Below are 57,671 nucleotides of genomic sequence, written 5' to 3'. Positions count from 1 at the left end.
TATAACAACTTCTGACGTAGGCAGCGGATTACGCAAGGTAAACATTTCCGCGAGCCAAAAAAATACAACGAAGGAACTTTACTCTCACAGTTATCCAAGAAGCGGATATACCGGCCCGATTGGCCCGATGAATGATACGCAGGAGCTGCCTTTCGACGCCAAGAAGCTCGGTTTCGAGGATGGTGAGATAACTATCAGCGTTACCGCCAGTGATTACTCATTTCGTGGCTTTCTTTCCGGCAACACCGTGACTGCCAGCAAAACATTCACACTCGATACCAAACCGCCCCGCCTGGGTATACTCCACAGCGAGCGCTATATCGCACCTGGTGGTGCAGGTATTGCAATTTATACTATGTCGGATGATGACACCGAACACCACGGTGTCATGATTAATAGTACCTTTAACAAAGGCTATCCAATCGGTGACGGAAGGGAAAATACGTTTATTGCCTATTTCGGCCTGCCATATGATGCCACCGAGATTTCCGAAGCCCGGGTTATAGCCACAGATATAGCTGGAAACACTTCTGCACTGCCGTTTTCACCTATTTTTAAGGATCCGAGACAAAAGCATGATCGCATTAACATCAGCGACGGTTTCCTGAATACAAAAGTTCCGGAGTTCGAGCAGTATTACCCTGACATACCAGGTGATATGGTAGAAAAGTACCTGCACATCAACCGTAATATACGCCAGGAAAACAATAAACAAATTGCCGAACTCTGCAGTGAGCCCGTTGAAGATCGTTTGTGGCAAGGACGTTTTCACCGCATGGCCGGTGCCGGGCGTGCTGGTTTTGCCGACCATAGAACCTATTATTACAATGATAAAGCAATCGACAAACAGGTTCACCTCGGCATGGACATCGCCTCAACCCGCAGAGTTGTTATAAAAGCTGCCAATGCAGGCAAAGTTGTTTTTTCCGATTATTTGGGGATCTACGGCAAAATGGTGCTGATCGACCATGGCCAGGGAGTATTCAGTCTTTACTCACATCTGAGTCAGCTCAATGTCAATGCCGGAGACATGGTCGCCACAGGTGACAACATTGGCAACAGTGGCACCTCCGGAATGGCCGGCGGCGACCATCTGCATTTTTCGATGCTGATTAACGGTGTCTTTGTCACACCGATTGAATGGTGGGATCCAAACTGGATTAAAATTACGATCGATGAACCGATTGTTGAATCCAGGTTCTAATACAGATCCCCGGCGCATTACCTGCACCGGGGATTTTTTTTGAAACTCAGCTGACTCATTCATGGGGTTGCCGATTCTGAAATCGAGGCATCAAGTACAAAAGCGTAGTAAACTATTGGCAACACCTGGTACGAAGAACATGGGATCATACATACACTCCAGAGACTGAAAATCAGCCATGCAGTTTGGTGATTCTGGTTGTCACCCGTTAAGGAGCGACACCTTTTGCCGGAATCAGCTGTTATTTTTTTGTACAATCTGAAATTTTCTGAATTTTCGTGAAACATTCAGTCTCACTATCTGCCGGAATATTCGATGAACCTGGCAGAGAGTACTATCTTCAAGTATTTCAGCTTGTTCTCAGATCGGTTTTTAAGTAATCTCTCCGCAAATTGGCTAAAATTATTACTTTTACACGATTGCTTACCTGCTCCTGGCTCCCTGCAAAGTTATGAAAGCACTTACCCGGAATCCATTCCTTCTTTATAGCTATCTCAGCACCGAGATGCTGGCACCATTTTTTGCCAGTTTTCTCATTATGAACGGTGTGTTTTTTCTTGTGAAGCTGATCCCCTTTTTGAATTTTGCCCTGGATCTTGATATCAGCTTCACCGATTTTGTCAGGATGTTCTCATATATGATGCCGAACATGCTGCTCTACACCCTTCCCATGGCGGCAATGATGGGAGTAATCATTGCATTTTCCAGGCTTTCAAGTGACATGGAAATACTTGCACTCAAAGCCAGCGGCATAAGCGTCTACAGAATTCTGCCACCACTTTTCATCGTCGCCCTGTCGATAACACTTGCTACCACGTACATTTCGACCAAACTCATCCCTGCAAGTGAAATTTCCATGAAGCAGCTGACCTATCAGCTGTTGAAAGAAAAAATCGATAAGGGAATCAAGGAGTATCAGTTTACCGAGGCACTTGGAGATCTGGTGGTGCATGTCGGCGAAATTGACAATGACACAGGGCAGTGGACAAACGTCTGGGTCTCAGACATGCGCGGACAAAAGAACCCTTCCATCACCATGGCTTCCAAGGGCAGAATGTTCAGTAATCTCGACGAAATGAATATTACTATTCTCCTTGAAAACGGTAGCCTCCATCGCCCGGATGAAAAGGATGCTCAAATCGTCAATTTTGAGCGGTATATAATCAACATTCCATTACAGCCTGGTTCTCAGCCCAAACCCAGCGAAAGGAAATCGCTGGGAATGATGCAACTCTATGAAAGAGCACACGAAAAAGGACTCAATACAGAGGATGGGCGTGAACTGCTGACCGAATTTCATAAACGCCTTGTGCTGCCGTTCGGTTGCCTTATCCTGACTATTCTCGGGCTCCCCCTCGGACTCCAGTCAGGCCCCGGTAAACGGGCCACCGGCATACCATATGGCTTGGCAGTATTCGTACTGTATTACGTTCTCTTCACTCTCGGGAGGACTCTGGCTGATGACGGCAAGGCACCTGTGGCGTTTATTATGTGGCTACCCAATGCTATTTTCCTGCTCATAGCTTTTTACGCGATTAACAGGGTCACCCACGAAAAACCCATTTTACCTGAACGGCTGCAGTTCATGCTGAACAATCTCTATGCCATAGCACTGAAACCTTTTGTTTATCTGTGGAAAAAGATCTACAACCTGCTGTTTGGGTCCCTAACCGAGGTTTCGCAAAGCCCGAGCGACGATAAGCCCGGTGAAGAAATTGCCGATGACGAACTCAAGGTGCTGCGTGGGGATGAGCATGCAAAAATCTACCACTACTCTCAATGTCGTTTGTATAACCAGGACAGTTGCTCAACCACATTTCTCAGTGCCGCCTGGGCCGAGGAAGCCGGTTTCAAGCCATGTAAACTTTGTGCACCCAAAACGAACATAAGCCCGGCCGCCCCGCCCTCAGGGTCGAAAGGTGTCAAATAGTTTTTTTTGATTACATCTATATATTTTTACTTGAATATTTCAGCCCGTTCAATAGTATCTGAGGTAATAACTGTATAAGATAGAAATAACGACCAGAAATTCACAGCCCGGGATAGCTGTTCCGTTCGTAAGGAGTCCGTATGAAATTGCCCACCGCCCAGGAAATGCAGGCCCTCGATAAATGCGCCATCGAAGAGTTCGGAATTCCAGGAATCGTCCTCATGGAAAATGCCGGCCTTGGTACAGTGCGTATGATGCAGAAACATCTCGGTGACTGCAAAAATACCTTTGCCTCTATTTTCATAGGCCCTGGCAACAATGGCGGTGATGGTCTCGTTATTGGTCGCCATTTGCACCAATTGGGTTGCAAACCTATATTTTTCTTTCTGATAAACCCGGACAAACTCAAAGGCGACGCCGCGACCAACCTTGCCATTATTAAAAAGCTTCGGCTGCCCTTTCATGTCATTGATACAGAATCAAGGGTGCAGACCATTTCAGTTCTCTACAAACAGATAGAGTCACGTGGTATGCCCTGCTACGCCATCATAGACGCTATCTTCGGTACTGGCCTTACCCGTGATGTGGCAGAACATTATGCCTCCGCCATTGAGTTGATCAATAGTCATGGATTTGCCCACCAGAAACCCATCATCTCTGTCGACTGTCCCTCCGGCATGAATGCCGATAACGGTAAAGTGCTTGGTACCTGTGTTAAGGCAGACTACACAGCGACCTATGGTTTTGCAAAGCCCGGTCATTTTATTCACGATAGCCGTGAACTGACAGGTGAACTGGAGGTAATCGATATTGGCATTCCTCCGGAAGCTCTCGAAAAGGTACCAGTTTCCAACGAACTGCTAGATGAAAATATCATTAAAAAAATCGCTCCGGAACTTGCCAGGAAGCGTTCTTCGCACAAGGGCAATTACGGCCATCTTCTGATACTCGCCGGTTCAGCGGGCAAAACCGGCGCTGCCATATTAAGCGGACTTGGTGGATTGCGGGGGGGATGTGGCCTGGTTAGCCTCGCCGTACCCGGTGATCTTAATCCGGTCATCGAAACGAACCTGCTCGAGGCAATGACCATTCCGCTTTCGGGTACCAATACCTTAACCTACAACGATACTGACCTCATCCTTTCTCAGCTTGAAGGCAAAGATGCACTGGTTATCGGCCCTGGTATCGGCACCTCAACAAACACAGCCCGACTGATACTCTCTTTATATCAACAGGTAACTGCCCCGACAGTTGTAGATGCGGATGCTCTAAACATTCTCGCTGAAAGTAAGGAATATATCCGTGAGGCTGGTGGATTGAGAATTTTCACTCCACATCCCGGAGAATTAAGCAGATTGATAGGCTGGACCATTAGCGAAATACAGGAAAACAGACTCGAAGCCGCCCGCACGGCGTGTGCCGCCTTCAATAATGACAGCAGCCAGAATATAGTTATCCTAAAGGGAGCGGGTACTATTATCGCCTCACCAGGACGTACCACGCTCATCAACACTTCCGGTAATCCTGGAATGGCGACCGGTGGCATGGGGGATGTCCTTTGCGGCATAATAGGTGCAATGCTCTGTCAGGGGCTTGACCCGCTAACTGCAGCAGCAGCAGGTGTTTACCTGCACGGTGCTGCAGCTGACAGATTGTACGATGAGTTTGGACCGGGCTATACCGCCAGTGAAGTTGCCCACATGATTCCCGAAACTTTGAAGGCATTACAAACAGAATAGGTCATCACTATGAAAATCGCTGCAGACATCATGACCAGAGAATTGATCACTGTCACTAAAGACGTGTCAGTAAAAGAGTTGGCACTCTTGTTTACAAGTAAAGACATCAGCGGTGTACCCGTTGTCGATGCGGATGAACAACTCATAGGCATTGTTACCCAAAGCGATCTGATCTATCAGAATAAAAAAGTGCATATACCGGCTGTCGCCACTATCCTCGATGCCTTTATCTTTCTGGAAAGACCAGCCAAAATGGATCAGGAGATGAAGAAAATAGCAGGTGCAACGGTTGCAGAAATCTACACGCCTGATCCTGTCACGGTGGAAGAGGAGACCGGGCTTGATGAGATTGCCACCATCATGGCCGAGAAAAAACTGCACACCCTGCCGGTACTCAAAGACGGAAAAATGACAGGCATAATCGGTAAAAGAGACATCATAAGAACCATCATCTCTTAAGATCGTGTAGGATTCTCGCTTTTTTATTGAATTACCACTAAAGCTCGGCTTCAAGGCGTGAGGGGAAAGTTGATAGGAGTAACAGCTTAGAGCTAAAAAGCTCTTCTCTACGAGCCGATTGCATAATGATTCAGGCGATTGTGCAATTGCTAATCAGTTACACCTCTCTCATCACCTCTGTCCCCTCACCTTCTCAAGCTGAAGGTGAGCGCTAATCGGATTTTTTTATTACCAGATAATTGGAGCCATACCGTTGCTTTCCAAATATCTATTACAATTCACAAAAACACCAGAGCCGATAAATCCCCTATGAGCGGAAAGTGGTGAAGGATGACTGGTTTTAAGAATATGGTGTTTGCTGCTGTCAATAAGTGCTGCTTTTTTCTGAGCAAATGCTCCCCATAACATAAAAACTACATTCTCTTTCTTCCGGGAGATTGTCTGAATGATATCGTCAGTGAGTTCATGCCAGCCAAGCTTTGCATGTGAATTAGGTTGCTTGGCTATTACTGTCAGGCTGGCGTTGAGCAACAACACCCCCTGCTCTGCCCAGTCTGTCAGGTCTGTTTTGCTCCTGCCCGCCTTTCCCTTATAAACTGTGTTGTTTATTTCCAGGAATATGTTTCTCAGCGACGGAGGCGTTGGTACCCCATCTTTTACAGAAAAACATAAGCCATGCGCTTCAGGCCCGACACCATTATGCTCGTTAATGTATGGATCCTGGCCGATTACCACAACTTTGACCGAGTCGAGAGTGGTGACTCGCATCGATTGAAAAACACATTCTTTGGGTGGGTAAACTCTCTGCCCAAGTGAAGCCGGGCCATACGCTTTGGCAACAAGTTCTTTATGGACTCCCCGGTTAAGCATTGGGACTTCTTCTTCCCATAACATTGTAAGCTATTCCTCCAACACAGTACTTCTATATAAAGAGCCTTCCATCAGGCTGCTCCTGCTTTCATGTCTTCAATTATTATTAACGGATCACCACATTCCTTGCATAACGAGACGGTATCGCTGTTTAAATCTGCCTCTAATTCAACACTGTTTCTGGCACCGCACTCTTCACAGAAAACCAACCTCATGCTAGTCTCTTTCTTCACTGTGCTGCCCACAGATGATTGGCTGCTTAATGGCTGATGCTCAACATGAGTTTTCGACGCTGCTATTATTGCCAGGCGAATTCTGGCCGAAAACGCATCTTGCCTGCCATTGACAAAAAAATCTGCTTTGCTGAAAAAACCTACCGCACCATTCTTCAGGACCTCGACCTCTTCTTTTGAGCCCTCATCCGCGTTACTTGAAAATATAATAGTTGGCGTGGGTCTGTGTATCATCAGATGCTGCAGAGTTGTAACACCGTCCATCAACGGCATTTCCAGATCCATCAAAATGACATCAGGTTGAATTTTCAGCACCAGATCCAGTGCCTCTATGCCATTTTTGGCAACAGTGCAAATAGATATGCCAGCCAACCCCTTCATAGTTTCCTGAAGAAATTTCCGGAAAATTATGGAATCGTCGACAATGAGAATTTTAATTTTTGTTTCCACTGTATTCCCAAGTTTGGAGTCAGACATAAGCAGTCTACCTGGCAGAAATAATATTCCAATTCAGAGTTCCTGACATGGACATGAACTCTAAAATATTTTCCTGAAAAATCAAATGAAATCATCACAATAAAGGGAATACCCTGCATGCAATGAATCTGGTAACCGAGTGGAAAATAATGACTGGAGGTAGGATTACGTAAGGTACAGGTCGTTTTTTCGTATATAATCCAACACTTGCGGATGTACCCCTGCCACCTTCACTGTTCCACGTCTCAATTCTGATCGTATTGTGGAAGAGGAGATGGCATCAGGCTGGGCATCAAGAAAATAAATGTCTTTCAATTCACCCTCTGCCACCCATCTAGAGTTTGAGGCTTCAACGCGATAGCCGAGTTGAAGCGCAATAGCGTCAAGTGCCCCCTGCCTACTGAACCCCTTGCGTTTGGCAACAATCAGGTGAACGAGTGACAGCAGTTGCCTATACTCTTTCCAGCTCAAAAGATCTGCAAATGCGTCCACTCCGATAATAAAGGAATAATTGACAGTATCGCCGTCTCGTTTTTTCAAAAACCTGACAGTGTCAATGGTGTACGATGGCACGGGAAGATCACCCTCCACAAAGCAGGGCTGAATGAATTCCCGATCTTGCAGAGCAAGTAGCAACATCTTTTTACGATGGTGAAATGCAGTGACACTGTTATGACATTTGTGGGGTGGCCCTGCGGCAAGTATCAGTAATACCTTATCAAGACCCAATTCAGTTCTCGCCGCATTGGCTAACTGAAGATGTCCATCGTGGATGGGATCGAATGTCCCACCCAGCAAACCGACATTTTGCATCAGTTCCGTACCTGACCGTTGCCATAAACCACAAACTTCCTGGCAGTAAGCTCCTCAAGACCCATTGGCCCGTAGGCATGTAACTTGGTAGTGCTGATACCGATCTCTGCGCCCAGCCCAAGCTGGCCTCCATCATTGAACCTGGTTGAGGCATTAACCATGACTGCAGAAGCATCTACATGAGAAATAAAGGCATTGGCGTTACTGTAATTTTCGGTCAGAATCACCTCTGTATGTTTAGAACCGTGCTTATGGATATAACGGCACGCCTCCTCCATATCTTTGACAACGCGGCAAACCAGGGTGAGTTCCAGGAATTCCGTACCCCAGTCGGTCTCTAAGGCCTGCTCGGCCAGGTTGCAAAGCTCGACTGTCTTTTGGCACCCCTTGACTGTAACACCCTTATCGGTAAGTGTTTTAACAATTTCAGGTACATATTTGTCTGCTACAGCCTCATGAATCAGCACACCTTCCAGGGCATTGCATACGCCGGGACGGCTCGTCTTACCATTGACAATTACAGGTGTGGCCTTATTAAGATCAGCATACTCATCAACGAAGATATGGCAGACTCCTTTGTAGTGTTTCAACACCGGAATCCTCGATGTTTCACTCACAAATCGGATAAGCCCCTCTCCTCCCCTGGGAATAACCAGATCTATGGTTTCTTCCTGCTGCAACAAAAAGTTAACAGCCTGCCTATCGGTTACAGGAATAACCTGTACAGCATCCGTCGGCAAGCCCGTCTCCTGCAATGCCTGCTGCAATATACCGGCCAGGACCAGATTTGAGTGAATAGCTTCAGACCCGCCCCGAAGAATTACAGCGTTTCCTGTCTTCAGACAGAGCGCGGCAGCGTCGATGGTAACATTTGGACGCGACTCGTAAATCATTGCAATCACGCCGAGGGGCACGCGCATCCTGCCCACCTGCAGACCGTTTGGCCGGAGCTTTAAAGAATCAACACTACCGACGGGGTCCTGCAGAGCGATTACCTCCTGCAGCCCCTGAATCATCGAGTCAATCACTTTATCGGTCAAAGCGAGACGATCCAGCATTGCTTTTGAGAGACCCTTTTCTCTGCCGGCCAGCAGATCTTTTTCATTTTCAGACTGGATAATCGGTCGATTCTGATCAAGTAACTGTGCAACCCGACGAAGTGCGCCATCTTTTTGCTTGCTGGAGACCGGCATCATAGCAACGGACGCCTGCTGTGCAGCTTTGGCCATAGTAATAATCGTCTCATTCAGATTCTTCGTATCAGTCATATCTTTCATCCCGTTTTAAATCCACCTGATAATTTTTTCAGTTGATGAACCAACACACTACAGCAGCACAAGATTATCGCGATGCATCACTTCTTCACTGTCTTTGAAGCCGAGTAATTCTGCAATCATGTGACTTTGAACACCCTGTATTTTGGCAATATCTGCAGATGAATAGTTAATGAGGCCAACCGCGAAAACGTCACCATTTTGATCACAACATTCTACAGAATCTCCAACGCCGAAATCACCGATAACCTGATTTATTCCTGAAGGAAGCAAACTCTTTCCATTTTTACTCAATGCATAACATGCACCCTGGTCGAGAATCAATTTTCCTTTCGGTTTCAAAACATAGGCAATCCAGTGTTTTCTACTCGGCAACTTCGATGCACTTGGGAAAAAGAAGGTGCCTATCAACTCACCGGAGAAAAGTTGCTTGAGTATATCCGGTTCCCGGCCGGGGCCGATAAACGAACTTCCCCCTGCAGCGGATACCATCTTTGCAGCCCTGATTTTACTCTGCATTCCACCTGTTCCGAGAGCACTCTTCACGTTGCCGGCCATCGCCTCGATTTCCGGGGTCACCTCAGCGACCGTATAGATAGGTTTGGCTTTGGGGTCATTATGGGGGTTACCATTATAGAGCCCGACTACATCGGTGAGACAGATAAACATATCAGCCTCGATGAGATTCGAGACCAACGCGCCCAGGGTATCATTATCACCAAAACGAAGCTCCTCGACTGATACCGTATCGTTTTCGTTGATAATTGGTATCACGCCGAACTTGAAGAGAGTCTTCAGGGTGTTTCGAACGTTGAGATAACGGTTTCTGTGGGAAAGATCTGAGTGGGTGAGGAGGAGCTGAGCTATTTTCTGACCATGCTTGGCAAAAGCTTCATCATAGACGTGCATCAGCACAGATTGTCCGATTGAGGCAAGAGCCTGCTTCTCGGGAATGGAAAGTTCACCACCGGGAACAAACGAGATTTTTTTTCTTCCGGCTGCAACAGCACCAGAAGAAACAAGGATCACTTCTCTGCCGCTATTGCGCAGAAAAGCTATCTCCCTGGCTATATTATCTATCACCTCATAATTCATGCCATTCTCATTGGTGAGAATGGCACTTCCAACCTTGATTACAACTCTGCGCGCTTTATCAAACAGCGTCTGACGGTAATACAACCCGTCTTCGCGGCTCATCTGGATAGTCATGACCCCTGCAGCCCTCCTGGTCGCTCGTAATTACTGCCCACACTCCACACGTAAACATTGGCCCACAAAAAAAAATCTCTTGAGAAGAAATCTATCAGATCACTCCTCTGAGTTCTCCTGTGCCGTTCTCTTCTGCTGCTCAAGCGTATCCAGAATCAACTCTTTGAGATCATCCAGCCCCTGACCAGTTTCTGCTGAAATCACAATGGCCTTCATACCGAGTTCGAGAAACTCCTGGCGCATCTCTTCAGCCATATCTGCATCAACAAGGTCAACTTTATTGAGAACAACAAATCTGGTTCTTCCGGCCAATTCTTCCTTGTATGAGTGAAGCTCGTCATCAATTACTTGATAATTCTTACGATAGTCATCATCGGAACAATCAATGACGTGCAGTAATATGCTGGTGCGTTCAACGTGTCGCAGGAATTTATGACCAAGACCAACACCTTGATGCGCGCCTTCAATTAAACCTGGAATATCTGCAACGATACAGGGCTCATAATAACTATGACACACAACACCGAGCTGCGGCTCCAGGGTTGTGAACGGGTAATCGGCGATCTTTGGATTAGCAGCGGATATCTTGGAGAGCAAGGTGGATTTACCTGCATTCGGCAATCCAACAAGACCAACATCAGCTATCAGTTTCAATTCGATTTTAAGCCAACGTTCTTCACCGGGAATACCCTTGGTGGCATAACGCGGAGTACGGTTAGCGCCACTTGCAAAGTGGCTGTTACCCATACCGCCATCGCCTCCCTTGGCTGCAAGAAATGTATCTCCGTCATCAGCAAGGTCAATGATGACCTCATCTGTCTCGGCATCCTTGATAATAGAACCCACGGGGACATTAATGATACAGTCTTTACCCTTGGCACCGTAGCAGTCCTTGCCCATGCCATGCGTTCCACGCTCTGCCTTAAAATGAGACTTATACCTAAAGTCAAGAAGGGAAGTGAGAGTGTTTGTCGCCTGAATAATCACACTGCCGCCGCGACCACCATCACCACCATCAGGCCCCCCCTTGGGGACAAACTTCTCACGCCTGAAGCTGACACAGCCATTGCCGCCATCACCAGCTTTTACGAAAAATTTCGTTTCATCAACAAAAGCCATATCTTTTGTTCTCACTACCTTTACTTGAATAATCTTTCTGTGCATTCGCGATACGCTACTTAACGATGCATCAGGAGGCAAAAAAAAACTCGACCTTCATCTATCAATGGAGGTCGAGTCTTTCAATCTGTATCTCGCATCTCGTAGTGAGATGCCAGCTACGCGACTGTCTTGTCAGGTGACGTTATACGGCAGGATAAACGCTTACACGCTTCTTATCTTTACCGAATTCCTCAAATGTTACAACACCGTCAACCTTGGCAAAAAGAGTGTAGTCACGACCACAGCCTACGTTGGTTCCTGGGTGAATCTTGGTGCCAAGCTGACGAACAATAATGCTACCAGCCTTCACTGCTTCACCACCGAATCTTTTTACTCCACGTCTCTGACCTGCACTGTCACGTCCGTTTCTCGAACTACCACCAGCTTTCTTATGTGCCATCGTCTTACTCCTTCCTCCGGCTGTTCAGATCTCACCGCGCCGGATATTCATCTCATTCAGTTCAGCCTGTTCTTAGAAAATTACAATCAGGCTTTGATTTCCTCAATCTGCAGTGCAGTGTAGGACTGTCTGTGTCCTTTCTTGAGGCGATAGCCTTTACGACGCTTTTTCTTGAAAACAATTACTTTTTTAGCCTTACCCTGCTCGGCGATCTTGGCAACTACCTGAGCGTTGTCGAGCTGAGGCTTGCCAATTTTGACTTCCTCGCCTTCAACAACCATCAGTACGTCTTCAAGGGCTACGGTATCACCAATTGCGCCTTCGAGTTTTTCAACACGAATGTTATCGCCGCAAGCTACCTGATACTGTTTACCGCCGGTGCGAACTATTGCATACATTATATAAACCTCTTTACATGGAAACTTCGTTGACTCACTATTCTCAAACGCTGCAATGTATAAATCCGAAAACGACAAATAAAAATATTTTTCCAATAAATTGTCAACCTCTTTTTGCCTGCTAGAGCAAAAATCGGATAGTATCAACTTCAATTATATCTTTTATTGGCCTAACTGGAACACAATTATGATAAGTACGATGATACAGCATGACAGGCATTTTTTTCAAATGTCGCTCCGGCCACCTCATTGAGAATGAACTGGCCGGAGGTTTGCAACGACTGATTTGAGTCACATCGTGTATTCGAGCCGAGCTCGTTCTTTTTCCTGGCGAATGGCACAAGCCTTTGCAAAGGCGGCCTTCTTGCCATGTTTTCTGATAGAAACCGAAGTCTTGCCCTGCTTACCCTGATGGGTAACCCAGCTCACCTCATATCTATTCAGTTTTTCATTCAGACGCACACCAACCACACCCGTACTGGAATTTGAGACAGTAACCATATGTTTGTTGGTACGAATCTTGCCCAACTTTTTTTCAATTTTGTCCCGCCATGAAATTGCAGACAACAAACTTGAATAGCGACCGCCACATTTCTTATCAGAAAAGAATTTCGAATGTGTTTTCCCCAGAAAACGAACCCTTACATACCAGCCATGGGTACGCTTGGACTCCTGATCAATGCGTGCTATGTCCTTATGCTTTTCCAATAGAAACTTCTGTTTTTTGTCTTCTTCCATCTAATTCCTCTTCTTCATTAAACCTTCAAGAGATCTCCCCGCAAAAGTAATGACAGTCCACCCCAGTGTCGGTTACGCTATTGCCTCTATCGCAACCTGGCTGCCTTGAAACCTTGCGGTAAACTCGAACGCCTTTCAAGGAAAGCTACTTAGTTGGTCAGGGACTTAATGTCAACTTTTTTTTAACAATGTGTTATTAATAAAACTTCAATGTTATTTAGGGGTTTCTTGATATATTCTCGCCAAACCCGGACAAATATTGCAACTTCAACAATATACTACAATGTCAGACAATCAATCTAATTTTTTACGACTGGTGGATACAATAAGGGAACTTCGCTCTGAAAACGGCTGCCCATGGGACAAACGTCAAACAACCTCCTCCATGGTAAAATACCTGCACAGTGAGTTTGATGAACTTGTCGAGGCAATCGACAAAAAGGACACCGAAAATATTTGCGAGGAACTCGGCGACCTGCTCTTTATCCTTGTCATGATTTCTGAGATCAATTCAGAGAGTGGCAAATTCACTCTCGACCAAGTGATAAATGGCATCACGGAAAAACTCGTCCGCCGTCATCCGCATGTTTTTGCAGGGGTGGAGATTACGGATGAAGATGAATTAAAAGAACAATGGCGCAAGATAAAGGCTGAAGAAAAGTCTAAAAAATAAATTTGACACTTCTAGCCTATAAAAGTAATATAGGCAGTTTTGACAGACGGGCAAGATGTACTTAACATGCCTATTTGTTGTATACTGAAAACCGTATGACCTTATACATATTTTTAGGGCCATACACCTCTTCGCTCTCTGCACTGAAGTACAGTAGGCGAGGGCCGCAATCCGGGCATAATGCCCAAATCCATGAGTCCACGAGGAGGAACACATGCGAAGGTATGAACTGATCCTTATCCTTCGCCCTAGCCTGGGTGAAGCTGAGATCACAACCGTAATTGACTACACCACCAAAATCATTTCTGACGAGAACGGTACCATTATCGATCTCAACAAATGGGGAATGAAAAAGCTGGCGTATCCAATCAAGAAAGAGCTCCAGGGATATTATGTCTTCTGTGAGTACGCCGGAACTCCTGCAGCTGTAGCAGAGATCGAACGTAAGTACCGCATTGACGATGCTGTGCTCAAGTACCTTACTATCAAAACTGCAGAAAGCATGACTGACGAAGAGATCCAGGCCGCCATCGGCGAGACTGAAGCTCGTAAGGCCGCCGCTGCTAAAGAAGCTGAGGAAGCCGCAGAGGCTGAAGCTGGAACTGAAGCTGAGACAGCTGAAGCATCCGAGACTGAAGAACCAGCTGCCCAAGAATAAGCAGCCGCTCTAAATTCGTTACAAAACAGGAGATTCTACGATGGCACGACCACAAAAGAAATTTTTCTCTCGTAAAAAAGTCTGCAGATTCTGCGCAGACAAAGAGTTGGAAATCAACTATAAAGACGTTAAAACTCTGCGGAGCTTTGTGACCGAGCGTGGTAAAATTATACCTCGCCGTATCCTCGGTACCTGTGCGACCCATCAGCGTCAGCTCTGCGAAGCAATTAAGCAGGCACGTCACATCGCACTTCTGCCATACTCTGGTTCTTCTCAGGGGTAATTAGTAGATTAAGGGATTCAGTACGGTGGACCAGACAAACCATCAGCCGGATATTAAGCGTATTTTCGGCAACATAGCACTTATTTTTGTTGCTGTTATCTTGCCCGGGCTAGAGTGGTCTCTGTTTGGTTGGGTGCAACTTTTCCTGCCGATTCTGGTTTTCGTTTTCCTGATCAAATACGGCACCTTCATTGGTGGTCGATATATCTTGGCAGGAGCGGGACTTGGAGTCCTGGTAGGACTGTTTACGCAACCCTTTGACGTTCTGCTGTTTTCTCTTGCGCTGATTCCTGCCGGCTATGTTCTGGCGAAATCTGCGCTACGAGGAGATTCTCCCGCGATGTCAGGTCTCAAGTGCGCTGCTACTCTAGGGGCATGCTGGGGACTTTTAATCGCAGGGGTAGGAGCGGTAACGGGTAATTCTCCTTACATCGCAATTCAGACTACCCTGAGTTCGGGGATAGACAGCGTTGTAAAAGAATATAGCCAAAACGAGCAAGTTGGCGCAGACACAGCTATAATGCTTGAGGCAACATTGGAGCAGATGAAGGTGATCATACCGATCATTTTACCTGCTATCTTCCTCAGCTTTGCTATGTTTACCACCTGGTTTACCATGGTGCTCGGCAACAGACTGGTACATAAATATACCGGTCGGCAGGTTTGGCCCCGTTATAGATTTTGGCAATTGCCGGATAAATTGATCTGGCTCGGTATACTCAGCGCGTTCATGGCGTTCTTACCCCTGGGTATCATTAAAGGGGTCGCTGTCAATATCTTGATATTGCTCAGCGTGCTGTACTGCATGCAAGGCTTTGCAGTATGTGTTTTTTACATGAACAAGTGGAATGTACCGATCCTGTTACGATCATTCATCTACGTGATGATAGTATTACAGTCCCTTGGGACGATAGTGCTGCTCATGGTTGGCGTTGCCGATACCTGGCTGAATCTCCGTAAACTGAACGTCCCTGATACAGAGTCCAAAGAGGATTCACAAGACGAATAAAATCTGTTCACAGCATAATCAGAACTGATTTTACATACACACTACAAGGAGTTAAAAATGGAACTCATCTTAAAGGAAACCATCAGCTCGATTGGTCAAGAGGGTGATGTCGTTACCGTCAAGCCCGGTTACGGCCGCAACTACCTCCTGCCCCAGGGCAAAGCGGTTCTCGCCACCAAAGAGAACCTCGAAGTTCTCGAGCAGAACAAGGCGGAAATAGCAGCACGTCTGGCTGAGGAGCGTAAGGTAGCAGAGGCTCTCGCCAAGAAGATTGCTGGTCGCGAGATCGTAATCGAGCAGCTTGCCGGTGAAGACGAGCGTCTCTTCGGTTCTGTAACCAATGCCGATATCTGCGCTAAACTTGCAGAAATGGGTGTTGTCATCGACAAGAAACAGATCGTACTTCCCGATCCGATCAAAACTCTTGGCGAAAACTCTGTCACGGTCAAGGTTGGCTTTCAGCTGGTAACCGAGGTTACCGTTAAGGTTGTGCGCGCATCCAGCGAAGCATAATCCTGCCGATACGCCGGGTGACTGCTCGAACAGTTTCAGCAGAACATACCGTGTACCGCCGGCCGCAATGCAATAGAGTGTCCGGCTGTGTACAGCTATGACGAAACACACCATACAGGCTTGGCCTGCATGGTGTGTTTTTCTTTTAAGCTGTTAAAATTTAACATCTTTTAATGGCCACATGACTATGAATGAATTCGCGCCTCCACCGCAACAATCCTCTATTTCGAAGAGAGTGCCGCCTCAGAATCTTGAGGCTGAGCAATCCGTTCTTGGATCGATCCTGCTCAAGGACAAATCCTTTGGTACCGTCCTCGAAATTCTCAAATCCGATGACTTTTATCGGGAAGCACACAGGATCATTTACGAGGCGATGATTGACCTTTTTGAGGCCAATGAGCCACAGGATCTGTTGACCATCAGCAACCTGCTCAATGACCGCAATCAGTTAGAACAGGTTGGAGGTGCCGCCTACCTGGCAACGCTTACCTCTATCGTTCCCGTCACAGCCAACATTGCCACCTACGCCAAAATCGTTCGCCAGAAATCCATCCTCAGGCGTTTGATTGAAGTCAACACCGATATTGCCTCCCGCTGCTATGAGGAGCAGGGAGAGATAGATCTTCTTGTTGACCAGGCGGAGCAGGCGATTTTTGAAATTGCCGGTTCCAAGAGCGGCCAGAAATTTACTCCTGTTAAGCAGATTGTTCCCGATGCCTTTGCCGCAATCGAACAACTTTTCAAGCGCAAGGAGCTTATTACCGGTGTTCCAACTGGCTACCCCACGCTCGACAAAATGACCGCCGGCCTTCAACCCTCTGACCTCATTATCCTGGCGGCCCGCCCTTCTATGGGTAAGACTTCTTTTGCAATGAATATCGCTCAGAGCGCTGCGATCGAGGAGAAAATTGGTGTTGCTGTATTCAGTCTCGAGATGTCCAAGGAACAGTTGGTGATGCGTTTGCTGAGCTCCGTAGGCCGAGTTGATTCCCAGAGAATGCGAACCGGTAAACTTCATGATGAAGATTGGCCAAAGCTCACACGTGCAGTGGGTATGCTCTCGGAAGCACCACTGTATATTGATGATCAACCAGCTATTTCGGTTCTTGAAATGCGTGCTAAAGTTCGCCGACTTGCTGCGCAATATGACATTGGCCTCATAGTCGTAGATTATCTTCAGCTGATGCGAGGCAGGGATTCCACAGAAAACCGAACCCAGGAAATCAGTGAGATTTCTCGATCTTTGAAAGCACTCGCCAAAGAACATAACATTCCTGTCATTGCCCTTTCCCAGCTGAACAGATCTCTTGAGAGTCGTACCGATAAACGGCCGATGATGAGTGATCTGCGTGAGTCCGGTGCAATCGAACAGGACGCCGATATCATCACCTTTATTTATCGTGATGAAGTGTATAACAAGGCGGAAGACAACCCAAATCGCGGTATTGCCGAGATCATTATCGGTAAGCAGCGTAACGGTCCGACAGGAACAGTCAAGTTGCATTTCAATAATACAATTACCAGATTTGAAAACTTGATAAATGACGAGGAATCTGATTATCAGAGCTAATATAATCTGATGGCTGTCACTGATAATGACACGCAATACGGTAGCACCTTACATTCCATATCCCTATCGAGGAAGAATTATGATCAGTAGTCAGACTAAAAGCAATAGATATGACTTCAAAGCCATTGAGGAGAAATGGCAGCAGAGTTGGGCGGAATCAGAGAAGTACAAGGCTGAAGAGGACGACAGCAAGGAAAAATATTACGTACTTGAGATGTTCCCCTACCCTTCCGGCCGAATTCACATGGGCCATGTTCGCAATTACTCGATAGGTGATGTTGTCGCCAGATACAAGCGCATGAGAGGTTACAATGTGCTCCATCCGATGGGTTGGGATGCCTTCGGTTTACCTGCAGAAAACGCTGCCCAGAAAAACAACAGCCATCCTGCCGCCTGGACCTATTCGAACATCGATTACATGCGTAATCAGCTGCAGCAGCTCGGCCTCTCGTACGATTGGGGTCGCGAAATCGCAACCTGCAACGCCAAATACTACAAATGGGAGCAGATCCTTTTCATTGAGATGTACAAGAGAGGGATTATCTACCAGAAGACCACCACCGTCAACTGGTGTGACAACTGCCAGACCGTCCTCGCCAACGAGCAGGTAATTGACGGTCTCTGCTGGCGCTGCGACCAGGCGATCAAGCCTCGCAAAATGAATGGCTGGTTCTTCAAGATCACTGACTACGCAGAAGAACTCCTGGCTGACCTTGACCAACTGACCGGTTGGCCCGAAAAAGTTCTGACCATGCAACGAAACTGGATCGGCAAATCCACCGGTCTCGCCTGCGACTTCCAGGTTGATGGTATGGATGAGAAGATATCAATCTTCACCACCAGACCAGACACCATCTTCGGCGTTACCTTTATGTCGGTGGCGGCAGAACACCCGCTGGTAGATACACTTATTTCAGGCGCTGACAATGAACCGGAAATCCGTGATTTTATCGTTGAAATCCTGGAAGAAAAACAACAGCAAACTCCAGAAGACGAGCAGGTCAAAAAAGGTATTTTCACCGGCAAGTACTGCATCAACCCGTACAACGGAGAGAAAATCCCTGTATTTATAGCAAACTTCGTCCTGATCGAGTACGGCACTGGTGCGGTGATGGCTGTTCCTGCCCATGACGAGCGTGACTTTGAGTTTGCCCGTAAATATGATCTGCCCATCAAACCGGTCGTTATTCCTGAAGGTGAGACCCTCGATCCCGCAACCATGGTGAACGCTTCCACCGTTGGCGGTACTCTGATGAATTCCGGTCAGTTCGATGGCGTCGAGTCTGAAGAGGCCAAGAAAAAAGTTATAGATTATGCTGTGCAAAACGGTTTCGGTTCCCCGCACATCACCTACCGTCTGCGTGACTGGGGTGTCTCCCGTCAACGTTACTGGGGTGCTCCGATCCCGATGATCCACTGTGACAGTTGCGGCATCGTGCCGGTCCCCGACGAGGAACTGCCGGTAATGCTGCCTGAAGATAAAGATGAAACCGGTGCAAGCTGCAGACCCCTGCACCAGCGTCCATCCTTCATCGAGACCAGCTGCCCCACTTGCGGGGCCAAGGCACGGCGCGAGACAGATACCATGGATACCTTCGTGGAATCTTCCTGGTACTTCGCTCGCTACACCTGCCCGGCTTTTACCGATGCCCCGCTCGACAAGGAGAAAGCGTCACACTGGCTGCCGGTAGATCAGTATATTGGCGGAGTTGAACACGCCATCCTGCACCTGCTCTACTCCCGTTTTTTCACCAAAGTGCTTAGAGACCTCGGTTACCTGAACGTAGACGAGCCGTTTACCAACCTGCTTACCCAGGGCATGGTAATTAAAGACGGCGCCAAAATGTCTAAATCAAAAGGTAATGTGGTCGACCCACATGACCTCATTCAGGAGTATGGTGCCGACACAGTTCGTCTCTTCAGCCTCTTCGCCGCTCCGCCAGAGAAAGATCTGGAATGGAACTCCCAGGGCGTTGAAGGCTGCTCACGTTTTTTGAACAGGGTCTACAGGTTCATCACTTCCCGCCCTGAACTCAAGGAACAGCCTGCACTTCCCGCGGAGTTAAGTGACACCGGGCGTACCCTGCATCGCAAAACCCATCAGACCATTAAAAGGGTGAGTGAGAATATTGAGAACAACTTCCACTTCAACACCGCGATTAGTGGTGGTATGGAATTGTTCAACACCATGACGAGTGTCACCGATCCCGAAAAAGATGCCCAGGCTGAAGCCGGTACTGTTTTTCAGGCAGTTGAATCATTGTTGATTCTACTCTCACCAATGGTTCCTCATTTTTGCGCCGAGATGTGGCAGGAAATTGGCCACACCTCACTGGTTGATGACCAACCCTGGCCATCATATGATGCAGAAGCAGCCAAAGAGGATATGCTGACCATCGTCGTCCAGGTGAAAGGAAAAGTGAGATCCCGCCTTCAGGTACCTGCGGATATTGATGATGAGGCAATCAAAGAACTCGCCCTGTCTGATGCCAATGTTCAGCGATTCATCGATGGTCAGCAGGTGAAAAAGACTATTGTTGTCAAGAAGAAGCTTGTGAATATTGTCGTTTAAGACTAAGATTTTGTGGATTGCAGGTACAAAATAAGCACTGCAATCCACTGATTAATCATCCTTCTTTTACTCGAACATTTAAATCCAATACAGGGAGAACTTCGTTGAAAACAATGAGCCGATACGTTCCTCTTCTGGCGTTTGTCGCGTTGTTTATTGTCGCATGCGGTTATCGTAACCCATATGTTTACAATGGTCCCCAAAAAGTAATCTATCTCAAGACCTGGGAAAATCGTACCAGTGAGCTCGGCCTTGACAACGATATTTACCAGGCGCTTGTTCGCTGGTTTCAAAAATCCGGTTCAATAAAAATCTCTAAGAATCAGGAAGGTGCAGACCTCATTCTTGCCGGTGAGATCGTCTCCATTGATCTGCCCACCCTTTCCTACGGTTCAGGCAACGACGCAACGGAGGTCAAGGTTCGTTTAAAGACCAGATATGTGATGAAAGATATCGGCTCGGAAACCATTGTCCTTGAGCAGCCCGGAGAGGTCTGGACTCAGGATTACCTGATTGGTGACTCAGCTGAAAGCAATCGTTCCAACCGGGAGAAAGCTCTGGATATCATCGTCGATGACCTGGCTCAGAAGATTTATCAAAGAGCGTTGGTACAATTACCTAAACTGGAGATCGCACAGCAACAGTAGATCATTGCTCTTCTTTTGTTTTAACAGAGGCCTGATGCCAGCCATTTTTTTAAACAGCATGGCGACATCAGGTTTTTTGTTTCTTATAGTAACTCTATGTTAGTTCACTTCCTGCCTTGAGCAGGATACCTGAATTTTATACCGCTTTTACAATGCTCAGTATCGACCATCTGCATTTTTCCACCCCTTTTGTGCTGGCCCCACTAGCCGGATACACCGATCTTCCTTTCCGCCTGCTCTGCAAAGAATTTGGCGCAGGTTATTGTGTTTCTGAAATGATCAGTTGCCATGGACTCGCCTTCAGGCAGGAAAAAACGATCTCCATGATGCAATCCGTTCAAGCCGAACAACCTGTAGCCTTTCAGCTTTTTGGCGCTGAACCAGATGTTATGGGAGAGGCTGCCGGCATCATGAGTGAGTATAATCCCGACATGATAGATATCAATATGGGATGCCCAGTCAAGAAGGTAACCAAGCGCGGCGCCGGTGCAGCCCTTATGACCACGGTTGATACTGCCGAACAGATTATTCTGAAGGTCAGGGCCAACTGCAAGGTGCCAGTCACTGTTAAATTTCGATCCGGCCCCACCGCCAGCAACCAGAATGCTGTCGAATTTGCCAGAATGGCTGAAGGGTCCGGAGCTTCTGCACTGATCATCCATGGCAGAACCTGGGCCCAGGGTTTTACAGGCCTTGCTGACAGGACCATGATCACCAGGGTGAAGGCAGCTGTCTCTATCCCGGTCATTGGTAACGGTGATATCGAAACGTATCAGGACGGCATTGATATGATGGCCGGGACCGGCTGCGATGGTGTTATGGTCGGTCGGGGAGCACTCGGCAACCCCTGGGTGTTTTCTGAGAAGGGCCGACCAGCAAACGAACGTGCGATTCTGGAGGGAGCCCAAAGACACATGGAGCTTATGGAACAGTTCCTGCCGGTTGAACGAATGATCGGCTGCATTAAAAACCATCTTGGCAGATATTTTAAAGGTCTGCCTGGCAGTTCTAAAATGAGAAAAGCGATATACGACTGCCCAAGCTTCGAAGATTTGAAGGTTTTAATGGACACGTCTTTATCGAGATAGTTGAACCTCTTACTTCAAAAAGGGTAAGAAGTAAGAGGTTAAAAACACTTCTCAGCTCTCAAAATGAGACGTAGTATCACCAGATAGAAGATGCCCCAACTCTTTTTCAGGCGGGGCACGTATTCCTCTATTACTTCTTACAGATAAACTCAGTCAGAGTCCGAACTGCGATACCAGATGGCCCTTTGGGAATATAACTCTTTTCTGTAAAGTCCCATGCGGTTCCGGCTATATCCAGGTGAGCCCAGGGAGTGTCCCCTACGAAGTTTTTCAGATATGCAGCGGCGGTAATAGTTCCGGCATCACGCCCTCCGGTATTTTTAATATCGGCCACGTCAGACTCTATCTGCTTTTCATACTCCTTGGTCAGCGGCAGACGCCACAGTGGCTCGGAACAGGTCTGGCCAGCATCAATCAACCCATCAACCAGTTGATCATCATTTCCAAGAACACCGCTATGATGATGGCCGAGACCTATAATCACCGCACCGGTGAGAGTGGCCACGTCAATTACGCAATCGGGCTCATACTTCTCTATACCGTATGCAAGCGCGTCGCCCAGAATTATCCTTCCCTCGGCATCTGTGTTGACAATCTCAGCGGTTACATCGTTGTAATGGCGAATCACATCACCCGGCTTGAGTGCCGAGCTGCCACTCATATTGTCTGTTGCCGGTATAAGCGCTATCACATGCACATCCGGCTTGAGATCTGCTATGGCCTGCATGGTGGCAAGAACTGCAGCACCGCCACACATATCCATCTTCATGTTCTGCATACCTGCTGCAGGTTTTAAACTCACGCCACCTGAATCAAAGGTAAGCCCCTTGCCGACCAGCATCACTGACTTTTTCTTTTTTGCCGGGGAATACTCAAGTATGACAAGCTTCGGCGGTTCAGCCGAGCCCTGATTCACAGCCAGAATTCCGCGCAAACCGAGCTTTTTCATTTTTGGCTTGTCAATAATCCTGCAAGTCAGTTCTTTTTCTTCGGCGAGTTTCAAAGCGTAATCTGCGAAATCTGTGGCAGTCCAGCTATTTCCCGGTTCATTGGCCATATTCCTGGCACTATGCACCGCATGCGCAATGGATATTGCCTTGGCCACACTTTTACGAACCTTGCCTGCCTGGGTGTCTACGTATACTGTAATCTCAGAAATACCTTCAAAGGTTGGAGTATCCGGGTCTTCCTTTTTATATTTTTTGAAACGATAGTCGCCAAGCACGACTCCCTCAACCAAATGATGTGCCATTGCCGCCCGCTCCATGCCAACAATATCATCGCAAACAAGCTTCACATCCTTTACCTTGAGAGTCTCACAGGCTTTACTGATGGTGCCGCCGGCGCTTCGCACTGCTTCTATTCTGAGATGCTCATCCTGGTCACTCAACTTGCCGAGACCGACTACCATCAGCCTGTCTGCCGACAAAGATCTCTTTTTATCTTTCACCTGGATCTGACTGGGATAAAGAATGACACGTTCATTTGCCCCAGCCTTGAAATCCTTCAACTCAAGTAAAGAATCGAGATATGGCAAAACAAGATCAGAGCACACTACTGCATCATCTTCACCTTGAATTGCAAAAAATATCAGCAAGCCACCTTTAATCAGGTTAATGTTTTTCTCAGAAACAGCGACCTTCGTCTTATGCATGGTAATTCCTGTTATGAATAGTTGAGTTTCGATTTTCTTTCTGGTATTTCACGAGATAATTCGTGAAACGAATCGTTTTAGTGCAAAGTATATTGTAAAGTAATACGAAGCTATTCACATGCAACTATTTGCCATCACAATTATTCCTATATTCCCTGTACGGATACATTAAGGAGTCCCAGCAGTGCTCAACACTCTTATAACTGCAGTATCTCTTGCCATCGTAATCTCGGCACTTTGTTCCATTTGCGAAGCAGTTCTCTATTCACTGTCTGCCAGCCAAGTGGAGATGCTCAAAAAATCAGGGCACAATTCAGCTAAACACCTGCAAAACCTGCGAGCCGATATTGATGAACCCATCACCGCCATACTCACCCTGAACACTATCGCCAATACGGTAGGCGCTGCAGTTGCCGGCGCTGCCGCCGCGAAATTATTCGGTGATCATAATGTTATCTGGTTTTCCGGTGTATTCACCCTTTCTATTCTCATTTTTTCAGAGATTTTACCAAAGACCATCGGTGTCACCTTTGCCTACCGACTTGCTCCTGTAATCGCTTATCCTCTCCGTTGGATGGTGATAGTGCTGAAACCAATTGTTTGGCTATGCCGCTCCATCACCAGGCTCATCCCTGGCCGTTCAGGCGAGGAACATATCTCCGCTGAAGAGTTGCGAACTATAGCGACCCTGTCTCGGGAATCAGGAGAAATCGAAGAGGATGAGGAAAAGGTAATCGCCAATATCCTGCAACTGAAATACAGGATGGTCCGTTACACAATGACCCCGCGAACGGTTACCTTTGCACTCGATCAGAATATTTCTGTAGGTGAAGCTATGACTATGCTGAATCGGTTAAGCAGCCACAGTCGCATTCCTGCCTTTGAAGGGGAAATGAATAATGTAACCGGAATTGTCATGAGAAAGGACATCTTGCAGGCCATGGCTGAAGGCAAGGAGGAACTTCTTATCTCCCATTTTCTGCAACCAGCCTATTTTGTTCCCGAAACCGCACCGCTCAACAAAATTCTGGTCGACTTTTTCGACCGGCAACAACACCTGTTTGTGGTCGTTGATGAATACGGTTCAATGACCGGCATCATCTCCATGGAGGATGTAATTGAAGAGATTATGGGCAGAGAGATTATTGATGAGTCTGATAAGGCCAAAAACATGAGGGATCTTGCCAGAAGGCGCAACCTGCTCTCGCTGAAGCAAATGAATAACGGGACAAAAAAATAGCCTGCCCCAAAAGAAGCAGGCCACTGATAGAAAGCACCGCCTTTTGTGCCAGGCCCAAAAGGCGGTAGAATGATTATCAGCACTTTTCAGCAGAGCGAGAGGTGTTGTTGATCCCCCCAAATACTTACCCCGAGAAACGGCTATAAAAAATTAATTTATCGCCCCGAGCCTGATCGGCACGTCCACAGTACGACCATCCCGTACAACAGAGACCAAAACTTCATCCCCTACCTTGAAGTTCTCCAACTCATTACGAATTTCGTTATAACTTCGTACCCTGTTACCGGCTATTGCCACGATGATATCGCCAAGCACGAGATCACCGCGGTACTGTGTGGTTGGCCTTAGTCCTGCTTTATGAGCCGGCCCCCCCTCTTCCACATTGAGTATCAGGATACCTTCTATACCCAACCGCCTGGCCACGCGCTCATCAGCAAGACTCGCCCCCAATCCTGGTTTGATAAGCCGCCCGTGGCGAATGATCTCAGGGATGACCCGGTTCACTTCATCCACAGGAACAGCGAACCCTATTCCTGCATACGCACCGGATGGGCTATAGATTGCTGTATTTACGCCAATCAGTCGACCGGCACTGTCCAATAGAGGACCACCGGAGTTACCAGGGTTGATTGCAGCATCGGTCTGAATCACGCCCCGTATGGTTCTGCCGGTAATGGCATTTATCTCACGATCGAGGGCTGAAATGATACCTGAAGTAATTGTCTGATCCAGCCCAAATGGGTTGCCGATCGCAAAAACTTTCTGCCCCACAAGAAGATCGTCGGAGGTACCGATAGTGATGGGTCGCAGTGAATCCGCAGGAGCGGTGATCTGCAACACGGCAAGATCTTTATCTGGTGCAGCACCAACCAGGACGGCTTTCCAGGTAGACTGGTCAGCCATGGTCACCTGGATACGGCTGGCATCACTGATGACATGATAGTTGGTAACAATCCGTCCCTGGCTATCCCAGATGAACCCGCTCCCCGTTCCCCGCGGGATCTCGACCGCGTTCAGGGAAAACAGCCCCTGCCGCAGAGCAATGCTTGTCACATAAACTACAGATGCGGAATTTGCTCGAAAGATATCAATGGTATTGAGTTCATCTGCTGCCAGATCCCCCCGGGCTGTTATTGCCCTGGGAATAGCATCAGGATCACGGAGTTTTCGTTCAAGGGGATTGAATATCAACCACAAGCCGATCGCGATGAGCAAAATCACCGCGATCGGGGATATTTTCCAACGAGTAGGCTTTGGTTGCATTTTCTAAATAAGGCAAGTGTGGATTGCTCTATGCTGCACCATCCATCCGGAGTTACAGACCAAGGAGAAATTTTGCGACATAGAAGTAAATCAAAACGCCGACGATATCGATTGAGGTTGTCACAAATGGTCCGGTGGCAATGGCTGCGTCAACTTCAAACCTTTTCAGGACCAGCGGAATCAAGGTGCCTATGGTCGCTGCCATGGTCATACAGGAGAAAATGGAAATGCAGACAACAAGACCAAGCATCGGTGAGTCAGCAAAACCGAGAAATGCGACCACCCCGATAAAAAGACCATAAATAACACCGAGGATCATACCAACCCGCATTTCTTTCATCACCAGGTGGAGAAAGTCATTCAGGTTAACACGACCGGTGGCAATACCTCTTACTACGATAGTAGACGATTGAGTGGCGATATTTCCACCCATACCCATAACTATGGGAATGAACGATGCCAATGCCAACACTTTACTCAGCTCTTCTTCGAATGCCCCGATGATGATCATCGCCATTACCCCGCCGATCCAGGAGGCAAAGAGCCAGGGTGCACGAAGCATGGCGTTATCTTTAGTCGATTTGAGAAGAATCTCACGATCCTTACCGGCACCGGCCATCTGCAGGAATTCTTCTGTGGCTTCCTCGCGGATTACGTCAATGATATCGTCTACGGTTACAATACCGACCAGATTGTAATTTGAATCAACTACCGGTACAGCCAAGATATTATATTGGGAAACAACGTGGGCAACCTCTCCCTGATCGGTGTCTGTGGTTACCGATATCACATTGGGATTCATGATGTTTCTCAACTGCCTGTGCGGTGGATGCATGAGCAGCTCACGCAGGGAAACAACTCCGGCAAGCTTATCCTCTCCGTGGGTGATGTAGAGGTAAAACACCATCTCCTTTTCTTCGCTGCGCTTTTGAATCGAGGCAATTGCTTCACCAGCGCTCAACTCCTCATCAAGACACATGAAGTCAGTAGACATGAGTCCGCCGGCAGTTTCAGGGTGATACTGCAGCAGCTCTTCAACTTCTTCCCTGTCCTTCTTGGCCATGTGCTCACGAATGTCTTCCGCGACTTCGTCGGGCACAATTTCCAGCAGATCCACCGCGTCATCAGAAGGCATACTGGAAATAATATCAGCCATAAACTGAGGTGTGAGTTCCTGCACCAGGTCTACAACAAGGGCTGTATCAAGCTCACTGAGGAACTCTCCCACGGACTCTGTCTGGGCGACTATGTTAAATACCTTAGTTCGCTCCTCGTCGTTTAAATGACGAAAAACCCATGCCATATCTGCGGGATGGGTTTTTGCAATGAGCCTCATCAGGTTGTCAGTGGCTCCTCTACGGCTCAATCTGCGAACCATATCGAGGATAACCTGTCCCTCATTGCCAATAAGTTCTCGTCTGCTTTTATCTTCCATATCTGCTACCGACATTCAGTGGAAGGAATCAAATCCTGCCTTGTTTTTCGATGAATACGAGGTATATTTCATCAACCCTGCATGTTATAACCAACCTGCACATTTGGTCAATTCATTTTAGCGATTTCATTATTCTATAACATATCCAGTTTTATCCAAATTTTCTGGTCATGCATAATACTCAAACACCTTCACAAGAAGAGTTGCATACTCGCTTCTCCGAAGCTTGCCAACTCCATCAGCAAGGCGATCTGGATGAGGCCAAAAGCATCTATTCAGAACTACTTGAATACATTCAGGCTCCATTACTTTATTACAATCTTGGCCTGGTCCATCACGCAGAGCAGGATTTCGAAATCGCTGTGAAATGCTTTGAAACAGCAGCCGAAGCGATGCCAGAAGACCCCGATTGCCTGTTTAATCTAGCTCTCTGCCTTAAAGAGTGCGACAGATTAGAGGATTCTGTAATAATTTACAATAAGGTTGTTTCGCTTGAACCGGAAAATAGTGACGCATATTACAACCTGGCATCGTCCCATCGGGAACTGAAGCAGTATGACCTGGCAATAAAGGCCTATCTTCGTGTGCTTGAGATAACCCCGAACCATAAGTCAACCATAAACAATCTGGCTTACGTATGCCAACTCAGCGGCAATATCGAGGCTGCCGTTACGTTTTACAAGCGCCTTCTGGAGCTTGACCCTGAACATGAAGCTGCCCGCCATATGCTCGCGGCTGTTACCGGAACTACTCCCGACAACTCACCGGAGAGCTACGTGAGGGACGTCTTTGACAACTATTCAGAGCGGTATGAAGAAAGCCTTACCAAAGAGCTGAAATATAATGTACCACAGAAACTTCGTGATGCACTCTCTGCTCTTGACGATGCTCCAATGAGGTTTTTGCGTGGATTTGATCTTGGTTGTGGAACAGGCCTTGGTGCCGAACCATTTGCTGAACTTGTGCAGACCATCGACGGTGTCGATCTCTCTCCCAAGATGATAGACATTGCCTCCCAAAAAGGAATATATTCCGGTCTCTTTACCAATAACATCTGTGACGCGCTACGCTCAGCCACGGCCGAGTATGATTTTCTGCTGGCAACAGATGTTTTCGCCTATGTAGGTGACTTGAGTGAACTGTTTGAACTGGCCAGTACGTGTTCCGGCCCAAATTGCTACTTCCTTTTTTCAACCGAGAGCACACAAACGGATAATTTTATTCTTCAGCCCACAGGAAGATTTGCCCACTCAGTCGAATATGTTCGTACCATTTGCGGGCGGCAAGGCTGGGAGTTGTGCCTTACCAAAGAAACTCACCTGAGGATGGATAAAGGCAAATGGATAAACGGGAACATCTGGATACTGAAAAAAAAGAACGTAATCGAATAATTCTGTTATCTTTATCAGCTCTATTTTCAAAACAAAATCCTCAGCGCTAGCTGAAAATTGGTGTTTTCTGGGCAACGAAGCAGATCAACAGGCCAATACCCATGGCGATGATACCAAACATTCTCAACTGAGACGGTTCTATGGTGCTGAGCTTTTCCAGCCACTCCCGCATCGCCTCAGGGGCCGCAACATATGGCAAACCTTCGAGAATCAACACCATGCCAATAAGTAATACAAAAAGTTTCATAGCCAGCTACCTATCAGAGTAATACAAAATGTTCAACAGTGAGCCGAAATCTGATTTCGTTCGACAAGCATACTCTCATCAAGGGGTGTTATTCAATTGCTTTTTCCAGAGCGAATGAATACAATTTAGCGATCTCGCGAAACAAATTCATATATCCATTCGATTTCAACACATTTTCACAATCTTATAACAATTATGACTGAATCCAACACGTCCAGATACAGTGAGGCAGGGGTAGATATTGAGAAAGGGAATACCTTTGTCAAAGAAATTAAAGATATCGTTGCCTCTACCCATCGCCCAGGTGTACTCAATGACATCGGCGGTTTTTCCTCACTTATCGCTATAGACACCAACAAGTATGATAAGCCTGTCCTGGTCAACTCCACCGATGGTGTAGGCACCAAACTGGCTGTTGCCCATATGTGCGGCAAACATGACACCATTGGCATTGATCTGGTGGCTATGTGCGTCAACGACATCATCGTCGGCGGGGCGACCCCACTCAGTTTTCTCGATTACTTCGCAGTGGGCAAATTGGATCTTGCTATTGCAACCGAAGTTGTTAAAGGGATTGCCGAAGGTTGCCGACAGGCCAAATGTTCTCTGGTCGGTGGTGAGACTGCAGAAATGCCAGGACTTTACACCAACAAAGACTATGATCTCGCTGGATTTGTAACCGGTATCGTTGAACGCGACGCGATAATCGATGGTTCCGATATCAGGGTTGGCAACAAGATTATCGGTCTTGCCTCCAGCGGTCTCCACTCAAATGGTTACTCGCTGGTCCGTAAAATCTGCTTTGAAGAACAGGGATTGAAGGTTGATCAGTTCATAGATGAACTCGGTTGTGAGTTGGGAGATGAGTTGCTGCGACCTACCAGGATTTACGTTCAATCTATCCTCAACATGCTGAAGAATTACAAAATCAACGGCATGATCCACAACACCGGTGGTGGCTTCATCGATAATATTCCCCGGGTACTGCCCAAGGGCTACAAGGCGATCATTGACACCAACAGCTGGGAGAGGCCTCCTATCTTCCCATTCCTGGCGGAGAAAGGCAATGTGCCGGCCGAAGAGATGTACCGTACCTTCAACATGGGTATCGGCCTTATGGCAATAGTAGACGACTCACTTGCCAACGATATTGTGCATCACTTTTCCGCGCTCGGTGAAAAACCGTTTATTATCGGTGAGGTGGCAACTCTTGCCGAAGGTGACCAGGAAGTCGAACTGATCTTTTAATCCTGCCTGCACCGACCAACAAAAAAGCCCTTCCGATTGTTACATCGAAAGGGCTTTTTTTCTGCTTTCTCTCTTTCCCTCAGCTCTTACATTTTTTCGGCAAAATACCCGTGAGATATTCTGGCTGATAAGCTATGACGGCGTAATTCCGCAATCCCCCTCATCACCTCGTATCTTTTCAAGGGCATGGGGTAAAATGGGGAGAATAGTCTCCAGATTTTCCCGAACAGCTTTCAAACTACCGGGAAGATTGACGATAAGAGTCGTGCCTCTTATGCCTACCTTCCCCCTTGAAAGAGCGGCGTGAGGGGTTTTCTTCAAGCTCTCAAGCCGCATATATTCCGCTATTCCCGGCACCTCTTTTTCAATAACCTGCAACATTGCTTCGGGGGTTACATCTGTCGGCGCAACCCCGGTGCCACCGGTAGTAACCAGCAGAGCCACACGCTGCGTATCTGCAATCTTCTTCAGGGTATCTACAATGACAGGTATCGAATCAGGGATCATTGCATAGTCTTCGAACGTGTAGCCCTCTTCCAGGAGAGTCTCCTTGATGTGGCTTCCGCTCGTGTCTACCCGTTCTCCCCTTGAACCTTTATCACTCATAGTGACCACTGCGAAAGTGAATTCACCTTTATCAACACCTGCCATTGTACTGTACCTCTTATTCGTCTACCGAACGCTTAGCGACAATCTTTTCTGCAATCTGTGCAGGAACTTCTTCATAATGGGAAAATTCCATGGTAAACGAGCCAAGGCCACCCGTCATGGAAACCAGATCAGTGGCATATGCCAACACCTCTGACTGTGGTACCTGGGCATTAATTATCTCAGCCTTACCGTCTGAATCCATACCCATAACCTTGCCTCGTCTCGAGTTAAGATCACCCATGATATCACCGACGTGATCCTTACCCACCCGGATAACCATATTCACGTATGGCTCAAGCAATACCAGTCCTGCTTCCTGGGCACCTTTCTTGAACGCCAGAGAACCGGCAATTTTAAACGCCATCTCTGAAGAGTCAACGTTATGGAAAGAGCCATCAACCAGCACGATTTTTACGTCGATAACAGGGTAGCCGGCAAGAACACCACGCTCCATGGCCTCCTGGATACCTTTATCAACTGCAGGACGATACTGCTGTGGGATTACACCACCGACAATTTTGTCCTCAAATTCGTAATGCTTGCCAGGATTTGGTGAGATTTCGATCCAACAGTCACCATACTGACCACGACCGCCAGACTGCTTCTTGTGTTTACCCTGGACACGTGCAGAACCACGAATGGTTTCCATGTATGGAACAGTCGGCGTAGAAAGTTCCATCTCCACGCCAAATTTACGTTTGATCCTGGAACCTACCACCTCAAGATGGGTCTGCCCCATACCCGAGATCAAAGTCTGCTTCGTCTGCTGCTGCCTGGTCATCTGCAGGGTGAGGTCTTCATCCAGCATCTTGGTGATGGAACTGAACAGCTTTTCTTCATCACCTTTCTTGGCACTGACCGCAAACGAGATAACCGGTTTCAGCGCTTCCTGGGCCTCTAGAATTATAGGCGAGGCGGAATCACAAAGCGTGTCACCGGTAACAGTCTCCTTGAGTTTCGCCACGGCGATAATCATACCGGGCTCTGCACTTTCAACCGGTTTCTGCTCCTTGCCTTCCAGCACGTACAACTGGCCAAAGCGTTCACTCACATCCTTAGTGGAATTGTAAAACGTATCGCCAGACAACACACCTGAGAAAACCCTGAATATTGTCAACCTGCCCGCATACGGATCCGCCATGGTCTTGAAAACCAGCGCAGAGAACGGTTCGTCAACGGAAGCTTTACGCTCAATGGGGTTACCATCTTTATCTTCGCCGACAAGTGCAGGACGATCGACGGGAGATGGCAGATAATTGTTAACAAAATCAAGTACTGCAGAAGTACCGAAGTTTTTCGTGGCCGAACAGACACAGACAGGTGCAATCTCACAACTGGCAACACCAATCCGAAGACCATTTAAGATATCCTCTTCAGTGAGCTCCCCCTCTTCCAGAAACTTCTCCAGTAGATCATCGTCTACCTCAGCCACACTCTCCATCAGCGATTCACGATACTCTTCAAGCTGCCCCTGAAGGTCGGCGGGTACTTCAGTCTCTGTCATAGTGCCTTTGTCACCATTAAAGAGATATGCCTTTCCGGCTATGACATCAACCACACCTTTAAAATCCTGTTCCGCACCTATCGGCATATGCAGCACAGCCGGGGTAAACGGCAGGGACTTGCGAATTTCATCGATGGTCTTGGTAAAATTTGCTCGTTCCCGGTCCATTTTGTTGACCGCGATAATTGCAGGTAACTTCTTATCTTTTACTATATCGGCAAACTTGATTGTCTGCCCTTTAACGCCTAGTACCGCGCCAATGGTAAATACAACACCATCGCAAACGCTTGCGGCAAAAAGGGTCTCGTTTATAAAATTATCATCACCAGGAGTGTCTGTTAAATAGACCTGGTGTTTATTCCAGCTATAGTTGTGAAAACTTGAGTTGATAGAAATATTTCTGTTTATTTCCTCATCCTCGTAATCAAGTGCGGAAGAGCCCTCATCAACCTTCCCCAAACGATTGATCTTGCCTGCGGTAAACAACATTGCTTCTGCAAGAGAAGTCTTACCACAATTGCCATGACCAATTAATGCGATATTCCTGACCTTGTTTGTGTCCTGCATATCTATCTCCTTAAAAATCGAAGGTTATTCAATGCTCTCACGTAAACAAACATAGCTAAAGCTAGCAGCATTTTTTTGACACTGATAGCGCTAAAACATCAAATCATATATTCAATTAATACCAGCAAAGTCAAGAGTGTTTGACTCCCTATTGGTGATTGAAAGGAAATTAAGTTTCATTAGAAATCGTTTATCTCTTCAAGACACCTAATAGGTAGCAAAAATGCAGAAGACGAGGTATCTTCCTAGCGGGAAAAATTTTGTCACGATTTTCTTAAGGTTATCTTCATTGAAAAAATCATCAGCCAACAGCAGCACCATAGCCCGCTCCGCAGGCGTGATCGGTATTGCAGTTATGTGCAGCAGGCTGCTTGGCCTCGTCCGGGAACAGGTCTTTGCAGGCATGTTCGGCGCAGGAACCGCCTACGATGCCTTCGTCGTTGCCTTTCGCATTCCTAACCTCCTGCGAGATCTTTTTGCCGAAGGTGCCTTATCTGCGGCGTTCGTAACTGTCTTTTCCGATTACAATACAAACAGGAGCAAAGAAGAGACCTGGCAGCTTGCTGCCAACGTACTCACTTTTTTTGCCATCGCCCTCAGTATTATCTCCCTGCTTGGTATCTGGCTGGCAGAACCGATTGTTTTACTCATGGCACATGAGTATTCCGCGGTGGAAGGCAAAATAGCCCTCACCACCGGTCTTACCCAGATAATGATGCCATTTCTGATATTTATCTCCCTTGCCGCCGTGGCCATGGGAATATTAAATTCCAAGGGCCGTTTCTTCATACCGGCCATGGCATCAACCTTCTTCAATCTCGGGTCCATAGTGGGCGGTGTCGGCCTGGCATTGATTCTGCCTGAATACGGATACCCTGCGATCACCGGCATGGCAGTCGGCACTCTGATTGGCGGCTTCCTGCAACTTGCCATCCAGCTTCCGTCCCTGAAAAAGATTGGGTTTTCCTTCAGGCCCCGGCTCAATATCTCCGATCCCGGCCTGAGGCGTATTCTTAAACTGATGGTGCCGGCAACCGTAGGTCTCTCTGCGGTGCAGATAAATATCTTCATCAACACCAAGTTTGCTTCTTCCTGTGTTGAAGGCTCGGTATCCTGGCTGAGTTATGCATTCAGGCTCGTGCAACTTCCCATTGGTGTTTTTGGCGTCACTTTCTCAATCGCCATGATGCCGGTACTTGCAAGGCATGCTGCTGAAAAGAACATCCCGGAGATGCGAACCACTCTTGTCTCTTCTCTGGTGATGGTACTGGCCCTGACCGTTCCCGCCACAGCTGGTCTGATTCTACTCTCAGAACCAATTGTCCGCCTCATCTTTGAACGCTACGCATTCTCGGCGGCTGATACCCTGGCGACCTCTCAGGCTCTTGCACTCTATGCGGTGGGACTCTTTGCCTACTCTTCCAACAAAGTGCTTGTTCCGGCCTTTTATGCCCTCGATAAGCCGAAATTTCCGGTTATAGCCAGTTTTATCGCTATCGGTACGAATCTGATTTTTATCAACCTGACCATAGATAAATATCAGCACCTGGCAATTGCACTCTCTACCTCAGTGACAATGCTGCTGAACTTTACCTTCCTGATGGTGGTGCTTTATTTAAAAATGGATGGGCTGCCGTTGAAATATCTGGTGACCGGCAGCTTAAAGATTATCGCTTCGACTGTTGCAATGTGCGCGGTGGTCTACTATGGCAAAGATATGCTCCTGGCATACCTGCACGGCAGTACAATTCAGCAGTTGCTTTCCCTTTCCGGCATAATAGTTTCAGCAGCGTTGCTTTATGGAATACTGCTCAATGCCATGAAACTTTCTGAACTTTCCAACGTGGTATCCAAATTTATCGAAAAGTTCAGACGAAAGTCAAAGGCTTAAATATTGGAGGAAATCATCGGTTATGATTCTTCCTTATCGGTCTTGTCAGACTCCAGCTCATCGATACGCTTCTTGAGTTCAGCGATCTCTTCCTGAAGGTTTTCAATCTCCTTCATGCTGACCAGATTCATACCCTCCATGGCACTTTCAACCATTTCACCAACCTGCTTGGTGAGTTGTTGCTGCGATTCCTTCGAACGTTCCAGCAATTCATCCACCAGCTTTTCACCTTCCTGCCGGCTTAATTTTCCCTGTTCGACAAAAACCTTCGCAACATCCTCAACCTTCTCCTTGGTCAAAGCTGCAAATCCGACACCCGTAAACATTGCTTTTTTAATCAGATCAATCATATATGGCTCCTTAGTTCTGTAACTCCGATGGATCAGTGCGAGCAAAGAACTGCTCTGCTGACTCTACAGCTTCATCCATACTGTTACTATTCTGTACCGCACTCGCCAGATGATGCCCAAAGGTAAATGCCCTTGCGTAATACTGGGTAAATTGCTTCATCCGCCCCAATCTTCTCTCAACCGCAAATCGATCATTTAACAGATCAATAAAACGGAAGAAAAGTTCCTGGCGCGTGGCAAAACCTGAAATATCAGTTCTGCCATATATTTCCCGGGCAATATCCGCGAAAAGCCATGGCCGCTCCATACCGCCCCGGCCTATCATCAGTCCATCAGCACCGGACTGCTCAAGGCACCTCCCGGCATCACTGACTGTAAATATACCACCATTTGCAATTACCGGTATCGATAGTTCTTTTTTTACATAGCCAATCCAGTCCCAGCGGGGTGGACGGCAGAATTTTTCCCCGTGAAGCCTGCCATGCACTGTTATGAAATCTATTCCTTCGCCCTCAAGCATTTTACAAAAATCGATGAGCTTATTCCTGTCCAACTCTCTTCCCAGACGGATTTTGGCACTCACCGGTAATTCTGTAGCTCTCCTCAAGGCACCGAAAATTCGCTGGACGGTCTTTCCATCCTCAGCCAGAAATCCACCTGCGCCTCGTCTTCTCAGCTGAGGGGCCGGACAGCCAAGGTTCACATCAACCCCATCGGCTCCGATTGTCTCGAGTTTTTCTACTGCGAGTTGCACCGGCTCCTCAGTGGCGAGAAAAATCTGGTAAATCAGCGGGGATTCAATCGCTGAACGAACCAGCATTGGTGAGTGGTTGACACTGTCATGGGGCAATCTTTTTGCCGCCATCATTTCTGTAAACAGCAGTCCTACCCCACCCTGCTCAACCAGTAATGAACGAATGGCCGAGTGTGACAGGCCCACCATCGGCGCCAGAGCGACGGGTGTGTTGACAGTTATGGAGCGAATTTTCAATGGTGCCGATTGTACTTCTCTGTTCATGCAAAAACCTGGGTTGTTCAGACAGTGTCCTGGACAATCAATTCATAAATTTTCGGATCAATAGGCTCAAGCATTCGTACATGAACTCTATATTTGCCGGGGACTTCCACATTGCGTTCAAAAGCGACAAATTTTCCGTTGAGTTCGGCTCGCTGCTTATCCCGTGACTTGAAGATAATCTGCATTTGCCTGCCAAGCAGGCGGCGAACGCTTTTGGTGTTTTCGATGCCTATTTCATAACAGACACCGCCATAGGAAATATTATGCATCAAGCCCCTGAGTGATCTCTGTCCGACGACACCATACATGTCCAATATTTTTGTTTCAATGCTCTTGTTCACTTTTCTTCTGGCTTGGTTTCGGCGATCAATTCCGGACATTTTCAGCAATTCCGGAATGTCAATCTGGCCATCACAATATTTCTCAAGTATCTGATAGGTTCCCGGATACTCATTTTCTAAACCCGCAAGTAAATCCGTGGCAAGGGAATAGACCAGAACACTCCCCTGCGCCTTGAACGTGACGGTGGATAACGAAACATCAAAAATGGTTTCAGCCCCTAATATTGTGCCCTCTCTGATTTTTTTCAGGAATGTCTCTTCTGACCCGGAACCACAATGCAGCAAAACCGTGCCAGAAACCAAAAAGTAGAGATTATCGTTTTCCTCGCGCTGGGCAATGATGGTTTCGCCATCCCCATAACGCTCGACAACAGCCAGGCCAAATATCTTTTCAAAAACCTGAGGTCCAACCAGAGATCGAAAATCTTTCCAAAGCAGCATGTTATTATCAGACAAGCCTGTCTGCTGCTGCTTCACCAGCAACTCTTCTACTTCGAGTAAAGTGTCGATCGCACCGGGATCTATCTTTAAAATCAGATCACGCAAAACCTCCGCAGCAGCCAGTTTCCCTGATTGTATATACTCATTAATCTTCTTTTTGAGTATATTCAGTGCCTCATCAATCTTCCCCTGAGCAGCAAGTTCCTCAACCTCATACCGAACCTCTGCTGTAAGTTCCCTTGCCTGCCGAAGTTGAACCGGATCATCATAGAACTCAACGTTCTGGTCATCTACAACCCGATGTTCAGCCCTCCGAATGCCAAGTTCCAACCTGCTAATCGATGCTTCCGTCAATCCAATGAGTACGCTATCCGTATCAAATTGCAAACCGCTTCGGAGAGCTTTTAAAGTTGAAAGATTCTCAAGCCGGACTTCCTGCCCCAAGGCTACAACCAGGGAGTGAACAACAGGTTTACAGGTAATACGCATGCCGTCAGTATAGTCTGCCAGCATTTTTAAAAACCGTTCATTTATCTCTTTATCACTTAGCTGTGATAATTTTTTTATCACCAAAACTTTCATTTCGTCTGCCACAACATCCAGTGCCTCCAACAACCGTGGCACAAGGTGCAACCCGTTCCTGATTATGCCGCGAACCATTTCATGCTGTACCTCTGTTGCAGGGTGCGCCAGACAGGCAACCAATCTCGGATATACAGATGCCCTGTTCATCCTGCTGAGAATTCTGACCATATCGCATGTCTGCTGAACTGACATCCGTCCAGTCTCATAAAGTCGCTCGATCTCCACAACAACTAATTCGTCCCCCTTAGATAACAGGTCAATAAGCGACTCTCTTTCCTGTTCCTGCAGTTCCGGCAACATATCCATTGAGATAGAAACCAAACCCTTTCCCATTCCCAAAAGTATCTTTGCCATATCCCCGGCAACCGGTGACTCTTCGGTACAAGAGTCCAGAAAAACTTTAAGCAGCCGCTGGACCATTTCCCGGTCGGTTATTTTTTCCAGTATTCTGGCTGCTAATCGAACAATAAGGTGAGATTTATCAGTTTTGCCTCTTGAAATATCTGCTACACACCCGACCATCGCTTTTGCCTGAATCCAGTTCTCTGAGTTCAGAAGTTTTCTAAGAAGTTGCCCCATCTGGAGTGCGACTATCTCTGCTCCGGGCAAAAGTTCCGTCTCTGTCTCCAGCCAGGTAGTAAATATCTCACTGATTCTTGTAAGCTGTTCAACTGAACCCCTTTCAACTATGGTGGATGCTGCAATTGATAAGAGTGCAATACTCCGCTCTCGAAGAATCACATCACCAGACAGGACTGCTGCTTCAAACACATTCAGCAGTGAATTCATTTCCGTACCAGATCCGCTCTCCCCAAGCCCTTGTATGTAGCCTGGCAGGAAGACCAGCAACTCGCTATTATCAAGATGCTCAATCTTGCCACGTCCCAGTTCAGCTAACCCGTGCGCAACACGTTTCTGGGCTCGTTCTTTTTCAGCACCGTTCAATAGGTTCTGGATTTTTTGCTGAACGTCCGACTGTTGACCTTTACTCATAACCACCTTGATGCGAGGTATTCATTTGGATAGCGGTATACGCCTCTATTGCCCGACCTATCTTTGTTTCAGCAGCAATAGCTTTGATACGACAGACACCCACCCGGATAATTGTCAGGAATAATTCATACAAATTTCTAACAGCTCAGTGCTCACTTCAAACTTTCGTTTTTTCTATTGTCTGATTACCAGCTGCTTTTCAGATATTTTATATAGCTTGTTAAGTCCAAGTTATATTTCATCATTATTTAAGAGAATTGTAAACAGCAATCGATAATGGTTCGTCGACCAACATAATCGGCGGGTCTGAAATGGATCAGAGGTATCGTTCGGCCTTCCATACCGCCGGGCCTCGAGTCTGGAAGCCAGCATACACATTTCTTGTTGCTGAGCAGATGCGGCAAGCCTGATGCTGATCTCTTGTTTATATTCTCATTTGCAGGGAAAAGGCATGAAGCTGAGGTTAAGCTTTGGCGGGTTTGCAAAATTAGAAATTTCGCTATTCTTCTTGAACTTTGCAGCAATATATCCTAGAGTCGGCACGTTTGAACCAATTGAGAATCAGGCTGATCTTGATACTGTTATAGATTCTTCACATATCAAATTTCGCACAAACTTCATAACTATGCACACAGACAACCGTCGAATCGTCATTACAGGTGTAGGCCTTGCCGCACCGAATGCCTCGAATTTACAGGAATACAGAGAAAAACTACTGAAAGGCGAGAGCGAAATTTCTGAAATTGATCTTCGTTATTTCGGTAAGGCGCCCGCTGGTATCTGCTCATTCCCTGAAACCAAATACCGCAAAAAGAAAGAAAACAAAAAGGGTACACGTGCAGGTTGTATTGGAGTCTACTGTGCTCATGAAGCACTCGCCAGCGCTAACCTTGATATCAACGAGTATGATGTTTCAAAAGTAGGAGTATATATCGGCCTCACCGAACACGGCACCGTGGAAACTGAAAATGAGGTATATAATATCAGCCAGTATGGCCACGACACCGCATACTGGACTCATCATCACAATCCACGTACCGTCCTGAACAACCCTGCCGGTGAAATCACCTTGAGTCTTGGCATCACCGGACCTCACTATTCCATCGGTGCAGCCTGCGCTGCCGGAAACGCTTCGATTATTCAGGCCGTACAGATGATGAGGCTTGGCGAGGTTGACATGGCCCTTGCAGGTGGCATCTCCGAGTCAACCGGGTCTTTCGGAATTTTTGCCAGCTTTGCGGCCCAGAACGCTTTGGGGGCGGATGAAGACCCTAAACGCGCCTCTAAACCTTTTGATAAAAACAGAAATGGCATTGTTATTTCAGAAGGCGGCTGCATTTATGTTTTGGAATATCTGGAAAAGGCTATTGAGCGTGGTGCTAAAATTTATGGAGAGGTTGTTGGTTACGCAATGAACTCCGATGCTCGCGATTTTGTTCTGCCTTATGGTAAACGTCAGGCAGAATGTATGCGGCTGGCACTTGAGCGGGCAGGCCTCAAACCAGAAGAGATCGACCTGATCAACACCCATGCCACCGGTACCAAGCAGGGTGATATTGAAGAGTGCAAAGCAGTTCGGGAAGTGTTTGAGCACAGCAGCACAACCTATGTAAACAACACCAAATCGATCATCGGGCACGCCATGGGTGCCGCTGGTGTTCTCGAGTTGGCCGGCAACCTGCCAAGTTTTGAAGATAACATGATTCATCCGACCATTAATGTTGAGGAACTCGACCCTGAGTGTGCCATTGACAATCTGGTTATAAACGAAGCTGTCAAGGCGGATTCGATCAAGGTTATCCTTAACAACTCTTTTGGCATGCTAGGTATCAACTCCACCGTTATTGTTAAAAAGTACGAAAAATCATAGAAAAACGCTGGTATTTCTTAAGAAACCAAAATTTTCTTAAAAAGAACCTTCATCTGTGGTATAAATGAAACTTTTTGGCCCAGAGAATGAAAAACCTTAGCCTGCAGGCGAAGGTGTTACTACGTATATCGCTATAACGAAGAATTTGGAGAAACCAATGACCAGTGACGAAATTAAAGATCTTATCCTGGAAATCATAGAAGATATTGATGATGAAGCTGACTTTGACAGTCTGAACCCTGACGAGCCGCTTCGTGATCAGCTTGATCTCGATTCAATGGATTTCCTCGACATCGTCATGGAACTCAGAAAGCGTCACCAGCTGCAGATCCCTGAGGAAGACTACCCACAGCTTGCTACCCTCAACAGCTGTGTAAAATACCTGGAACCTCTTCTTAAAGACGCCTAATCGGTGAAAGCTTCCTGTATTGTTATCGGCGGCGGCCTCTCAGGGCTTGCCGCCGCTATTCGTTTAGCCCGTTTTATCCCCGATGTACTCCTGCTCGAGCAACATACCCGTCTCGGTGGATTGAATTCCTATTACTATCGCAACAAAACTCTCTTTGAGACTGGTTTGCACGCCATCACCAACTATGCAGAAAAAGGTGATAAAAGAGCCCCACTCAACAGGCTTTTGCGACAGCTTAAACTCGGTCGGGGCACCTTCGATTTCCAACAACAGAAATGCAGTGAAGTCGTCTTCAAAAACCAGGCATCATTACGGTTTTCCAACGACTTTGAGATACTGAAAAGTGAGATAGCTGCAACGTTTCCGAAATCTATTGACGGCTTTGCCTCCCTCATCACTTTTTTAGATGAGTTCGATCCTTTTCAGCCTGCTCCATTTCAGTCTGCAAAAGTCTTTCTCAATGAGCGTATCCATGATCCACTGTTGGTAGACATGCTGCTCTGCCCATTGATGTATTATGGATCGAGTGTCGAGAATGACATGGATCTCTCCCAGTTTGCCATTATGTTCCAGGCAATTTTCCGGGAAGGTTTTTTCCGTCCCGGGGGAACTATTAAAGATTTCCTCTCCATTCTCACAGACCACCTTACTTCACTGGGCGGTACTGTCAGAAAGGGTGCCAGGGTAAAGCGACTAATTCACTCGGGCAACAAAGTTTCCGGAGTCGAACTTGCTTCAGGAGAAACTCTTGAGTGCAGCCATATCCTGTCTACCATAGGTAGCTCTGAAACAATGGAGATTCTCGGTAAACACGACCGTGATGAACAGGCCTGTCGTCTCGGCTTCGTTGAGTCGATCTTCCAGATGCCTGCAACCTCCATTGAGACCCTGCCCCAGGATAAAACCGTAATTTTCTTTTCCGACAAAGCGGACTTTCGCTACCAACAACCGAAAACCCATGTCGATTTTAGTAGCGGTGTTATCTGTATGCCCTATAATTTTCACAATGTGGAGACAGGGAATCATATTGAAGTGCGGTCAACCCACCTCGCTTCATGGCAGCAATGGTCACAGGCAAGGCAGGATATGCAACGCTATGAGGAGCTGAAACGCGATCTGCGGGCGCAATCCCTTGCGGTAATCGAACAGTATGTAGGCAACTTCGCTGATGACATTATCTACGAAGATACCTTCACGCCGATCACCATAGAACGCTACACCTCGAAAAAACATGGCGCCATTTACGGCTGTCCCACCAAAATCAAGGATGGAGATATCGGTTTTGAGAACCTTTTTCTGGCAGGTACTGACCAGGGTTTTCTCGGCATTGTTGGTTCAATGCTCAGCGGTGTCTCCATCGTAAATCAGCACATACTCCCCAAATACTAATCTCGGTCACAGACCGGATTCACCTCGGGAACCATACATAGATCAGAATTATGCCTGTATCGTTTAAAGAATCCAAAGACCATTATGATGTCATCGTCATTGGCTCCGGCCTTGGCGGTCTTACTACCGCCAATCGGCTTGCCTATTGCGGTCACTCTGTTCTTCTGCTGGAGCATCATCATCGCCTCGGCGGTCTGGCCACCTGGTTTAAGCGCAAAGGCCACATCTTTGACATCTCCCTCCACGGTTTTCCTTACGGAATGATTAAGACCTGTAAGAAATACTGGAACAAGGAGATAATGAAGTCCATTGTGCAACTGAAAAATATCGTTTTTGATAACCCTCAGTTCAACCTTCGCACAACTTTCGACAAGGATGATTTCACCTCTCTTTTAAATAACCATTTCAAAATCCCTCTCTCTACGGTGAACAACTTCTTTTCAACCGTGGCCGGGATGAACTTCTATGATGATCAGTCCATGACCACCAGAGAGCTCTTTGAGCAGTTCTTTCCTGGTCGTACAGATGTTCATCGTCTACTCATGGAGCCGATCACCTACGCCAACGGTTCAACCCTGGACGATCCTGCGATCACTTACGGTATCGTTTTCTCTAACTTCATGAACCGTGGTGTTTTCACTTTTGAAGGCGGGACAGACAAACTCATCCAGATGATGTCTGACGAGCTGGAAAAAAACGGTGTCACCATCTGCACCAACACCAAAGTCGACAATATCATAGTAGAAAATGGCAAAGTACGGGGTATCTCCGCGAAAGGCAGGACTATCACCGCAGGTGCAGTCGTCTCCAACAGCGGTATAACCAATACCATCCACAATCTCACTGACCGCTCGTGTTTTACCGATGAATTCCTGCAGAAAGCAGATGCAATTCGAGTAAACAACTCAAGCTGCCAGGTATATATGGGGATACGTGAGGACGAAAGGATCAAAGACGTCGGTGATCTGCTCTTTACCTCAACAGCACCGGAGTTTGACTCAAGTGAGCTGCTCGACGTCAATACCCGCTCAAAAACATTTTCCCTGTATTACCCGAAGACCAGGCCTGGCCATGACCGCTACACCATCGTCGCCTCCATGAATGGCCGCTACGAAGACTGGAAAAATATGTCTGATGAGCAATACGAACAGGAAAAAGAGCTCATGATCAACAGGGCGGTCGATGATCTCGAGCGCTACCTGCCTGGAATCGGTGGCAAAATCGACTGGCTTGAAGCGGCCACCCCGCTCACATTCAACAAGTATACCTTGCATACCCAGGGCACATCCTTCGGAACTAAATTTGAGGGTCTTGATATCTCGCGATCCATATTCAAAGAAGTTTCCGGACTCTTCCATGTCGGCTCGGTGGGCATCATTATGTCTGGATGGCTTGGTGCAATCAACTACGGTGTCATCGTTTCCAACGATGTCGATGCCTATGTAAGAAGCCTCTAACCGGTATACTCATACGAAAAGGATAAAATATGCAGGATTTTTCAGATCAGAACGTCATCGTTACCGGAGCGACCCGGGGCATCGGCAAAGCTATCACCGAGGCATTCCTGGCGCGAGGTGGGAACGTTTTCGGTATTTATGGCGGTAACACCCAGGCTGCAGATGCATTTGCCAGGGAATGCGAACAGCTGAAAGGTACTCTTGAGCTCTTCCAGTGCGACATCTCCAGCCCGGAGCAGGTGGATGGTTTCTACTCCCAGATCGAAAATCGTATTTCCTCTCTGGATGTGCTGATCAACAACGCCGGTATCCGCCGTGACGCTGTGATGGCAATGATGAAGACTGAAGACTGGAGCAAGGTTATCGATATCAACCTGAACGGTACCTATTTGATGTCCAAGCCCGCCGTCTTGCTGATGATGCGTAACAAGTTCGGCAGAATCATAAATATCACTTCGCCGGTATCGCATCTTGGTTTTGCCGGCCAAACAAACTATGCAGCTTCAAAAGCAGGCCAGATCGGCCTGACCCGTTCACTCGCCAAAGAAACCGCGAAAAAGAAAATCACCGTAAATTGCGTTTCTCCGGGCTTCATCGCCACTGACTTCATTGATGACCTCCCCCCCCAACAGCTCGCGGAATATAAAAAGATGGTGCCCATGAAGCGGTTTGGAACTCCAGAAGAAGTTGCAGACGCTGTACTATTTCTCGCTTCTAAAAAAGCCTCGTACATAACCGGTTCGGTCCTCGAAATTAACGGAGGACTCTAATGGCCGCATCCCAGGAAATACTCGACCGTATCCCCCATCGTCCACCTTTTCTCTGGGTCGACTCCATTGTGGAACGTAACCAGGACAGCATCGTCACCAGTACCACAATCCCGGAAAACCTGGATGTATTCACCGGTCACTACCCAGGCAACCCGATTATGCCCGGAGTTCTGCTGTGTGAAGCTATTTTTCAGTCCGGAGCCCTGCTTATGACCTATATGCTTGAATCCGGAGAGCTGAAAGCAGAAGGCGATGTCCCCGTCCTTACACGAATTGAAGGAGCGAAATTCAAGCGGCTTGTTGGTCCCGGTGATGTAATTGAGATCACGGTCAAACACAAGGAGACCCTCTCCTCTGTGAGTTTTATGAAAGGATCTTTGAGGGTTAACGGAAAAGTTGCTGTCCAGGTCGATTTTTCCTGCGCTCTTACCACTCGCCAGGAAATCTAATAATTCAAATTATTTCCATAACAAGCCCTTCCACAGCCGGTCCTCACCCGTTTTGTTCTTGATTTCAACAGGTCTGCAGAGGAAAACTGCCCTGTTGAAGTTTTGCTGAAAACAGGTACAATGTCAAACCTGTTGGACCATGCTTTTTATGAATACGCATCAATATCGGTTGTCGGTAATGTGCGCAAATCGTATATATTTTTCAAAGGGTAACTTAGAGTGCAGCTGTCTATCACCGATATGATTTTGCATGCAGGACCAATTGGTCAGCTCGTTATGCTGACTCTCCTGCTCTTTTCCATTGGCTCATGGGCCATAGTCTTCATGAAGCTGAAATTGTTTCGTCGCGTACGATTTGACAGTGAGGACTTTCTTGAGACCTTCTGGTCATCGAGCAACCTGAGCGAAGCACATAAATCAGCAGGGAACTTCCAATACAGCCCGGAAGCAGCAGTGTTCACCGCCGGATACAATGAGTTGCAAAAGATTAATAAAATTCGCAACCATAAAGAAGGGCAGGAGAACAATGATTCGCTGGATATGCAACTGGCAACAATGGATAATCTCAAACGCGCAATGAGAAAAGCACACTACCAGCACCTCAACCGCCTGGGGGCTTCTCTGCCATTTCTGGCGACTACCGGTAGTGCCACTCCCTTTATAGGTCTGTTCGGCACCGTATGGGGTATCATGGTCTCTTTTCATGATATCGGTGCCCGTGGTTCCGCTTCTCTTACAGTTGTTGCGCCAGGTATTTCTGAGGCACTGGTAGCCACTGCAGCAGGTCTCGCAGCCGCAATCCCGGCCGTTATCGCCTATAACCACTTTTCAAACAAACTTGATGGCGTAGACAGTGATGTAGAGCACTTCACCACTGACTTTCTCAATTTGGTTGAACGCGATCTGATCAGCCGTGTACGAAACTAATAGAGGTCAAAGATACAATGGGCCCATTACGCAGTAACGGCAAAAAACGACTCGTTTCCGAAATCAACGTCACACCACTGGTGGATGTCATGCTGGTTCTGCTGATCATTTTTATGGTCACAGCTCCCATGATGACACAGGGACTCGACGTTGATTTGCCAGAGACAACCGCTAAATCGCTTCGACAGGAAGAAAACCCTGTAACCATAGGTATTAATAAAGATAACGAGTACAGCCTGAACGGCACAAACTTCCCCCATGCGCTCCTTATTCAAGAACTCAGGAAACTGCCTGAAGAAATGCGTGAGCAGCCGATCTATCTTAGTGCTGACCAGACCGTACCCTATGGGGTGGTTGTCAAACTCATGGCTGACATCAAGGCTGCCGGTTTCGACAAACTCGGCATGATCACAAAACCAGTAGAATCGACAAACTGATCTTGTGCTGCAGGAATTCAAAACATCATACAGTTATTCCGAGGAATGGAAACTGCCTATAAATCTTGCAATCGCATTTCATGTGATTCTTGCAATGGCCGTTTTCTACCTCCCCAATATGTTTGATTCAAAGCCTCGCTTTGAAGACATATACACCGTTAATCTGGTCAATCTGGCCGATATCCCTGATGTTCAGTCTCCCCGGGAACGTGTGCCGGAACCTGAACCGTCTGCCCAGCCCAAAGCAGATGAAAGTGTTTCTGAAAAAGCCGTCTCCATAGCCGAAAAACCGGTTGAGCCGGTTGTTGCCCCACCTGAGCCCCCAAAAGCGATTTCTATCAAGCCTTCAAAAAGAAAGGTCAAAAAGAAGATCGTCGAGGACAAACCTCAACCCCGGGAAACAGAGCTCGATCGCAAGAGACGTGAGCGACTTGCGGAAATGATTCGCGCTGAGCAGGAAGCGGCAGAACAGGCACAGCTTCTGGCTGAAGAGGCCGCTCTTGAGAAAAAGCTGGCAGAAGATGCCCAGAGACGACTTCAGGAAGCTGAAGCGCAAAGGGCCAGGATGAACAACCAACAGCAGCAGAGCGCTCAAAGCAGCAATGCCATGAGAGACTCCAGCAACCTCTCTGCTCTTGAAAAACAATATTTTGTTGCCATAACCAGCAGGCTTCACTCATACTGGAGCGTGCCGGAATATATGTCTGAAGAGCTCAGTGCCACAGTAGTCGTCACCGTAAGCAGCGACGGCAGCATAATGCACTCATTTTTCGAGGTCAGATCCGGCGACCGGATATTTGATAATTTTGTAACCAAGACACTTCAGGACGTCGGGAAACTTCCTCCTATCCCTCCTGCCTTGAATAAGCAACGCATGGAGATAGGCCTGAGATTCAGCCCGACTGGCATCCGCTAATATTCTTGATTTAAAACCACAGGCCCACACATGGTAAAAAGAACATCTATAAACAGGCTATTCACCCTTCTGATGTTATTTGTCTGCGCTGCATTGCTGACACCAGTTCCAGCATCTGCCGAGAGGGTTTACCTCGATATCAGCGCATCAGAAGCCAGGAAAATTCAGTTTGCAGTGCCCTGGTTCACCAATAAGGATAGGCCCACCCAGCCCCAGAATTATGGTCGTGACGTTGCCGATGTCATGGCCAAGGCACTCAAGTTTCATGGTATTATTTCCATTCTGCCGACCCAGGAGTACAGCGGATCTCAGCAGGCCGACTGGCGTTCACTCGGTGTCGATTACGTTGTACTCGGCCAATACGTCAATGATGCCAAGGGCGTAACCTTTGAAATGCGATTGCTCGATGTTGCCGGCAATGAAGTGATCATGGGTAAATCATTTTCAGGCACCCCCCAGCAGCAGGATAAAATGCTCTTTTCCTTCTGTGATTATGTAATCAAGGAACTGACCGGCTCTCCTGGTATCGCGACAACCCAGATCGCTTTCGTGACCCAGTTGCAAAATGCCAAGGAAGTCTATCTGACCGATATTCTCGGAAGAACCATTCGCCAGGTAACCCGGCATAGAAACCTTATTGTTTCTCCTCGTTTCACACCCGACGGCAAAGCTCTCAGTTACACCTCATATCATTCCGGCAACCCGAACCTCTATCTTACTGAGTTAAACCAGAACAAGGTCACCAGGGCCCTTTCCCGCAGGAAAGGCATGAACTTTGCACCAGCCTGGTCGCCAGACGGCAAACGCATGATCTTAACCCTGTCCGTCAACGGCAACCCGGACCTGTTTCTGCTTGACAATAAAGGGAATATAATTGAGCAACTCACCAATCGATCGGGAATAAACGTATCACCAACCTGGTCACCTGACGGCCAACGCATCGCCTTCGTCTCAGACAGGAGCGGCAGGCCGCAACTGTATCTGATGGACCTCAGAACCCGTCGTACCCAGCGCATTACCTTTCAAGGGGCTGAAAACGTTGAACCTTCATGGTCGCCGACTGAAGATCTGATTGTCTATTCAAGTCTCCGTGATGGTGTATATCAACTCTACACAATTGCACCGGACCCGTCCGCAACCGCCACCGCAGTGACCACCGATCTCAGCCATCATGAGACACCTAGCTGGTCACCTGATGGAAATCAGGTAATCTTTTCAAAAAGAGACGGGAAAAACCACCAGATATACGCTATTATGAAAAACGGTTCGTTCCAGAGACGACTTTTCTCGTTTCCAGGTAGTCACACCTACCCACAGTGGTCGAAATATTAAAACTTTGACTTTCAATAAATTACCATTCATGCAGATGATAAAAACTATTCGCAACATACTCTTTGTAAGTGCACTTTCTCCTTTACTGATACAGTGCGCCTCTCAGGATGAGGTTAGAAGACTTCAATACCAGCTGCACACGGTTAACAAAAAGTTTGAAGACATGAGGACGAATACTGTCGATGACATGCAAAAACGTCAGGCAGCGTATTCCAACCAGATCGATCAACTTGAGATGGAAATCCTTGGCCTAAAGAGCCAACTTGAGGAAACAAGTCACCTTAACCGAAGTCTCAAAGAGCAGAACAAAGAACTGCAAAGCAATATCAGTGATGTCGCCAGGGAAGATGCTCTCCATCGTGAGCAGATGATACAGCGCATTAATGAAGAGCAAAAAGCTAAAGAAGCTCTTATTGCCCAGCTCAATGATAAGCTGCAAATTCAGCAGGAAAACCTCAAAGCTATCCAGGATGCACGAGTCCGTGATGCAGAGCGGCGTGCCCGGGAAGCAAAAATGAAAGCTGATGCTGCCAAGGCCAGGGCAACTGCCGCCAGTAGAACTGATTCCAGAGGAATTCAAAAAATTTCTGCAGGACTGAACAAGCATGTCGTTAGTGGTCAAAGACCTGCCGCGCCGAAACCTAGTGTCAAACCAGCAACACCCACGGCCAAACCTTCGACTCCGGCCACTCAGCCTGCAACCCAGACCGCTGCTACTACCAGTTCACCACTCGGTGCTGCACAGGCACTTTTTGACCAGAAGAAATATCAGGAAGCGTATAGCGCCTACAACAGAATAACCGGAGCCAATCCGGCGAGTGAAGAAGGCATTACTGCAGCCTATATGATGGGTGAATGTCTTTTTGCCCAGAAAGAATACGATCGCGCTATTTTGCAGTACCAGAAGATTATTTCCCAGAGCGGCAGTCATCCGAAAGCTGCATCCGCAACTCTTAAGCAGGCCATGGCTTTTGAACTGCTGGCAGACAATGAAACGGCACGACTTATCTATGCCAAAATTGTCAAACACTACAGCAATTCACCGGAAGCGAAAATCGCCAGAGATAAACTCAAGTAAGCCAACTCTCGGCTGACTTCCATTATCCATTGTGTTTTCCCTGATCATGGAAATAGTTTTTATTCAGATCAGGGAAAACAGCGCAATGAAGTCTACACCTGGTACATTCACGCCATATAAACCCGTGGTTGCTTAAATTATCCACTTGAACGAATCTATTACCCTTGAAGCTACGTTTAGACGAACTACTGGTTGAAAGACATCTTGCTAATGATATCGCAGCCGCCAGGGCGATGATTGGTGCAGGCGAAGTGCTGGTAAATGATCAGGTCGCAGATAAAGCCGGGATAGCATATCCAGCCGGAATAGCCATTCGCACCAAACAGAAATGTCGTTATGTATCCAGGGGCGGCTTAAAACTTGAGCAAGCTATAGATTCCTTTGATATAGATCCCGCAGGAATGTGCTGCCTTGATGTCGGCGCATCTTCCGGTGGATTCACCGACTGCCTGCTGCAGAATGGTGCCGCCAGAGTTTACGCCGTCGACGTTGCTTATGGCCAGCTTGACTGGAAACTGAGATCAGACGACAGGGTGGTGGTCATCGAACGATTCAATGCCAGAAAACTGAAACCATCTGATCTTGGTGAAGCCATTGATCTGGCAGTCATGGATGCATCCTTTATCTCAATTACCAAAATTATCCCTACGCTCATTCCCCTGTTCAGGGAGCGGGCACAAATAATCGCCCTGATCAAACCCCAGTTTGAACTGCCACAACATAAAATTGGCAAAGGTGGAGTAGTCCGTGAACCCGAACTCCATCAGGAAGCCATAGATAAAATAGTTACTTTCGCCAAAGAGCTGGATCTCAAGGTGGAAGGTATTGTCACTTCTCCAATCCATGGCCCCAAAGGAAACACCGAATTCCTGATCCACCTCACTGGCCGCGACAACGACTAAAACCACCTTTCGCCCTTCCCGGAAATTCATAAAAAAAGGTAGCTGAGGATTCCCCCCGGCTACCTTCTCAGTTACATGCTACCCCACAGATGCGTGCTATTTTTCCTGCAGATTCTTGATCGTTTCAAGTAACCTGCCAGCCTCATTTTTTTCCTGCTCGGTTGCCTGTCCATGCTGCATGACCTGCTTCAAGCTGAATTCAGCAAGTTTTAATTTCCCTTCATACAGGTTGTATTTGCCAAGAGCTATGGCCGCTGGAACTTCCTCTTTCTTGGCTGTGGCAATCTTGCCAAGTTCAAAATAGACCTTCGCATACTGCGGCAAGTCATAAGACACTACCCTAAAAAGATTTTCCGCCTCGTTCAGATTTCCCAATGCCATGTTCACACGTGCCAGGTTATAAGCGGCATACATATCTTTCGGATTTTCAGAAAATGCCTTGGCCAGAATAACGCGGGCTTCTTCAACTCTGCCAGCCTCAAAGAGCAAAACTCCCCGATCGGTTTTCAGGATAGACCAATCCGGAATGGCAGCAATAACCTGGTCGAGCAATATCTCACTCCGCGCATAATTATTCAGGCGCCGTTCTACCTGGGACAGACCATACTTGGCCATCAGCTTCTCTTTAGCATCAAGCCTGCTATCGGTTATTTGACTGACCAGATACTCACGTAATCTTTCTGCTCCGTCACTGCTGGACATTATCCGGTATTTGAAACGCAGAAATTCGAGGTCGTCGGTTGATTCGAAGTCAACTAAATCCTCCTGATCCACCACCATTAATGACTGCACATAGTTCAGTCGAAATTCCGGATTCGGGTGTGTCAGGAGATACTGAGGAAGTTTATCGCTTCTGTATCGGCTTACCCTTCTCATGGTTTCAAGCATCTTCTCCTGTCCCACAGGATGACGGCCCATCTCTTTCATCCAGCCATACGCCATAAGATCAGCTTCTTCCTCATGTTTACGGCTGTAATGAAGCGTTGCGCTCTGACCGGCTGCCAGAGAGCCTGTCAGCAAAGCCTGGGTTGCAGCCCCACCACCAAGAGCAAGCGCAGCCAGGGCAACGGCAAGTGAGGCCGCGCTGACGAGTTTACCTTTTTCCATACGACCGGCGAGATGCCTTCTGGCAACATGGCCAATTTCATGCGCCAGAACTGAAACCAGTTCATCTTCGCTCTCCATGGCACCGATCAGCCCGGTATAGAAGAATATTAGGCCAGATGGAGCAGCAAAAGCATTGAAATCACCACTTTGGACAATATAGAAGTGATAATCAAAGTACTGCAGCCCAGCGACCTCAAGTACTTCCTTGCCCAAAGAACGCAGATAAATAACCAGATCAGGATCATCCACCAACGGAAAAGCTGCCCGGACCTGGTAGAGCAACTGCTCACCAATCTTTCGTTCCTCTCCGACACTCAGGGCAAAAGCAGACTGCAGGCATGCAGCCTGTATCATTATCGCAACGAGTAATGCGGCTATATATTTATAAAAGAGTTTTCTCATTATGCTGAATCCAGGTTATGAGTTTTTCCATTCCTTCTTCAGTTGAAACAACCGATGAGTATCCAAGGTCATTTTCTATGGCGTCATGTGAAAAATGATGCGATTTAGCAAGCTGCAAGGCCAGAAACCTGGTCATCCTTGGCTCCTGTTTTTTGCCGAGCACCCCATACATCCCTTCAAGAACAGCACCTGCACCATAGGCCACAGGAAACGGTACAGATTTTGTTACCGGTGCTATACCAAGCTTCAGAAAGAGCTGGTTAATCCAATCCCAGAGATTTACAGGTTCCGGCTGACCGATGAAATACGGTTTGCCAGCGGAAACACCCTCAGCCGCCAGATCGAATCCGGCAAGAACATGGGCATGGGCGACATTTTCCACGTAGGAGATATCAACGAGATTTTTACCTTCGCCGACAATTTTCAACTCCCTGCTTCTGCCTTTTTCCAATAAACGCGGAATGAGATGCGGATCACCCGGGCCCCAGATTAAATGTGGCCGAATCGCACAAGTGCGAAACCCTGAACCACCTGCAGTATCATCGTTGGCCGCCAGCACCAGTTTCTCTGCCATCACCTTGCTTCGCGCATAGTGACAGAGAAATTTATCCGGGTAGGGCAAACTCTCTGTGCCACCTTCGATGTCATCTGCATCAAATACCACGGAAGGGGTTGAGGTATACACCAGTCTGGAGATATTGTTTTTTCTGCAAGCCGCCAGGATATTCTCAGTCCCCTGTACATTTATGGAATAGTAATCTTGCCAATCACCCCAGATGCCTGCCAGTGCGGCGACATGAAATACTGTATCCACATCCCGGACTACTTCATTTACTTTTGCAGAGTCCCGGATATCAACAGCGAGACTGCGCGCGCCCAACTCTTCAACTGCGGGATAAACATTCCTGCCAACCGCAATGCATTCTACCCCACGGTCGAGTAGCATCCGTATTATATTTTTCCCTACAAAACCACCGCCACCGGTCACAAGTACTTTTTTCATCTTTCAGCCCGTAATTTATCGGTAGCCCAAAGGGCAAGTTGCTCACGAAAGATTTTCGCATTGTGCCGTATATCCACTGGAAACTTTCTGTGCACCATAAATTCGGTTATCGAGCTGGTCAGATGACTGGCAGCAGCCAACTCTTTTACCTCTGCAAGTAGCTGAGCCTCTGAACCGGAAAAATTTTTGTGAGGTTCAATAATCAGTACGGGTTGTACTCTCTCGCCACCAGAATCTTTTGCACCTACCAGAGCAGAACGAAAAACATCTTTATGCTCATTGACTATTGCTTCACAGGGAATAGTAAAGAAGGTCACTCCGTCGCTGATGACCCGATGCGCTTTTCGCCCGCAAAACCATAATCTGCCCAATTCATCAAGGTACCCGGTATCGCCCATACGATGCCAGAAGGAATCCCCGTCCTTTACTTTGGCGTGCTGTGTTTCCTTCTCATTGTTCTCATAAGCCCTCGTTACCACATCGCCCTTGACGATAATTTCACCAATTTCACCGGCGGGCAAAAATTCTGCCCGGTCAATGTTCTCGATTGGAGAATCATCAATCATAATCACCCGAATATCAATACCCGGCAACGGCCTTCCTACACAGGTCCCCTTACCTACTCTGCTATGGGGCCAGGTCTCCTCAAGGATTTCCCGCCCTTCCATGGAAACGATAGGCAAACTCTCTGTTGCGCCATAAGGGGTGAAAATCCTGGCATCACCGGGCAAGATCCGGGTAACACGCTCCAGCAACTCCCCTGGCACAGGAGCACCTGCCATCAGCACCTTTTTTAAGGAATCGAGCCGAATGCCGTTTTCGATACAATAGCGGCTCACAACGTTCCAGATGGCAGGTGAACCAAATGAATAGCTCACCCCATATTTCTTTATTGAAGATATGAATTTTTCAGGATCAACCTGGGCCGGCTTGGTAGGATCCATATCAGGGATCACGGCACAAGCGCCAAGAGCTGTGGAAAACAGTGCAAAAAGAGGAAAGGCTGGCTGATCTATGTCCTTTTCATCAATGCCATAATAATTGCGAATCCTATCAAGCTGGGCTGCAAAAATAGAATGCTCATAACGAACGCCCTTGGGCGGACCTGTTGAACCGGTAGTAAAAATTATCGCAGCAAGATCATCGGCCGACGGTCGGTAAACAGGATATGGCTCAACTTCTGCCTGAATAGCAGTTCGTATATCCTTGCCAAAAAGACCAAAAGAATTTCCACAACAAAACCTGTGTTTGACGCTTTCAAATGGACCAGGAAAAAAGGCCGCAAACAGCCTTGCCTTGGGAATACCTATAAAAACAGAGGGCTTTACTCCTTCAATACATTTAAGAAGGTTTTTATACCCCATGCCGGGATCAATCAGAATTATGGTGACGCCAATTTTAAACAGCGCAAAAGTAAGGCAGATGAAATCGGCCGAAGGTGTGACCATGAGCATAACCCTGTCGGCAGAGGTAACTCCTTTTGCCGCCAGGTAGGTCGCGTAACTGTCAGATCTGCTGTTGAGCTCACGAAAGCTCATGGTTTTTCCGGATGTTGCCTCGATCAGGCCAGTCCGGTCCCCAAATTCCTCAGCGACTTCATTGAGCGTCTCAGCAATATTTACAACCATGGGTAGCTACTCCTCATGTTTTGTAAAAAAGCGTGACAGGATCGGCTTAATCTCGTCGAGCTTATCCTCGAGTATGTAATGACCACCATCTTCAAAATAATGCCGCTCAGCATCGGGAAACCTTTTCAGCCACTCATCATAAAACACTTTATCGAAGCAAAAGTCCTTACCGCCCCAAAGAATGAGCATGGGGATTCCAGCATCTCTTATTGTTGACAGATTATTATCTATCTCCTGTAAAGTGCGGTAACTCGGATGCTTATCAGAGAGAGGAATATCCTGGACAAAAGCAGAAACTGCGACCCTGTTGTTCCAGTTATTGTATGGTGCAAGATACGCAGCAGCAATACCCGCAGCCAGAGGCTTTGATACTGCCATGAAGGTTGCAGGCCTGGCGAACCCGTTAAACCCTCGTACTATGATTGGACCAATTACCGGCAGTTTACACAGGCTGATGCGAAAAGGTATCCTCGTTGATAAAAAGGCCGCTGTATTCAAAACAACGATTTTTTCCAAACGTTCCGGATAACGAGTCGCGAGACCCATTCCAATAGCCCCACCCCAGTCATGAACAATCAAAGAGTAGCTCGACACATCAATCTCGTTGAGCAAAGTGTGCAAGTTGTCTATGTGCTGCGAGAGTTTGTAATCATAATCCTGTGGTTTATCAGATAATCCACAGCCGATATTATCCACCGCTATCACCCTGTAATTCCGGGAAAGCAGTGATATGAGATTTCGGTAATAGTAGGACCAGGTGGGATTACCGTGGACCATTACTATAACAGGGCCCTGGCCTTCATCTATGTAGTGGAGAGTGTTGCCAAGAATATTGGCGAAGTGTGAAGTAAAGTTATATTCGGGATACAAGGAATTCACTCAGTGAAATAATAGTGGATCAGCAAGACCCTGCTAACAAAACCGGGGCATATTGCTGGTATATTTTTTAGGCACCCAAGGTTAACGGAGGGGGTGTTTTGTGTCAACTTTTTTACAAATTAGTAATTTTTCCCAGCTAGGGTCCCAACAGGTAATTGGTGGTATCTCTGCAATCGTCATCAAACTTTCAACCAAAAGTGCGTTACTCCATCAGCCGCACACTACTTTAGAAAAACATTATGTAATTTCCACCACAAATGCAATATACACTCTCATGACCTAACATTTTAGAAAATCCCATTTAAATAACATAAATCAGTTGCTTTTATATTTTTTATATGCTAAACGGCTATTATTGTTACGCTTTAAGGAGTTCCAGCAAACCTGCCCTAGCAATGGTTTACCGCACGAACCAATACTGCATAATCGGTGGCTGCCGCTGACCAGCGTAGCAAAATGTTCACCAGCTGCAAGCTATGCTGGAAAATTATTATAAGGTTCCCTGGGGGGCCTGAGTTCAAAAGGAGTAGTTACAATGGCAGAAGGTACAGTGAAGTGGTTTAATGATGCTAAGGGTTTTGGTTTTATCGAGCAGGACGGTGGGCCAGATGTATTTGTACATTATTCCGCTATCCAGACAGAAGGCTTCAAATCCCTCGAAGAAGGTTCTCGTGTAAGCTTCGATATCATTGACGGTCCAAAAGGACCAGCTGCAGATAACGTTCAAAAAGTTTGATAGCTTTTTCTGAGATACCCACCTAAGAAGCCCTGCTCATTGAGCAGGGCTTTTTAGGTGGATCTTGCTTTTCTTAGAACCTGGAACGGGCCTCGATGCCCTTAGGCTCAACATCTTTTCGGAAAGCCATAGCGGCCAGAGCAATTTTGTCGCACTATCCGGTTATCTGAAACTCACATCGGTATAAGTGGCAAATAGTTTGGCTCCCAGCGCATCTTTTTGATGAGCTCGCGCAACCTTGCTTCCTCACCATCATGTCGAAAACTGGAAAAAACACAGGGTCTGCTCACCCCGAGTTCAACAGCTCGCTTTGCCACTGCCAAAGCCACCGTATTACTCACCAGTTCAAGATCGGCGAGTGAGGGGAGCAATCGGCCACTGTCCAGCTCATCCTGACGGACACAGCGTGATACAGCTTGCGCTGCAGCTATGAAGAATTCCGGTAGAACTTCACGAGCTCCTGATGCCAGCACTCCAAGCCCCACTCCCGGAAACACTAGGATATTATTGCTCTGGCTCACCTTACTTTGGTAGTCATCATCAGTGTTGGAGGCGGTTCCATTGGTTGGATCGTCAGATGCTATGAGCGCTTTTCCATCAGTAACCTCTAGAAGCTCCCTCACGCACTCATTGGATGTGCCCGCACTGATATGTAAGGGCAACACAACCGGCCTGTCAGTATTCTTTAACATTGCTTTGACAATACCGCTTTCATTGCAAGCCTGACTTGTCTGGGTACTGATGAGCACGGTTGCTCCACTTCCCAACACTACGTCCTTGACATTATCGCACCCTACCAGCCAATTGAACCGCGCGGGATCTTTGGCATAGCGCTTGATATAATATTCATTTGCGGTCTCTGTGGTAACAATTCCTTTCGAATCAGCCAGGAAAATAGCGTCTCTTGCCTGCTGCTCATCGAGCCCTTCCTCACGCAAGGCTATCTCCAGTTGCTCGCAGACACCTATTCCACCGCAATCGGTTCCGAGAACGAGAAATTTTTGTTTGCTCAACTTTTCTTTTTTCACCTTCATGGCCGAAAAAATTGAAGCGAGCACAATTGCACCGGTTCCCTGGATATTATCATTAAAGGTGATTATCTCATCTGCAAATGCGTCGCGAATACTCACGGCGTTATGACGGGAGAGGTTTTCCCACTGACAGAGTGCATCTGGAAAGACATTGCGAAAGGCTCGAACAAATCTGCCGATGAAAGAGAGGTATTCTTCCCCCTTCAGTCGTT

53 protein-coding genes (2 of these 53 running past the window's edge) are annotated in these 57,671 nt (G+C 47.3%); 30 read left to right on the top strand and 23 right to left on the bottom strand.

Features of this window, described 5'->3' with window-relative positions; all coding sequences use genetic code 11:
• The 4 genes from ACN5NT_RS09395 to ACN5NT_RS09380 all read left to right on the top strand — a co-directional run.
• On the top strand, nucleotides 1-1,204 hold the 3' portion of the coding sequence (locus ACN5NT_RS09395; protein ID WP_136795789.1) for a M23 family metallopeptidase. The gene continues 176 nt to the left of window position 1, outside the view; the window shows 1,204 of its 1,380 coding nt (coding positions 177-1,380); the start codon falls outside the window, past its left edge; the stop codon is at nucleotides 1,202-1,204.
• A 451-nt stretch (nucleotides 1,205-1,655) separates the two neighbouring features.
• A complete protein-coding gene (gene lptF, locus ACN5NT_RS09390) occupies nucleotides 1,656-3,134 on the top strand; it encodes an LPS export ABC transporter permease LptF (protein WP_419175248.1) in 1,479 nt (492 codons plus the stop codon).
• A 140-nt stretch (nucleotides 3,135-3,274) separates the two neighbouring features.
• Complete coding sequence (locus ACN5NT_RS09385; protein ID WP_136795791.1) at nucleotides 3,275-4,873, top strand: NAD(P)H-hydrate dehydratase; 1,599 nt, start codon at nucleotides 3,275-3,277, stop codon at nucleotides 4,871-4,873.
• Nucleotides 4,874-4,882: 9 nt separating this feature from the next.
• Nucleotides 4,883-5,332 (top strand): CBS domain-containing protein, encoded by a 450-nt coding sequence (locus ACN5NT_RS09380; RefSeq protein ID WP_136795792.1) that lies wholly within the window; start codon nucleotides 4,883-4,885, stop codon nucleotides 5,330-5,332.
• A gap of 228 nt (nucleotides 5,333-5,560) precedes the next feature.
• On the opposite strand, the gene ung is transcribed toward ACN5NT_RS09380, so the two are convergent.
• From ung to ACN5NT_RS09335, 9 genes are all read right to left on the bottom strand, one after another.
• Nucleotides 5,561-6,226: a uracil-DNA glycosylase gene (gene ung / locus ACN5NT_RS09375; protein ID WP_419175247.1), complete on the bottom strand. Its 666-nt coding sequence runs from the start codon at nucleotides 6,224-6,226 to the stop codon at nucleotides 5,561-5,563.
• Between the two features lie 47 nt (nucleotides 6,227-6,273).
• Nucleotides 6,274-6,912, bottom strand: a complete 639-nt coding sequence (locus tag ACN5NT_RS09370; RefSeq protein WP_136795794.1) for a response regulator — start codon at nucleotides 6,910-6,912, stop codon at nucleotides 6,274-6,276.
• Nucleotides 6,913-7,077: 165 nt separating this feature from the next.
• Nucleotides 7,078-7,725, bottom strand: coding sequence for a nicotinate (nicotinamide) nucleotide adenylyltransferase (gene nadD / locus ACN5NT_RS09365; protein WP_136795795.1), 648 nt, complete (start codon nucleotides 7,723-7,725; stop codon nucleotides 7,078-7,080).
• Nucleotides 7,725-8,993: a glutamate-5-semialdehyde dehydrogenase gene (locus ACN5NT_RS09360; RefSeq protein ID WP_419175246.1), complete on the bottom strand. Its 1,269-nt coding sequence runs from the start codon at nucleotides 8,991-8,993 to the stop codon at nucleotides 7,725-7,727. The genes nadD and ACN5NT_RS09360 overlap by 1 nt, the downstream gene beginning before the upstream one ends.
• Before the next feature lie 57 nt (nucleotides 8,994-9,050).
• On the bottom strand, nucleotides 9,051-10,208 hold the full coding sequence (gene proB, locus ACN5NT_RS09355) for a glutamate 5-kinase (protein ID WP_419175245.1): 1,158 nt from the start codon (nucleotides 10,206-10,208) through the stop codon (nucleotides 9,051-9,053).
• Between the two features lie 99 nt (nucleotides 10,209-10,307).
• Nucleotides 10,308-11,327, bottom strand: coding sequence for a GTPase ObgE (gene obgE / locus ACN5NT_RS09350; RefSeq protein WP_136796008.1), 1,020 nt, complete (start codon nucleotides 11,325-11,327; stop codon nucleotides 10,308-10,310).
• Between the two features lie 184 nt (nucleotides 11,328-11,511).
• Nucleotides 11,512-11,769: a 50S ribosomal protein L27 gene (gene rpmA / locus ACN5NT_RS09345; RefSeq protein WP_136795798.1), complete on the bottom strand. Its 258-nt coding sequence runs from the start codon at nucleotides 11,767-11,769 to the stop codon at nucleotides 11,512-11,514.
• Between the two features lie 86 nt (nucleotides 11,770-11,855).
• Nucleotides 11,856-12,167, bottom strand: a complete 312-nt coding sequence (gene rplU / locus ACN5NT_RS09340; RefSeq protein WP_136795799.1) for a 50S ribosomal protein L21 — start codon at nucleotides 12,165-12,167, stop codon at nucleotides 11,856-11,858.
• Nucleotides 12,168-12,458: 291 nt separating this feature from the next.
• The gene (locus ACN5NT_RS09335; protein WP_136795800.1) at nucleotides 12,459-12,905 is read right to left on the bottom strand and encodes an AP2 domain-containing protein; all 447 of its coding nucleotides are present in this window, start codon (nucleotides 12,903-12,905) and stop codon (nucleotides 12,459-12,461) included.
• A gap of 283 nt (nucleotides 12,906-13,188) precedes the next feature.
• On the opposite strand from ACN5NT_RS09335, the gene ACN5NT_RS09330 reads away from it, so the two are divergent.
• The 9 genes from ACN5NT_RS09330 to dusB all read left to right on the top strand — a co-directional run bounded on the left by ACN5NT_RS09330 (nucleotide 13,189) and on the right by dusB (nucleotide 21,918).
• Complete coding sequence (locus ACN5NT_RS09330; protein ID WP_419175244.1) at nucleotides 13,189-13,578, top strand: MazG nucleotide pyrophosphohydrolase domain-containing protein; 390 nt, start codon at nucleotides 13,189-13,191, stop codon at nucleotides 13,576-13,578.
• 214 nt (nucleotides 13,579-13,792) lie between these two features.
• Nucleotides 13,793-14,236, top strand: coding sequence for a 30S ribosomal protein S6 (rpsF, locus tag ACN5NT_RS09325; RefSeq protein ID WP_136795802.1), 444 nt, complete (start codon nucleotides 13,793-13,795; stop codon nucleotides 14,234-14,236).
• A 40-nt stretch (nucleotides 14,237-14,276) separates the two neighbouring features.
• The gene (gene rpsR / locus ACN5NT_RS09320; protein WP_136795803.1) at nucleotides 14,277-14,519 is read left to right on the top strand and encodes a 30S ribosomal protein S18; all 243 of its coding nucleotides are present in this window, start codon (nucleotides 14,277-14,279) and stop codon (nucleotides 14,517-14,519) included.
• A gap of 25 nt (nucleotides 14,520-14,544) precedes the next feature.
• Entirely contained in the window at nucleotides 14,545-15,528 is a 984-nt protein-coding gene (locus ACN5NT_RS09315) for a DUF2232 domain-containing protein (protein WP_419175243.1), read from the top strand.
• 57 nt (nucleotides 15,529-15,585) lie between these two features.
• Complete coding sequence (rplI, locus tag ACN5NT_RS09310) at nucleotides 15,586-16,041, top strand: 50S ribosomal protein L9 (protein WP_136795805.1); 456 nt, start codon at nucleotides 15,586-15,588, stop codon at nucleotides 16,039-16,041.
• A gap of 181 nt (nucleotides 16,042-16,222) precedes the next feature.
• Complete coding sequence (gene dnaB, locus ACN5NT_RS09305) at nucleotides 16,223-17,611, top strand: replicative DNA helicase (RefSeq protein ID WP_338031707.1); 1,389 nt, start codon at nucleotides 16,223-16,225, stop codon at nucleotides 17,609-17,611.
• 79 nt (nucleotides 17,612-17,690) lie between these two features.
• Nucleotides 17,691-20,183 carry a leucine--tRNA ligase gene (gene leuS / locus ACN5NT_RS09300; protein WP_419175242.1) on the top strand — a complete coding sequence of 831 codons (2,493 nt, stop codon included), beginning with the start codon at nucleotides 17,691-17,693 and terminating at the stop codon, nucleotides 20,181-20,183.
• Nucleotides 20,184-20,296: 113 nt separating this feature from the next.
• Nucleotides 20,297-20,830 carry an LPS assembly lipoprotein LptE gene (gene lptE / locus ACN5NT_RS09295; protein ID WP_228721509.1) on the top strand — a complete coding sequence of 178 codons (534 nt, stop codon included), beginning with the start codon at nucleotides 20,297-20,299 and terminating at the stop codon, nucleotides 20,828-20,830.
• Between the two features lie 152 nt (nucleotides 20,831-20,982).
• The gene (gene dusB / locus ACN5NT_RS09290) at nucleotides 20,983-21,918 is read left to right on the top strand and encodes a tRNA dihydrouridine synthase DusB (protein ID WP_419175241.1); all 936 of its coding nucleotides are present in this window, start codon (nucleotides 20,983-20,985) and stop codon (nucleotides 21,916-21,918) included.
• Between the two features lie 130 nt (nucleotides 21,919-22,048).
• Here the strand turns inward: dusB and ACN5NT_RS09285 are convergent, their stop codons facing one another.
• Entirely contained in the window at nucleotides 22,049-23,572 is a 1,524-nt protein-coding gene (locus ACN5NT_RS09285; RefSeq protein ID WP_419175240.1) for a leucyl aminopeptidase, read from the bottom strand.
• A gap of 184 nt (nucleotides 23,573-23,756) precedes the next feature.
• Here ACN5NT_RS09285 and ACN5NT_RS09280 point away from each other — a divergent pair, with 184 nt between their 5' ends.
• Nucleotides 23,757-24,812, top strand: a complete 1,056-nt coding sequence (locus tag ACN5NT_RS09280; protein WP_136795810.1) for a hemolysin family protein — start codon at nucleotides 23,757-23,759, stop codon at nucleotides 24,810-24,812.
• Nucleotides 24,813-24,962: 150 nt separating this feature from the next.
• Here ACN5NT_RS09280 and ACN5NT_RS09275 read toward each other — a convergent pair whose 3' ends face one another.
• Complete coding sequence (locus tag ACN5NT_RS09275; protein WP_419175239.1) at nucleotides 24,963-26,075, bottom strand: S1C family serine protease; 1,113 nt, start codon at nucleotides 26,073-26,075, stop codon at nucleotides 24,963-24,965.
• A 52-nt stretch (nucleotides 26,076-26,127) separates the two neighbouring features.
• Complete coding sequence (gene mgtE / locus ACN5NT_RS09270; RefSeq protein WP_136795812.1) at nucleotides 26,128-27,510, bottom strand: magnesium transporter; 1,383 nt, start codon at nucleotides 27,508-27,510, stop codon at nucleotides 26,128-26,130.
• Between the two features lie 170 nt (nucleotides 27,511-27,680).
• On the opposite strand from mgtE, the gene ACN5NT_RS09265 reads away from it, so the two are divergent.
• Nucleotides 27,681-28,901 (top strand): tetratricopeptide repeat protein, encoded by a 1,221-nt coding sequence (locus ACN5NT_RS09265; RefSeq protein WP_419175238.1) that lies wholly within the window; start codon nucleotides 27,681-27,683, stop codon nucleotides 28,899-28,901.
• 46 nt (nucleotides 28,902-28,947) lie between these two features.
• On the opposite strand, the gene ACN5NT_RS09260 is transcribed toward ACN5NT_RS09265, so the two are convergent.
• Complete coding sequence (locus ACN5NT_RS09260) at nucleotides 28,948-29,148, bottom strand: DUF2065 domain-containing protein (RefSeq protein ID WP_167495653.1); 201 nt, start codon at nucleotides 29,146-29,148, stop codon at nucleotides 28,948-28,950.
• A 195-nt stretch (nucleotides 29,149-29,343) separates the two neighbouring features.
• Here ACN5NT_RS09260 and purM point away from each other — a divergent pair, with 195 nt between their 5' ends.
• Nucleotides 29,344-30,396 (top strand): phosphoribosylformylglycinamidine cyclo-ligase, encoded by a 1,053-nt coding sequence (gene purM, locus ACN5NT_RS09255; RefSeq protein WP_136795815.1) that lies wholly within the window; start codon nucleotides 29,344-29,346, stop codon nucleotides 30,394-30,396.
• 132 nt (nucleotides 30,397-30,528) lie between these two features.
• On the opposite strand, the gene ACN5NT_RS09250 is transcribed toward purM, so the two are convergent.
• A complete protein-coding gene (locus ACN5NT_RS09250) occupies nucleotides 30,529-31,047 on the bottom strand; it encodes a MogA/MoaB family molybdenum cofactor biosynthesis protein (protein ID WP_419175237.1) in 519 nt (172 codons plus the stop codon).
• Nucleotides 31,048-31,060: 13 nt separating this feature from the next.
• Nucleotides 31,061-33,118 carry an elongation factor G gene (gene fusA, locus ACN5NT_RS09245; protein WP_136795817.1) on the bottom strand — a complete coding sequence of 686 codons (2,058 nt, stop codon included), beginning with the start codon at nucleotides 33,116-33,118 and terminating at the stop codon, nucleotides 31,061-31,063.
• Between the two features lie 289 nt (nucleotides 33,119-33,407).
• On the opposite strand from fusA, the gene murJ reads away from it, so the two are divergent.
• Nucleotides 33,408-35,009: a murein biosynthesis integral membrane protein MurJ gene (gene murJ, locus ACN5NT_RS09240; protein WP_419175236.1), complete on the top strand. Its 1,602-nt coding sequence runs from the start codon at nucleotides 33,408-33,410 to the stop codon at nucleotides 35,007-35,009.
• A gap of 20 nt (nucleotides 35,010-35,029) precedes the next feature.
• On the opposite strand, the gene ACN5NT_RS09235 is transcribed toward murJ, so the two are convergent.
• From ACN5NT_RS09235 to ACN5NT_RS09225, 3 genes are read right to left on the bottom strand one after another with little or no spacing between them, the layout of a single operon-like run.
• On the bottom strand, nucleotides 35,030-35,359 hold the full coding sequence (locus ACN5NT_RS09235; RefSeq protein WP_136795819.1) for a phasin family protein: 330 nt from the start codon (nucleotides 35,357-35,359) through the stop codon (nucleotides 35,030-35,032).
• 10 nt (nucleotides 35,360-35,369) lie between these two features.
• The gene (locus ACN5NT_RS09230; RefSeq protein WP_419175235.1) at nucleotides 35,370-36,377 is read right to left on the bottom strand and encodes a tRNA dihydrouridine synthase; all 1,008 of its coding nucleotides are present in this window, start codon (nucleotides 36,375-36,377) and stop codon (nucleotides 35,370-35,372) included.
• Nucleotides 36,378-36,394: 17 nt separating this feature from the next.
• Complete coding sequence (locus ACN5NT_RS09225) at nucleotides 36,395-38,737, bottom strand: cyclic nucleotide-binding domain-containing protein (protein WP_419175234.1); 2,343 nt, start codon at nucleotides 38,735-38,737, stop codon at nucleotides 36,395-36,397.
• Between the two features lie 625 nt (nucleotides 38,738-39,362).
• On the opposite strand from ACN5NT_RS09225, the gene ACN5NT_RS09220 reads away from it, so the two are divergent.
• The 12 genes from ACN5NT_RS09220 to ACN5NT_RS09165 all read left to right on the top strand — a co-directional run bounded on the left by ACN5NT_RS09220 (nucleotide 39,363) and on the right by ACN5NT_RS09165 (nucleotide 50,673).
• Nucleotides 39,363-40,607, top strand: a complete 1,245-nt coding sequence (locus ACN5NT_RS09220; protein WP_419175260.1) for a beta-ketoacyl-[acyl-carrier-protein] synthase family protein — start codon at nucleotides 39,363-39,365, stop codon at nucleotides 40,605-40,607.
• A gap of 157 nt (nucleotides 40,608-40,764) precedes the next feature.
• Nucleotides 40,765-41,016 carry an acyl carrier protein gene (locus ACN5NT_RS09215; RefSeq protein WP_136795822.1) on the top strand — a complete coding sequence of 84 codons (252 nt, stop codon included), beginning with the start codon at nucleotides 40,765-40,767 and terminating at the stop codon, nucleotides 41,014-41,016.
• 3 nt (nucleotides 41,017-41,019) lie between these two features.
• Nucleotides 41,020-42,405, top strand: coding sequence for a phytoene desaturase family protein (locus ACN5NT_RS09210; protein WP_419175233.1), 1,386 nt, complete (start codon nucleotides 41,020-41,022; stop codon nucleotides 42,403-42,405).
• 50 nt (nucleotides 42,406-42,455) lie between these two features.
• Nucleotides 42,456-43,862 (top strand): phytoene desaturase family protein, encoded by a 1,407-nt coding sequence (locus tag ACN5NT_RS09205; RefSeq protein WP_136795824.1) that lies wholly within the window; start codon nucleotides 42,456-42,458, stop codon nucleotides 43,860-43,862.
• A 29-nt stretch (nucleotides 43,863-43,891) separates the two neighbouring features.
• The gene (locus ACN5NT_RS09200; protein ID WP_419175232.1) at nucleotides 43,892-44,632 is read left to right on the top strand and encodes an SDR family oxidoreductase; all 741 of its coding nucleotides are present in this window, start codon (nucleotides 43,892-43,894) and stop codon (nucleotides 44,630-44,632) included.
• Nucleotides 44,632-45,081 (top strand): 3-hydroxyacyl-ACP dehydratase FabZ family protein, encoded by a 450-nt coding sequence (locus ACN5NT_RS09195; protein WP_136795826.1) that lies wholly within the window; start codon nucleotides 44,632-44,634, stop codon nucleotides 45,079-45,081. Before ACN5NT_RS09200 ends, ACN5NT_RS09195 begins: the two co-directional genes overlap by 1 nt.
• A gap of 219 nt (nucleotides 45,082-45,300) precedes the next feature.
• Entirely contained in the window at nucleotides 45,301-46,008 is a 708-nt protein-coding gene (gene tolQ, locus ACN5NT_RS09190; protein WP_136795827.1) for a protein TolQ, read from the top strand.
• A 17-nt stretch (nucleotides 46,009-46,025) separates the two neighbouring features.
• Nucleotides 46,026-46,445 (top strand): protein TolR, encoded by a 420-nt coding sequence (gene tolR, locus ACN5NT_RS09185; protein ID WP_136795828.1) that lies wholly within the window; start codon nucleotides 46,026-46,028, stop codon nucleotides 46,443-46,445.
• A gap of 94 nt (nucleotides 46,446-46,539) precedes the next feature.
• On the top strand, nucleotides 46,540-47,361 hold the full coding sequence (locus ACN5NT_RS09180; protein ID WP_419175231.1) for an energy transducer TonB: 822 nt from the start codon (nucleotides 46,540-46,542) through the stop codon (nucleotides 47,359-47,361).
• A gap of 30 nt (nucleotides 47,362-47,391) precedes the next feature.
• A complete protein-coding gene (gene tolB / locus ACN5NT_RS09175) occupies nucleotides 47,392-48,693 on the top strand; it encodes a Tol-Pal system beta propeller repeat protein TolB (protein ID WP_419175230.1) in 1,302 nt (433 codons plus the stop codon).
• A 163-nt stretch (nucleotides 48,694-48,856) separates the two neighbouring features.
• The gene (locus ACN5NT_RS09170) at nucleotides 48,857-49,771 is read left to right on the top strand and encodes a tetratricopeptide repeat protein (RefSeq protein WP_419175229.1); all 915 of its coding nucleotides are present in this window, start codon (nucleotides 48,857-48,859) and stop codon (nucleotides 49,769-49,771) included.
• Nucleotides 49,772-49,935: 164 nt separating this feature from the next.
• On the top strand, nucleotides 49,936-50,673 hold the full coding sequence (locus ACN5NT_RS09165; protein ID WP_419175228.1) for a TlyA family RNA methyltransferase: 738 nt from the start codon (nucleotides 49,936-49,938) through the stop codon (nucleotides 50,671-50,673).
• Between the two features lie 96 nt (nucleotides 50,674-50,769).
• Here ACN5NT_RS09165 and ACN5NT_RS09160 read toward each other — a convergent pair whose 3' ends face one another.
• The 4 genes from ACN5NT_RS09160 to ACN5NT_RS09145 are packed head-to-tail and all read right to left on the bottom strand — an operon-like array spanning nucleotide 50,770 to nucleotide 55,692.
• On the bottom strand, nucleotides 50,770-52,182 hold the full coding sequence (locus tag ACN5NT_RS09160) for a M48 family metalloprotease (RefSeq protein ID WP_419175227.1): 1,413 nt from the start codon (nucleotides 52,180-52,182) through the stop codon (nucleotides 50,770-50,772).
• Nucleotides 52,163-53,185 (bottom strand): NAD-dependent epimerase/dehydratase family protein, encoded by a 1,023-nt coding sequence (locus ACN5NT_RS09155; RefSeq protein WP_419175226.1) that lies wholly within the window; start codon nucleotides 53,183-53,185, stop codon nucleotides 52,163-52,165. Before ACN5NT_RS09155 ends, ACN5NT_RS09160 begins: the two co-directional genes overlap by 20 nt.
• Nucleotides 53,182-54,813, bottom strand: a complete 1,632-nt coding sequence (locus ACN5NT_RS09150; protein ID WP_419175225.1) for a fatty acid CoA ligase family protein — start codon at nucleotides 54,811-54,813, stop codon at nucleotides 53,182-53,184. Before ACN5NT_RS09150 ends, ACN5NT_RS09155 begins: the two co-directional genes overlap by 4 nt.
• A 6-nt stretch (nucleotides 54,814-54,819) precedes the next feature.
• Nucleotides 54,820-55,692 (bottom strand): alpha/beta fold hydrolase, encoded by an 873-nt coding sequence (locus ACN5NT_RS09145; protein WP_419175224.1) that lies wholly within the window; start codon nucleotides 55,690-55,692, stop codon nucleotides 54,820-54,822.
• Nucleotides 55,693-56,227: 535 nt separating this feature from the next.
• Between ACN5NT_RS09145 and ACN5NT_RS09140 the strand changes: the two genes are divergently transcribed.
• A complete protein-coding gene (locus tag ACN5NT_RS09140) occupies nucleotides 56,228-56,428 on the top strand; it encodes a cold-shock protein (protein WP_136795837.1) in 201 nt (66 codons plus the stop codon).
• A gap of 173 nt (nucleotides 56,429-56,601) precedes the next feature.
• Here ACN5NT_RS09140 and maeA read toward each other — a convergent pair whose 3' ends face one another.
• Nucleotides 56,602-57,671, bottom strand: the 3' portion of a protein-coding gene (gene maeA / locus ACN5NT_RS09135; protein ID WP_136795838.1) for an oxaloacetate-decarboxylating malate dehydrogenase. Its footprint extends 670 nt past the window's final position; only the last 1,070 of its 1,740 coding nucleotides appear in the window; its start codon lies off the right edge, out of view; it ends in the stop codon at nucleotides 56,602-56,604.

The sequence above is a fragment of the Desulfosediminicola sp. genome (genome assembly GCF_048381775.1).
Lineage (GTDB): Bacteria > Desulfobacterota > Desulfobulbia > Desulfobulbales > Desulfocapsaceae > Desulfopila > Desulfopila ganghwensis.
The sequence above is the reverse complement of the archived record's forward strand: the minus strand, read 5'-3'. Positions and strand labels throughout refer to the sequence as shown.

What these genes read in the sequence shown, in the direction of transcription:
- lptF (WP_419175248.1), top strand. Translation starts at nt 1,656, where the DNA reads ATGAAAGCACTTACCCGGAATCCATTCCTTCTTTATAGCTATCTCAGC.
- ACN5NT_RS09385 (WP_136795791.1), top strand. Translation starts at nt 3,275, where the DNA reads ATGAAATTGCCCACCGCCCAGGAAATGCAGGCCCTCGATAAATGCGCC.
- ACN5NT_RS09380 (WP_136795792.1), top strand. Translation starts at nt 4,883, where the DNA reads ATGAAAATCGCTGCAGACATCATGACCAGAGAATTGATCACTGTCACT.
- ung (WP_419175247.1), bottom strand. Translation starts at nt 6,226, where the DNA reads ATGTTATGGGAAGAAGAAGTCCCAATGCTTAACCGGGGAGTCCATAAA.
- ACN5NT_RS09370 (WP_136795794.1), bottom strand. Translation starts at nt 6,912, where the DNA reads ATGTCTGACTCCAAACTTGGGAATACAGTGGAAACAAAAATTAAAATT.
- nadD (WP_136795795.1), bottom strand. Translation starts at nt 7,725, where the DNA reads ATGCAAAATGTCGGTTTGCTGGGTGGGACATTCGATCCCATCCACGAT.
- ACN5NT_RS09360 (WP_419175246.1), bottom strand. Translation starts at nt 8,993, where the DNA reads ATGACTGATACGAAGAATCTGAATGAGACGATTATTACTATGGCCAAA.
- proB (WP_419175245.1), bottom strand. Translation starts at nt 10,208, where the DNA reads ATGACTATCCAGATGAGCCGCGAAGACGGGTTGTATTACCGTCAGACG.
- obgE (WP_136796008.1), bottom strand. Translation starts at nt 11,327, where the DNA reads ATGGCTTTTGTTGATGAAACGAAATTTTTCGTAAAAGCTGGTGATGGC.
- rpmA (WP_136795798.1), bottom strand. Translation starts at nt 11,769, where the DNA reads ATGGCACATAAGAAAGCTGGTGGTAGTTCGAGAAACGGACGTGACAGT.
- rplU (WP_136795799.1), bottom strand. Translation starts at nt 12,167, where the DNA reads ATGTATGCAATAGTTCGCACCGGCGGTAAACAGTATCAGGTAGCTTGC.
- ACN5NT_RS09335 (WP_136795800.1), bottom strand. Translation starts at nt 12,905, where the DNA reads ATGGAAGAAGACAAAAAACAGAAGTTTCTATTGGAAAAGCATAAGGAC.
- ACN5NT_RS09330 (WP_419175244.1), top strand. Translation starts at nt 13,189, where the DNA reads ATGTCAGACAATCAATCTAATTTTTTACGACTGGTGGATACAATAAGG.
- rpsF (WP_136795802.1), top strand. Translation starts at nt 13,793, where the DNA reads ATGCGAAGGTATGAACTGATCCTTATCCTTCGCCCTAGCCTGGGTGAA.
- rpsR (WP_136795803.1), top strand. Translation starts at nt 14,277, where the DNA reads ATGGCACGACCACAAAAGAAATTTTTCTCTCGTAAAAAAGTCTGCAGA.
- rplI (WP_136795805.1), top strand. Translation starts at nt 15,586, where the DNA reads ATGGAACTCATCTTAAAGGAAACCATCAGCTCGATTGGTCAAGAGGGT.
- dnaB (WP_338031707.1), top strand. Translation starts at nt 16,223, where the DNA reads ATGACTATGAATGAATTCGCGCCTCCACCGCAACAATCCTCTATTTCG.
- leuS (WP_419175242.1), top strand. Translation starts at nt 17,691, where the DNA reads ATGATCAGTAGTCAGACTAAAAGCAATAGATATGACTTCAAAGCCATT.
- lptE (WP_228721509.1), top strand. Translation starts at nt 20,297, where the DNA reads ATGAGCCGATACGTTCCTCTTCTGGCGTTTGTCGCGTTGTTTATTGTC.
- dusB (WP_419175241.1), top strand. Translation starts at nt 20,983, where the DNA reads ATGCTCAGTATCGACCATCTGCATTTTTCCACCCCTTTTGTGCTGGCC.
- ACN5NT_RS09285 (WP_419175240.1), bottom strand. Translation starts at nt 23,572, where the DNA reads ATGCATAAGACGAAGGTCGCTGTTTCTGAGAAAAACATTAACCTGATT.
- ACN5NT_RS09275 (WP_419175239.1), bottom strand. Translation starts at nt 26,075, where the DNA reads ATGCAACCAAAGCCTACTCGTTGGAAAATATCCCCGATCGCGGTGATT.
- mgtE (WP_136795812.1), bottom strand. Translation starts at nt 27,510, where the DNA reads ATGGAAGATAAAAGCAGACGAGAACTTATTGGCAATGAGGGACAGGTT.
- ACN5NT_RS09265 (WP_419175238.1), top strand. Translation starts at nt 27,681, where the DNA reads ATGCATAATACTCAAACACCTTCACAAGAAGAGTTGCATACTCGCTTC.
- ACN5NT_RS09260 (WP_167495653.1), bottom strand. Translation starts at nt 29,148, where the DNA reads ATGAAACTTTTTGTATTACTTATTGGCATGGTGTTGATTCTCGAAGGT.
- purM (WP_136795815.1), top strand. Translation starts at nt 29,344, where the DNA reads ATGACTGAATCCAACACGTCCAGATACAGTGAGGCAGGGGTAGATATT.
- ACN5NT_RS09250 (WP_419175237.1), bottom strand. Translation starts at nt 31,047, where the DNA reads ATGGCAGGTGTTGATAAAGGTGAATTCACTTTCGCAGTGGTCACTATG.
- fusA (WP_136795817.1), bottom strand. Translation starts at nt 33,118, where the DNA reads ATGCAGGACACAAACAAGGTCAGGAATATCGCATTAATTGGTCATGGC.
- ACN5NT_RS09235 (WP_136795819.1), bottom strand. Translation starts at nt 35,359, where the DNA reads ATGATTGATCTGATTAAAAAAGCAATGTTTACGGGTGTCGGATTTGCA.
- ACN5NT_RS09230 (WP_419175235.1), bottom strand. Translation starts at nt 36,377, where the DNA reads ATGAACAGAGAAGTACAATCGGCACCATTGAAAATTCGCTCCATAACT.
- ACN5NT_RS09225 (WP_419175234.1), bottom strand. Translation starts at nt 38,737, where the DNA reads ATGAGTAAAGGTCAACAGTCGGACGTTCAGCAAAAAATCCAGAACCTA.
- ACN5NT_RS09220 (WP_419175260.1), top strand. Translation starts at nt 39,363, where the DNA reads ATGCACACAGACAACCGTCGAATCGTCATTACAGGTGTAGGCCTTGCC.
- ACN5NT_RS09215 (WP_136795822.1), top strand. Translation starts at nt 40,765, where the DNA reads ATGACCAGTGACGAAATTAAAGATCTTATCCTGGAAATCATAGAAGAT.
- ACN5NT_RS09205 (WP_136795824.1), top strand. Translation starts at nt 42,456, where the DNA reads ATGCCTGTATCGTTTAAAGAATCCAAAGACCATTATGATGTCATCGTC.
- ACN5NT_RS09200 (WP_419175232.1), top strand. Translation starts at nt 43,892, where the DNA reads ATGCAGGATTTTTCAGATCAGAACGTCATCGTTACCGGAGCGACCCGG.
- ACN5NT_RS09195 (WP_136795826.1), top strand. Translation starts at nt 44,632, where the DNA reads ATGGCCGCATCCCAGGAAATACTCGACCGTATCCCCCATCGTCCACCT.
- tolR (WP_136795828.1), top strand. Translation starts at nt 46,026, where the DNA reads ATGGGCCCATTACGCAGTAACGGCAAAAAACGACTCGTTTCCGAAATC.
- ACN5NT_RS09180 (WP_419175231.1), top strand. Translation starts at nt 46,540, where the DNA reads ATGGCCGTTTTCTACCTCCCCAATATGTTTGATTCAAAGCCTCGCTTT.
- tolB (WP_419175230.1), top strand. Translation starts at nt 47,392, where the DNA reads ATGGTAAAAAGAACATCTATAAACAGGCTATTCACCCTTCTGATGTTA.
- ACN5NT_RS09170 (WP_419175229.1), top strand. Translation starts at nt 48,857, where the DNA reads ATGAGGACGAATACTGTCGATGACATGCAAAAACGTCAGGCAGCGTAT.
- ACN5NT_RS09160 (WP_419175227.1), bottom strand. Translation starts at nt 52,182, where the DNA reads ATGAGAAAACTCTTTTATAAATATATAGCCGCATTACTCGTTGCGATA.
- ACN5NT_RS09155 (WP_419175226.1), bottom strand. Translation starts at nt 53,185, where the DNA reads ATGAAAAAAGTACTTGTGACCGGTGGCGGTGGTTTTGTAGGGAAAAAT.
- ACN5NT_RS09150 (WP_419175225.1), bottom strand. Translation starts at nt 54,813, where the DNA reads ATGGTTGTAAATATTGCTGAGACGCTCAATGAAGTCGCTGAGGAATTT.
- ACN5NT_RS09140 (WP_136795837.1), top strand. Translation starts at nt 56,228, where the DNA reads ATGGCAGAAGGTACAGTGAAGTGGTTTAATGATGCTAAGGGTTTTGGT.